The sequence below is a fragment of the Finegoldia sp. genome (genome assembly GCF_046991905.1).
Taxonomy (GTDB): Bacteria; Bacillota; Clostridia; order Tissierellales; family Peptoniphilaceae; genus Finegoldia.
Map to the genome: position 1 here is coordinate 1 of NZ_JBKWZF010000019.1, position 44,460 is coordinate 44,460.

The following is a 44,460-nucleotide window of genomic DNA, read 5'->3' on the forward strand; positions in this document are numbered from 1 at the left end:
GCGGGTAGTTTATTGTTTCGTTCGCAAGCGAACTCAACTGACTAAAGTCATCAATTAAAATATAAGCCGGTATTACCCGGCTTATATCAAAAAATTAATATTCTATGAATTTTTCGGATTTGCATCCGCAAATTGGACATGCATCGATTTTTTCAAATCCTATGTATCCGCAAACTGGGCATAGTAATATTTCTTCTACTTCTAAGTCTTTTCCACCATCAACGAATTCTTTTGCTTTTCCGAATCTTTCAGCGTGAACTTTTTCTGCTTCTACAGCAAATCTCATAGCTCTTACTGCTTCTTTTTCTTCTTGCATTTCAGCTACTTCTATGTAAGCTGGGTACATTTCAGTTGCTTCGAAGATTTCTCCGTTTCTAGCTCCTTCTAAGTTTTCAGAAGTGCTTCCAATTCCGAAACCAGCCATGCTAGTTACTGCGAAATCACCGTGAACATCTTTTAATGCATCAAAGTGTAATGCAGCGTGGATTTTTTCAGCATCAGCTGTAGCGTTGAACAATCTAGCAACATTTTTAAAACCGTCTTTTTCAGCTTTATTCCCCCAAATGTTGTATCTGTTTCTTGCTTGAGATTCTCCTCCAAATGCTGATTGTAAATTTGCTTGTGTCATCATTTTCATATCAAAATACCCCCTAAATTATTTTATATATATATTATATCACATTGATACCAAACAATGAATACAGATTGTAATAATTACAAATTATCTCATTCTACTTACTATAACTTTTCGTCTTAAATCCTGATGTGAATCGCTATCTTCTTTTAATTTATCCATCCACATTAATGATTTGCCAGTTCCCCTAACAACTGCAGTGATTGGTCCATCTACAATTCTGGCATTCACACCAATTCTTTCAGAAATCAATTTATCCAATCCTTTGAGTAGGCTTCCTCCACCACTCATGATAATTCCTCTTTCGTAAACATCTGCTGCCAATTCTGCAGGAGTTTGTTCCAAAACTTCTTGGACAGTGTCCACGATTTTATCGATCGGTTTTTTCAACGCAACGGAGATATCCTTTGAGGAAACGTAAATGTGCATTGGCAATCCATTTACCAAATTCCTACCTTTGATTTCATACAACTCTCCGTCGTCTCTTGGATATGCACTACCTACATTGATTTTAACTTTTTCCGCTGTCGATTCCCCAATAATCATGTTGTATTTTGTCTGAACAAAATCTTGAATTCTTTTGTCAAATTCGTCCCCTGCAACAGGAATGGATTTGTTGATTACAATTCCACCCATGGAAATCACGGCAACATCAGTAGTACCTCCTCCAATATCCACTACAATATTTCCTCTTGCATCTGTTACATCAATTCCCGATCCTATAGCTGCTGCTAGTGGTTCTTCGATTAAATAAGTATTATAAGCTCCTGCATATTTTGCCGCTTGAATAACTGCACGTCGTTGTACTTGAGTGATTTGACTTGGAACACAAATCAAAACCTCAGGTCTAATCAAGGATTTCCCCAAAGTTTTTCTGAGCAAATAGGAAATAATCTTTTCTGTAGAATTGAAATCTGCAACCACACCATCTTTTAGTGGTTTTTTTGCGATAATATTTCCTGGAGTTCTTCCCAAAATTTTCTTAGCATCTTTACCAACAGAAATGATTTTGGAATTAAAACTATTCATCGCAACAACTGATGGCTCATTCAGTACAACTCCTTTATTAGGTAGATACACAAGAACAGATGCCGTTCCCAAATCTATTGCTATTTTTCTTCTAAAATTCATATAATCACCTATAAATCTTTTTTGTTAAGTATACAAACGCTGTTAGCAGTGATGCCTTCACATCTACCTTCAAAACCAAGTTGTTCTGTTGTTGTCGCCTTTACAGAAACATTAAATGTATTAGTGTGCAAATCTTGTGCGATATTTTCTCTCATAGTATCAATATAATCTCTAAGTTTTGGTTTTTGGCAAGAAATCGTGCAATCAATATTTCCCACTTCATACCCCATATCATCCATAATCTCAAAAACTTTTCTAAGTAATACTCTGGAATCAATGTCCTTGTATTTCATATCAGTATCAGGAAATAATTTTCCAATATCTCCAAGGCAAAGCGCTCCACATATAGCATCCATTATCGCATGAATCAAAACATCTGCATCACTGTGACCCAAAAGTCCCTTGTCATGTGGTATCTCCACTCCGCCTAATATTAATTTTCTATCTTCAACAAGCTTATGAACGTCTAACCCAAAACCTATTCTCATTCATTTTCTCTCTTTCTTGCAATTAATTCTCCAAATAACAAATCCTCTTGAGTTGTTATTTTGATGTTAGAATAATCGCCTTTAATTATCTTTACTTTTTTGCCGACGATTTCAAGCAAAGATGAATCGTCAGTTACATTTATTTTTTCGTCAAATACTAATTTGTAAGCATCTTTAATGGATTTATATTTGAAAACTTGTGGAGTTTGTGCCATATACAAATGTGCCCTGTTAGGAGTGTTAACCACTCTCATATCATCATCGACATATTTTATCGTATCCTTCGCTCCAACGCTCACAACAAGACCATCGTAATCACCGATGGATTCGATAGCTTCAAGAATTTTTTCTCGTCTTATAAATGGTCTAGCCGCATCGTGACTGATTATCAAATCACAATTTTCACTGACTTTATTCAACCCATTATATGTAGATTTTTCTCTTGTATCGCCACCAGTAGCAATTATGATATCTCTGTAGCCTTTTTCTTTAATAAATTTTCTTACAAATTCTTCATCTTCTTCTCTGATTACAAGAATGAACTCTCTTATTTCATCGATAGATTGAAATACATCCAATGTCATCTCCAAAATCATTTTATCTCTTATTTTCAAAAACTGTTTCGGAATTTTATTATTCATTCTTTGAGAGGAGCCAGCAGCTGTAATAATAGCTGAAATATATTTATCCATACAACACCTCATTATTATTATATCAAAAAATGAACTTAATTAAAAAAATATACAATTTCAATAAAAAAAGAGAACTACCTAATGTAGCTCTCAAAATATTAATTATCCTTTTCATCTGATTTCTTAGCAAAAATCATTTTCCCTGCAGAAGTTTGAAGAACACTTGTAACAGTACATTCGATAACTTGTCCCAAATATTTCTTGCCATCTTCCACTACAATCATCGTACCATCGTCTAAGTATCCGATACCTTGATTGTTTTCTCGTCCTTCTTTTATAATTGACACATTAATTGGTTCGCCCGCTATAAAAACAGGTCTCATTGCATTTGCCAAATCATTTATGTTAAACACGAAAACTTCTTGCAAGTTTGCAACCTTATTCAAATTATAGTCGTTAGTAAGTAAATTTGCATTCAATTCTTCTGACATTTTAACGAGCATTGAATCAACTTTGTCGATATTTGGATATCTTTTATCAACTACTTTGACTTTGTCTTTGTAGTCAGTTTGCATAGTTTTTAAAATATCCAATCCACGTCTTCCTTTTTGCCTTCTTAAATAATTATCAGAATCAGCTATATGTTGCAGTTCTTCGATAACAAATATTGGAATAATCAGAGTTCCTTCTAAAAACCCAGTCTTCAGTATATCGATAATTCTACCGTCGATGATAGTAGAAGTATCTACGATTTTGGGTCTAACTTTGCTATCTTTGCTTGGTATTCTTATACCTGATTTTTCTTTTGTTTTAATTCTTTCGAAAAAAGTTAAGAAATCATCGTGATAATTGAGTGCAAGCTTCGCCCCCAAAAATCCCATTCCAATATAAAATACGATCTCAAAAATAACCGTCAATACAGTTCCTATCCCCGGAATATTTAATTTTAACAACGGCTGTGATATCAAAAAAGCTAGGATAAGCCCTACCACAAGACCAATAGTTCCAATAATAATATCGACCAGAGAGAACTTTTTAAGTGAATCTTCAATAGATTCTATCAATTTCAATTCTACTGATATGAATTTCGGAGCCAAAGCATAAAATATAAATCCAAAAACAACTGCTGCTGCAATCATACAAATTATCTTGATAATCAAACCTGTTGATTTATCAATAAAATTATTGAATATAGCATTAGCAAATATAATTCCTAAAATAGCTCCGATGATAGATATCAGGATTGACATCCCTCGTCTGAACAAAACATTAATCCTCCTTTCAAAATATTTTAGTCCAAATCAATCAATTCATTCACCATGCTTTCAGCTTTTGATGGTTTAATATCCAAGCTGCTTGCTATTTCGCTAATAAGCATTTTTCTGGAGGTATTTAGCACTTTCTTTTCAATCATGGATAGGCCTTTTTTTGAATCCAGTTCATATAATCCCTTATACACAATTGCAGTTTCTTTTATATCTCCGGTTCTCAATTTTTCAAGATTTTCTTTGTACCTTTTATTCCAATTAGAAGGAAATTTTACTGGACTATTCTCTAAAATATCTCTTAAAGAATGAATGGTCTCTTCTTTAGCGACAAATCTTATTCCCATATCATTTATCTTATCTACAGGTATAGAGATTTTCATTTCCCCCATTGGCATTTTCAAAATATAATAATCTTTTTTAACTCCCAAGACCTCTTTATTTTGTACTTCGGTAATTATGCCTGCACCGTGCATAGGATAAACAATCTTATCGCCTATTTTAAACATACTATCACCTCACCTTATATTATAGCTTAATAATAATTTAAATTCAATAATAAAACTTTTAATTATATCATATCTTGTTTTTTTGTCAATTAAAAAAGACGATGAATTTTCATCGCCTAATTTTCGTAGTAATATATTAATTTAAAATTGTAACTCTTACAGTTCTTCTTCCCCAATTATTGCTTTGAGATTTTGAACCAAATACTAAGTCGATTCTATTTCCTTTGATAGCTCCACCAGTATCTTCAGCTCTTGCGTATCCATATCCTTCAATGTACAATCTTGTTCCCAAAGGAATTACATTAGGGTCAACAGCTGCTACACCGTATCTAATAGCTGTTCCCATTGCTGTTGTAGAATATCCACCATTTTCAGCAGGATCAGAAGTATAAGCAGTAGATCTCATTGTAATAGTTCTTCCTGAAACATTTTGAGGTGCTGATTGTTGTTGTTTTTCTTTTTTAGCTCTTTCTTCTTGTTCTTTTTTTCTTTTTTCAGCAAGTTTTTGAGCTTGAATTTTTCTTTCCTTTGCAAGTCTTTTATCTCTATCTTTAGGTGATTCCTTTGTTGTGTTTTTAGCTGTAATATAAGCTGTTCTTCCAAAATAAGTAATTCTTAAATTATCTTCATCAATGTGACCTTTGATTTCTGAGTCTTTGTCAATTGCTCCCAATTCTTTTGCTTCTTTTTCTTCTTTTGAATCAAATACTTTAGTTTCTTCGTTAACCCATCCTTCAAACTTATTTGGATCTGGTTTAACTTCTTTTTGTGACAAATATGATTTGTAAATAAAACCTTCGATATTCTTCTTATCTTGTGTAAAAGTTACTTTTGCAAAAACTTCTCCAATTTTTTCAACTTTTACAGCGTCGCCTTGTTCTAATTCTCCGATTATTTTACTGTGTTCATTTTCCTCTTTAAACAAATCTGTATCATCATTTATCCAATATTTTTTTGATTGTGTATTTTCACTTGATTTTTGTTCTACTTTAACATTATTCAAATCTTTTGCTTGTGAATTTGATGGTACAAATGCTAATAAGCTTGTCATAATGACAACAGAAGAATTTAAAATTAACTTTCTAAAACTCATTTGTATCTCCTCTTTCTTTCGTTTAGATTTTTTCTTATTTTTTACTACCCGGCTATTTTATACAACCCAGAAAAATAATTCAAGAAAAAGAGATATGTTTTTTATCATTTTAACGATACTCGTTTTCATTAGACTGTTTTGTATCTATTCGCTCAAAATTAATAAATGTTAAATGCTTGAAAATAAGGGGTTACAAAAAGGTTACAGTGAGTTTTAAAATCATTTGTTTATTGAGTACAACAGTTTAAAATATTACATTTTTGTAATATTTAGTGTGTTTTTAGTCATATTTCCTAAAATTTTCTAAATTTCACGAAAAAATCCCTATGTGAATTAACTAAAATAAAACATTTAGATAATAAACATAGGGATTGTTAAGAGTTTTTTAAATTTAAATATCGATAATTTAAAGTTCTCCCAGTTCCTTTTTTAATTCATACACAAGTTTATTTTCGACCTTATCTATATCCATTACAAAATTCATTAAACCTCCAAACAGTGATTTGTTGTGAAGTTTCATATCCACATCGACAAAACTACCTAAATTGGTGTCTCCAAAATCAAAATTCAAATACCCATCTATGGTTTTAGAATTCAAATCGATGTACATTTTTTCGTTTTCTACAAGCTCTTTAATCGTATAAGTCATAGAAACTCCCAAATTATCTATTACATATTGATTTTTAACTCCAGTAGGTTTTGAATTATCTAATAATCTATCTTTTATTGTTTGAAAAACTCTACTTCTATCCGATTTGAATTCTTCTCTTTTTTTTAGTTCACCCATTAATAATTTCCACCTTTCGTTTTATTATTTCGTCTAGTTTTTCTGAATAATCTCTTAAATTTTTGTAGTTTGTGTATTTTATTATATCATCTTTTATGATTTTAGAATTGGCAGTCATTCCAAAACCTATAATACTCTCCAATTCCTCATTGATTACAATATTGTATCTCGATGGATAATCCTTACAGTATCCGATATTTTCCATATTATTCAGGATGTTTTTCTGACGATACAAATAATACGGCTTGTAATCATTCTCCAAAGTCCATGCTTTTACAAGCTGCATTTGTTTTTCTGCAATATTTTCTTCAAAATTTGCTTTATCGTATTTTTGTGAATACTTGCTTCCATTTTTAATAGACAAAGTGTGAAACGTTATATTATCAGGCTGTAGTCGTCTTAAAATTTCTAGATTTTCTTTTGTATTAGTTACATCATCATACAATAATCCCAATATAAAATCCATATTCACGACAAATCCTAAGTTTTTGGCTTGAGTGTACAAATCAAGCAAATTATTATTATTTTGAATTCGCCCCATTTCTTTCAAAGCTTTTTCGTTAAAAGTTTGTGGATTAAGGCTAATTCTTGTCACCTTGTACTTTTTTAACAACTTCAACTTCTCATAATGCAAGCTATCTTCACGACCAGCTTCGAAAGTGTATTCCAGTAGTTCATCTGACACAAAACACTTTTCAATAACTTTCAAAAGCTTTTCTAGCATTATCTTATCCAAACTTGTCGGAGTTCCCCCTCCCACATAAATTGTTTTGATTTTATGCTTGTCGATACTCTTGGAAACTTCTGTGATTTCTTTTATTAAATATCCAAGATATTCTTCTCTTTTGTCGTTATTTTTATAAACTATTGTCGGGAAAGAACAATAATCGCATCTGCTAGGACAAAATGGAATATTGATATATATGTTATAGTTTTTCTCGTCAAAATCCATGGTAGACTGAATTTTGTCAATGTCTCGTAAAAGTTTCAAGTTTTCATCATTTATCAAATACATTCTACTTAATTCTTCATCGCTGTGATTTCTCAAAATCTTTGATGGCTTCGTTCCAGTTAGTATTCCCCAATCATTCGTATAATTGTATCGCAGTGAAAATAACTGATACAGTATTTTCTTCAGTTCTAGTCTAGTCTTAAATGTGTATTTTTTGTCTTTAATTACATAATCTGTTCCAACTACAAAATCACTCTGTCCAAATTCCAAATTTTGTTTAGAATCAAATATCGTAAAAATATCGATACATTCTTTTTGATATTTTTTATCTTCTAATTGTATTTTCATATTTTCTCAATTAAATAATCCGGCACATTTCTGAAACGAAAAATGCCGGGTTTTATTTATAAATCGTCTTCTATTATTGCTGACTTGGAATATGCTGATGGTTTTGCTTCGAAGAAATCCGTTTTGATTTTATTTGGATCAGAATATTCACTTACCCATTTCATCGATGGAATTTCTCTTTCGTAACCTGGATAGATAACCCCAAAACCAAGTCCTGTAGATCTCAAATTACCCAAATATTTGATGTAATCTTCAACCATTTTGATGGACAACCCTTGGATTTTTTCACCGATAACGTATTTTGCCCACGCTATTTCAGCTTCTGCACCTTGTTTAATCATTTCTTTGTATTGTGCATTCTTTTCGTCAGTGAATAATTCTGGACGTTCTTTCTTCAAATCCAAAATCATAGATCTAAACAACCACAAATGCGTGTTTTCATCTCTGTTAATGTATCTGATTTCTTGCACAGTTCCCGGCATTTTACCCATTCTTCCTAGATTGTAGAAGAACATAAAACCAGAATAGAAGTAAACTCCTTCTAGTATATAGTTAGCAATCAAAGCTTTCATGAAATTCTTTTCGCTTTTCTTTTCAAAAAAGTCGTTGTATTGGTCGCCAATAAATCTGTTTCTTTCTAATAAAAACTCATCGTCTTTCCATTGGTATAATATTTCTGTTCTTTCTTCAGGAGAACAAATAGTATCCAAAATATAACTGTAAGATTGTGAATGAATTGATTCTTGGAACGCTTGAATTGACAAACACAAGTTGATTTCATTAGCTGTAATGTATGCTTCTAAGTTTGGAAGTTGCGCTGTTTGCAAACTATCCAAATAAATCAAAAACGATAGAATTTTGTCGTAAGCAATCTTTTCGTCTTCTGATAAATTTCTGTAGTCTTTGATATCTTGATTCAAATTGATTTCTTCTGGAATCCAGAAGTTATTCATGGATTGTCTGTACCATTCACTTGTCCATGAGTATTTTATGTTGTTAAAATCGTTCAAGTTAGTAGTATTACCGTTAATTATTTTTCTTTTAGATAAATCAATATCTCCGTGTTCATTAAATAAACCACGTTTTTTTAATTCGTCCATTGCCCCTCCTAAATTTTTCATAATCATATTATATTCTATTTACAAAAAAATCGATAGCTTCGATATATCCATCGGCACCTTTTCCTTTAATAATTTTTTTAGCAAAAAGCGATACATAAGAAAGCTTTCTGAAATCTTCTCTCTCATCCACATCTGACAAATGCACTTCCACAGTGTCTATATTCACTGCTTTCAAAGCATCCAAAATAGCAACCGATGTGTGCGTATATGCTGCTGGATTTATCACAATTCCGTCTGCTTTTTGATAAGCACTTTGTATAATATCCACGATTTCTCCTTCGTGATTTGATTGATAAAATTCAACATCTATTTGTTTTTTTTTGCAGTACAATTTTATTTTGCTTTCAATATCTTTTAAAGTCAATGTCCCGTAAATATCAGGCTCTCTTATCCCCAGCATATTCAGATTTGGACCATTAATAATAAATAGTTTCATTAAAATCCTCCACGATTAGTTTGGCGGTTTTTTTTGCATTGTAATTGTTGAAATACTTATCGCTAAATCTTCGATACAAATAATTTCTGTTTTGTCTGATTTCATGCATAGTGTTTGATTTGTAAATCGGTCTGTTTTTTCGTGATAATTTATTGTTCGGTCTATCAATCCAATAGATTACAGAATTTTGATGAAGATAATAAAAATTCTTCTTCACAGTCACAGCTCCACCACCAGTTGCAATAACCAAGTTCTTTTCTTTGGAAAATTCTTCTAATACTTCGGATTCGATTTCTCTGAAATATTTTTCACCTTTTAGTGCAAAAATATCGTTAATATTACCATATCTTTGTGTGATGATTTTATCTATATCTACAAACTTTTTGTCGATTGTTTTTGCAATTATTTTCGCAACGGTACTTTTGCCACATCCAGGCATTCCAACCAGTGCAATATTCATGTTTTTCGTTCTAATTTTCTGTACGATATTTTCTACAACATCACAGTCGATTTTTTTCGAAGTGAAAATCTCACAAGCTTTTACAGCTTGATACACCAACATTCTCAACCCATTGTCGTTTGCTATTCTAAGTCTATCACAATCCATCAACAAAGAAGTTTTATTAGGATTGTAAATCACATCAAACACAGCCTTTGGTTTGATTTTGTTAATTTTGACAACTGATTTTAAATTATTGGGATACATTCCAACTGGAGTAGCATTAATCAAAACGTCACAGTTTTTGTAATAATCTATATCTTCAAACTTGTGCTCACCTTTTCTCGAAATTACTTTAATGGTTTTCGCTTGAAGCCTTTTCGCACATTCTACGGCAGTTTTGCTAGTCGCACCATCTCCTAAAATCACGACTTCTTTTCCTTTTAAATCGATAATTCGACTAATCATGTATTCCATTCCATCGATATCAGTGTTGTAGCCTTTGATAGTATCGGTGAATTTGATTGTGTTTACACAGCCGATTTTTTTAGCATCTTCACTCATTTCATCTAAATATTTTATTACATCTTCTTTGTAGGGAATGGTTACATTTATCCCATTGATATCTTTTCTTTTGAAAAATCTATCCAAATCATTTTCTTCAAAATACTCGTACTTGTAATACCCCAATAATTCGTGAATTTCTTTTGAATAACTATGTTTTAAAGTTTGTCCTAATAGTCCGTATTTCATTTCAAATTATCCTGGATTTTTTTTGATTCTAGTATAATTTTGTATTCGACCTCTTTTATATTATCGGAGAATTTAAAATGATTATTGTCGATTTTTTCGAAAATTTCCTTTTCTCTTGATTTATCCTCTGTTTCGATATTGTTTTTCGATTTAAAATCCCCTATTTCAGAGCAAATCTCAAATCTTTTTTCTAATAATTTTGCAATTTCAGAATCTATTTTATCTATTTCATTTCTAAATCTTTCCATCCATACTCCCTTAATAAGTCGTAAATCACAAATGCAGTGATTGATTCCATCACGCTTACAGCCCTTATTCCAATGCTTGGATCGTGTCGTCCTTCAACAGTAAGCTTAGTATTTGTTTTGTTTTTCAAATCAACAGTATCTTGTGTCAATCCAATCGATGCTGGTGGTTTGAAGGTGACAATAGAAGTTATTGGCATTCCCGTCGAAATTCCTCCCAGTATTCCACCGTTATAATTCGTTTTGGTTTTAATTTGTTCGTTTTCTATATAATAGCAGTCATTCACATTTGACGCATTTGAAGTGTCAAATGATTTTCCCAAACCAAATTCTACAGATTTTACAGCTCCAATTCCAAAATAAGCCTGTGATAACCTCGATTCAATAGAATCAAACAGTGTATCCCCGACTCCCGCTCTCAAATTATACACTACTGTTTCAACACTTGACCCAATGGAATCTTTTTTATCTCTCAAATCGTCAATTTTCTTATCAATTTTGGCAATTATCTCATCGTTGATTACTTCAATAGTTTTACTATTCAAGTAACTGTAATCTGTAAATTGTAATTCATCGAATTTTTCATCGACAATATCACCAAGAGAATACAAATGACTGAACACATATACTTCGTGTTTTTTCAAAATTTCTTTTGCTATAAATCCTGCAACGTTTATGACCGCTGTTAGCCTACCCGAAAAATGTCCACTACCATTGATATCGTTAAACCCATCGAATCTAACTGTCGCTGGATAATCTGCGTGAGATGGTCTAGGTGTGTTGTAAATATTTGAATAATCTTTTGAATGGTGGTCTGAGTTTTTTATTATAAAAGAAAGTGGTGCTCCAGTTGTCGTATCATTCATAACTCCAGATACAAATTCTACCTCATCAGATTCTTTTCTAAGTGTCGTGTTGGATTTACCGGGAGATCTTCTTTTCATGTGAAGTCTCAATCTTTCATAATCGATTTTAATTCCCGGCTCAACTCCGTCAATCACTCCACCAATCATGCTACCATGGGATTCTCCCCACACAGTTAATCTCACTAATTTACCTATAGATGACATTGCTGCCCAACCTTTCTAAATCTTCAAAAAAAGATGGATAAGATTTGTTCACAGCTTCCCAATCTTTTATTTCTACTTCCTTCGTAATTACAGATGCTATCGCTGCTGCCATAACAATTCTGTGATCGTCAAAGGAATTTACAACTGTTGGTTTAATTTCTGATTTATTAATCAATAAGTTATCTCCATCTATTTCGCAATCGACTCCAAATGATTTAAGCATTTCATAAGTTGATTGAATTCTATCGGATTCTTTTAGTCTCAATCTATTTGCGTTCTTGATTACTGATTTCTCACATTTTTGTGACAAAACCAATCCCAAAATCACGAACAAATCCGGTGTTTGCGATATATCTATTTCAATATAATCTTTGTTGTTTTCTATTTTTCCCAATAATTCAACTATTTTCTTGTCTCCTTGCACTGAATTATAGTTCAAATTTTCAACATTTACATCTGCTCCTAGTGCGTTTGCACACAAGAAAAAAGCTGCGTTGGACCAATCACCTTCAACGCAAATTCTACCAGGTGATTTCAAAGCCCCAGGTTTTACGATAACTTTATCTGACAAAATCTCAGAATCAACACCAAAAGTTTTCAAACATTCTTGTGTGATTTTGATATAACCTGTAGATTCCATTTTTGATGTTATTTTGATTTCGCAGCCACCAATAAGCGGTGCAATCATCATAATCGCAGAAATATATTGACTAGAAACATCTCCAGGAAATTCAAAATCAATTTTGTGAAAAGTTCCATCAACTGTAAATGGAAGCTTGTCTGCACTAAAAGTAAGCCCCGACAATTTTAATTGATCCATCAATTCCTTTATTGGTCTATCTTGCAGTCTTCCACTACATTTGATGTTTGTCTTTTGAGATAAGAAACTCACCAATGGTAACAGAAATCTCAAAGTTGACCCAGAATCATTCACATTGATATCAGACACATCTTTTTGAAAAAAAGAAGGATGAACTGTAACTTCATTTTCGTTAATTTCTATCTTTACTCCCAAATTTCTCAAGCAATCAATAGTTGTCATTATATCATTCGAAAATTCATTGATAATAATAGTTGTATCTATATCTGCTACACTTGCCAAAATCAAAAACCTGTGTGCAAATGATTTGGAAGATATAGCGTCCACCGTTCCTTGTAATTTGTCCGTTTTAATCTTCATAAATATCACTCAAAACCTTTTTGTAATCCGATTTGTTCATACTCAAAACCGTACAGTCTCCAATTTCTTCAGAAACTATCAAACTAATCATATCTTTTGTGTTCTTCTTGTCGCGAAGAGTCACATCGTACACATCATCTACAGAATATTCGTAATTTTCATTTAAATTATACATTTTCAAAACTTCTAATATTTTGTCGTAGTCATTGCTGTATTTTTTCGCCATACATTTCATTCCATAAGCCACAGCATGACCGTGCATAATGTTGTAATCGGACAGTTTTTCTACCGCGTGTCCTAGAGTATGACCATAATTTAATAATCTTCGTAAGTTTTTTTCTAATTTATCTTGTAATACAATATCTTTTTTGATGCTGATACATATCTCCACAATTTCAGATAAATTACTTTTTTTCGTAAATCTTTTTGCACTTATCATGTCGAATAATTCTTCATCGAAACAAATCGCGTATTTGATTATCTCTCCAAAGCCATCTTCAAATACGTAATCATCTAATGTTTTCAGTAAAAGTGGGTCGATAATGCAAAGCGCGGGATCTTTAAAGGCACCAATCAAGTTTTTTCCAGCAGGTAAGTCAATTCCAGTCTTTGAGCCTACAGAAGAATCCACCATCGACAAAACAGTTGTAGGGATTTGTATGAAATCAATTCCTCTCATGAAAGTCGCAGCGACAAATCCAGCCAAATCACCGACAACTCCTCCACCAAAAGCAATCACTGTGTCATTTCTGTGATAAGACAAACTCATATAATTCATTATTTTTTCGTATTCAGACAAGCTTTTTGAAGATTCACCAGGTTTAATCACATAGAATTCGTGCTCAATTTCCAAGTCATCTAGCAAAATATCCAATGTTTTGTGATGGTATCTGTCCACATTCTCATCCGTAATAACAATCGCCTTGGATTTTATAAAATTTTTCAAATAATCTCTTGATTGATTTAAAGCATCTAATCCAATCATGCAGTCGTAATTATTCGCACTTATCACTGAATACATTGTCTTAATTTCCTTACTTTTTTCATTATTGTTCTAAATCGTTCACAAGTGACAGATTGTGGTCCATCGCTAAGTGCATTTTCAGGATCATTGTGGACTTCAATCATAAGTCCATCACAGCCTGCCGCAGTTGATGCAAGTGATAGTGGTTCAATCAAAGTGTATTTGCCACTAGCATGTGATGGATCCATTATTATTGGCAATTGGGACAATTCCTTCATAACAGAAATCGCTGAAATATCCAAAGTATTTCTAGTATAAGATTCGAATGTTCTAATTCCTCTCTCACACAACACAACATTTTCATTGCCACCAGTCATGATGTACTCTGCGCTCATTATCCATTCCTTGTAAGTAGCACTCAAACCTCTCTTTAGTAAAATCGGCTTATCTGAATGTCCCAACTCTTTAAGCAAGGAATAATTTTGCATATTTCTAGCTCCAACTTGCAACATATCGACATCGTTGAAGTAATCCAAATCAGACAAATCCATTACCTCTGTAATAATCGGAAGTCCTGTTTCTTTTTTTGCTTGGATTAATAAATCAATCCCTTTTTTACCAAGTCCTTGAAAAGCATAAGGCGATGATCTTGGCTTAAATGCACCACCTCTAAGAATATTCGCTCCGTTTTCTTTAACACTTTTTGCAATCGTGATGATTTGTTCTTCACTTTCAACAGAGCAAGGTCCAGCCATTACACAGAAATTTCCGTCACCGATTTTGACACCGCCCACATCAACAATTTTAGGCTGTGGATGATATTTCTTGTTCGCTTTACTGAAAGGTTCTTCAATTCGTATTACCTTGTCTACAATGTCGAAACGAGAAATCAACTTCTCATCGATACTTGATGTGTCTCCTATCAATGAAATAATTGTATATCTATCTCCAACAGTTTCATCAACTCTTACATTTTGTTGATTCAAAAAATCTATTAATTTTTTTACTTCCTTTTCGTTAGGATTTCTTTTTAATTTTACTATCATAATTTTCTCCGATAATCTTATTCTATTAATAGTATATCAAAACTGAGAAATTTAGTATAATATAAGTAGAGAAAAATATGAAAGAGTGATAACATGATAGAATCAAACGATTGGCTATTAAAACAAATCAACGTAGTTAGTGAATTTTTGCAAAAATTATTTACAGATATGGAAACAAGCAGAAAATTAAACGAAAATGAACAATATCAAAAAGATTCCTTCGAATTTGAACGATTATTGGAAAATCTGATTGAAGAAGATAGAATAAACGATGCAGAAAATATTTTATTTGAAAAATTAGAAACAAATAATCTCATGTATGCTACAATTGCTACTCGCTTTTACGACAAATTAAAAGGACTTTCTGACGAAAAACTTCAAAAATCAAACTACAGCCGCGATGAAATCCTACAAGGATTGAACGATATGTGCGATATGTTTGGCTTGGAGATATTCAAAGGTTAAAAAAAACTGGCATTATGACCTGAACCCCAAAATCCGGAATACGGATGGAGGGGTTTTGTCATTACGCCAGTTTTTTAGTTATATGATCTTTGCCAAATATCTCTGATTTTTTGCATGATATCGCGGTCAACTCTCTTAGGGTATTCATATCCCAAAAGTTCTGCGACATGTAGTCCTTGTTTCCTAAAAAGATCACAAGATTTGAATAGTGTATTCCACAAATTTTCTATTTCAGGTAGTGGATATGTTTGCAAATACCTTTCATAGTGTTCTTTTTGAAGGTATGTTTTGATGTATTCATAATTATATCCAATGTTAACATTAAAATCATAATTACTACCAATGTAGAAACCCGTCATTTTATCCACGTTTTCTCTAACATGATAAAACATTTGAATAGCGTATATTTCTTCTTTTCTATACAAACCCTTTGCCACGTTCAATGAGTTAATGAACATTTGATTTACCAAAGATTCGAATTCGTGTCTTGTCGGCTTTAATTGTCTGAAACACACATCTGATTTGGTACTATTTCCAACCAAAACTTGGTCTTTGTCTACTAAAATTTCCGATTGACTATCCTCGTTAATATACGATTGCATAGTATTTTCTTTTATGAAAAATATTCTTATTTTAGAAATATCGTTAAGCACAATAGTATAACTTATGTTGTGAGGATTTATTTTATTAGTGTATGTCAACTTATCGGATTTTTCCAACATTAAAACATCACCGAACAAATTATCAATGAAATGCGAATCCTTAAACTTTTCAAAGTCAGTAACTCCGAAAACAAAGTGATAATCAGTGTTTTCGTCTTTCTCAATAGAAGGATTGAGCCTTCTTCCTGTTTCTATAAGACTTCTAACTTCTTCATTTTCATTTGAAAAAGAAATAACTTTATTTTTTATATTATTTACCATTTCAATCACCTATTATTAATCACATAATCGTATATATCAGTTGGTTTTTGTGCAACAAATACGGAGTTTTCGTATTCTTCTTTATTCCCAAATCCATATTCAGCTGCTATTGCCCTGATATTATTCATCTTAGCACCTTCAATATCGTGATGTCTGTCACCAACCATTATAGATTCTTCAGGCTTTATTCCAGTCTTATCCAATAAATAAGCTATAACATCCTCTTTTTCAACTCTGGATTGATCCATAGTAGCACCAGCAACATAAGAAAAATACTTCAATAAATGATTATCCGAAAGAATTTTCTTAGCTGAAGATTCCACTTTACTTGTCGCCAAGTAGATTTTGTATCCTTTATCATGAAGATTTTTAATTGTATCTTCTATTCCATCATACAAGTGCATTTCTTTCATACCTTTTTTGAAATAATAATCTCTAAAATCTTCAATTCTAGCTTTGGATTCTGTTTCACTAAAACCCAACTCCATGTAACTGTCTTTCAAAGGTGGCCCAATAAATGATATGAGCTTTGTTTCATCGTATTTAAAATTTATTTTATCCAAACTGAACTTGACAGCATTGACTATTCCTTCATAAGAATTAGTTATAGTGCCATCAAGATCGAATAATATATTCTTAATCATAATTTTCCTCTCAGTTTATTATATCATAGCAAATTAATGTCGAGTAAATTTAAATAAAATTTACACTACAAATTATTCTATCACAAATTAAGGATTTTGTTTGAAGTCTATTTTTTATTAAATTTAGACAAAACAAAACCCCGCACATGGCGGGGAATATGATTTATTTTGTCATTCCTGTTGAATCGATGTTTCTAGCTTGTACTTCATCATCTAATCTCTTGCCAATTTCTTGTTCAGCTGTTGTTTCTTCAACATTTTCATCAACTGCTAATTGTGGTGAGCGTTTAAGCTTAGCATCTTGTTCCTTCATAGCTCTTATACCTTCTTCTAATCCTTTATCGAATAAGTGGCATGCTACAAAGTGTTTGTCAGCAATTTCTTGTAGAACTGGTCTATCAGTTTTACAGATTTCCATTGCGTAGTTACATCTTGTACAGAATTTACATCCTTCTGGTGCGTTAATTGGTGAAGGAATTTCACCTTGTAATTTAACACGTCCTTCGCTTGATACATCAGGATCTGGAATAGGAATTGCAGAAATCAATGCTTTAGTGTAAGGATGAAGTGGTTGATGATAAATCTTTGTGTTTGAAGATACTTCTACCATACTACCTAAATACATTACGCCTATTCTATCTGAAATGTGTTTTACCATTGATAAATCGTGAGAAATAAACAAATAAGTTAATTTCTTTTCTCTTTGTAATTCAATAAGTAAGTTAACTACTTGAGCTTGAATACTTACATCAAGGGCTGAGATAGGTTCGTCACATACGATAAATTCTGGTTCAACTGCTAAAGCTCTCGCAATACCAATTCTTTGTCTTTGACCACCAGATAATTCGTGTGGAAATCTAGCTCCGTGTTCAGCGTTAAGTCCTACAGTTTTTAACAATTCTGTAATTCTATTTTGAATGTCTTTTTCTTTCATTTCAGGGAAATGAACTCTGATACCTTCTCCAATGATATCACCAATAGTCATCTTAGAATCTAGTGATGAGTATGGGTCTTGAAAAATCATTTGAGCTTTTTTCTTGAAAGAGTGTTTTTCTTTACTGCTCAATTTTGAAGTATCTTTTCCTTCATATAATACTTTCCCATTTGTAGGTTCGTATAAGTTAATAACCGTTCTTCCACATGTAGTTTTACCACATCCAGATTCTCCTACAAGTCCGAAAGTTTCCCCTTTATATATTTTTAAGTTTACATTTTCAACAGCTTTTAAAGTCTTGTTTTTACCAACTTTGAAAAACTTATCCAAGTTATCTAATTCAACAAGCACTTCTCTGTTTGAATAATCTATGTTTTTTTCTTCTTTAACTTTAGTTTCTGACATAATTCACTCCTAATAAGGCCTTTCAACTTTTGGTGCTTGTTCATGTGTTAACCAACATCTGCAAACATGATGTTCTGAATATCTTGTTTCAGGTGGTTTCTTTTCTCTACAAATTTGCATAGCATAATCACATCTTGCTGCAAATGGACATCCTGGAATTTCCATCAATAAGTCTGGTGGAGTTCCACCTAATGAATACAATTCATTATCTTTTGATGAATCTAGTCTAGGAACACTCATCAATAATGCCCATGTGTATGGGTGATGTGCATCTTTAAATATTTCTTGTACTGTACCAGTTTCCATGATTTCACCGGCATACATTACTTGAATTCTATCAGCAAAGTCTGCTACTACACCTAAATCGTGAGTTACCAATACTATAGAAGTATTTTTAGTATCTCTCAATTCTCTCATCAAATCCAAGATTTGTGCTTGAATTGTAACGTCAAGTGCTGTAGTAGGTTCGTCAGCCAAGATAACATTTGGGTTACATGCCAATGCTATGGCAATCATAACTCTTTGTCTCATACCACCAGATAATTCGTGTGGATATTGTTTAACACGTTCTTCAGCGTTAGGAATGTTTACAGTCTTTAATAATTTAATAGCTTCTTTTTTAGCTTCGTCTTTTGATAAATCAGTGTGTAACAAAAGAGATTCTGTTATTTGTTTTCCTATTTTCATAGTAGGGTTAAGAGAAGTCATAGGGTCTTGGAATATCATGGATACATCTGAACCCTTGTATTGTCTCAATCTCTTCTTGTCCATTTTAAGAACTTGTTCATCCATATATTTAATTGAAGATGGTTCTTTTATTTCAGCTGATTGAGGTAAAATTTGAAGTATTGATTTACTTACAACTGTTTTACCACATCCAGATTCACCTACTAATGCTAAAGCTTCTCCATCATAGATATCAAATGTTACTCCTCTTACAGCCTTTACTTCACCGGCATAAGTATTGAAAGATACATTTAAGTTATCTACTTCTATTACTTTTGGTCTGTTAGTGTAATCTTTAGCTACTCTAGCAGTTCTAGTAATTTCTTCTGATAAATTTTGTTTTTCGCTCATATTATTTTCTTCGTTAACTCTATCTTCTACAACTTCAGAAGAAACAAACTTAGTTGTAGTTTCAACTTCGTTATTTTCATTAACTACAGTTTCTTGAACCAAAGTTTCTTCTGAAAGATTTTGTTCTTTCTTTAATTCGTCTACATCTTTGTATTTATTCTTGCTCATGTTTTTTCCTCCTACTGTCTAAGGTTAGGGTCAAGTGCGTCTCTCAAACCATCACCTAACAAAGTAAATGAAAGCATTGTTAACCCGATCATTAGAGCTGGGAAAAACAATTGATAAGGATAAAATTGGAATACTTGTTGAGCTTGTGAACACATTAAACCCCAAGAAGTTTCTGGAGGTTGTACACCAAGTCCTAAGTAACTTAAGAAAGCTTCACCGAATATATATCCTGGAATATCAAATGAAATTGATACAAGTATTACGTTCAAAGTATTTGGAATAAGGTGTTTGATAATGATGTCTTTGTTGCTTACTCCCAATACACGAGCTGCCATGATATAATCTTGTTCTTTTAATGAAAGAATTTGACCTCTTACAAGTCTGGCAAGACCACACCATCCAGTGATAGTCATGGCTAAGATAAGTGTACCTACACCATTTGAGTTTAATGCTAATCTTAAAATAATTACTAATAATAGATAAGGAATAGAAATCAAAATCTCTACAATTCTCATCATTATTGTGTCAACTCTTCCACCAAAGAATGCAGAAGCTGCACCATAAATAGAACCTATAACAGTACCAATAATAGCACCTGCAAGACCTATTATGATGGAAATTCTACCACCTCTCCAAATTCTTGTGAAGATATCTCTTCCAAGTTCGTCAGTACCGAACCAGAATTTTGAACTTGGTGATAAGTTAATATCTCCAACTAATTGTTCGTGAGAGTATCCTGTTAGCATTGGTCCGATGATAACCATTACAATTAAAAATACTAATATAATAAATGCAACTAAAGCTGCCTTGTTTTCTTTAAATCTTCTCCAAGCGTCAGACCAGTATGTTACTACAGGTCTTGCTATAAACTCAGATGTTCTATCGTCATCTGTTAGTCTTTGAAATTTGCTTTGATCTATTTTTTCCATACTAATCCCCTAATCTACTATTTTAATTCTTGGATCTGCTATTCCGTATAAGATATCTACAACTAATTGAGAGATTAAGAACAAGAATGCATAGAAAATTGTTGTACCTATAATCATAGGATAATCTCTGGCAGTTATAGAGTTTACAAAGTAGCTTCCTAATCCTGGTATAGAATACATACTTTCAATAATGAAAGATCCTGTAAAAATACCAACGATTTGTGGTGCTATGATTGTGATGATAGGAAGTATAGCATTTCTGAATACGTGTTTTCTAATTACATTGAAGCCTGATACACCTTTCGCTTTTGCAGTAAGTATGTAGTCTTCATTTAAAACTTCCAATACATTACTTCTCATGTATCTAGCATAAGTAGCTATTGAGCCAAAGCATAATGCTATTGAAGGCAAAATTGTATACTTAACTTCGTCTCCATATCCTGATGTTGGAAACCAGTTTAGTTTTACTGCGAATGCGTATTGTAAAAGAGCCCCCAAAATAAATACAGGTATCGTAATACCCAAAATAGCCAATACACTGATTATATAATCTGGCACTTTACCCCTGTTTAAGGCCGCAAGAATACCAAAAATGATACCAATAGTAATACCAATGACCATGGCTTGTCCACCAATTCTTCCAGATACTGGAGCAGTTTGGGCGATTGTAGCTTTTACTTCTCTACCTGGATATTTGTATGAAGCACCTAAATCTCCATGTAATGCATTTTTTAAAAATATTGCATATTGTGTTGATACCGGTTTATCTAAACCGTATCTAGCTTTGTAATTTTTGATTGTTTGCTCTGGAAGAGTTTTACCCATAGCAGACAATGGATCCCCTTGAATGTTATGCATCAAGAAGAATGTTGCTGTTGTAATTACAAACAATGTAAGCAACATATACAAGATTCTCTTTATAAGATATTTTAACATGAGTCCTCCTATATACAATTAGTAGGCTGTTACAAATAATTTGTAACAGCCTGCCATTTGCTACTAGTTATTTTATTTTTTTTCTAAATAAGTGTCTTTGTATCCTGCTGTTGAGAATTGGTTTAAGTTAATATGTTTTACATAGTCTTGGTAGTAAATATTAGTAGTACCAGAAATGATTGGGATAATAACTGTTTCATCAGCTATGATTTGTTCAGCTTTCTTATACAATTCTACTTGTTTCTTTTCGTCTTTTTCTTTGGCAGCATCTCTGATTAATTTATCGTATTCTTCGCTCTTCCATCCAGTTCTAACTGCGTTAGCACTTGAAGTGAATAGAGACATCATTGCTGATGGGTGGTTGTAGTCAGCAGTCCATGCTAAATATCCCATTTGATAATTACCTTTGTTGATTTTACCAGAAAGGATAGCCCATTCCATCATTTCCAATTTAACCTTAACACCAAGTTTGTTTTGGAAGTTTTGTTGGAAATATTCACCGGATTTCTTTAATTCTGGTGAGTTAGTCATAATTAAGCTTACTTCTAATTTAGATGGATCTGGATCCATTCCTAATTCTTTAAGACCTTCAGATAATAAAGCTTTTGGATCGCCTAATTTGTCAGCCATTTCTTTAACAGGGTTACCTGCCATTTCTCTGTATTTCAATTCGTTAATTGTAATAGCTTTTGGAACCCAGAAATAAGCTGGTTCTGATTTTCCTTTAAGAACTGTTTTGTTGAAGCCTTCTCTGTCTAAAGCGATGTTGAATGCTTGTCTAACTTTTTTGTTCTTAAATAACTTATCTTGGTGGTTAACTGCGAAGTAATCTACTGCTGGAAGGTCCACTTTTTGAGTCTTAGTTCCTTCTCTCTTATCAAACTTAGATGTCCATTCTGGTTTGTTAGTACCTACACTCATGATTTCCCCAGATTGGAAAGCATTCATTCTAGTGTTTTCATCAGTTAATACTCTAATGTTTACTTTTTCTAATTTAACTTTGTCTTTGTTCCAGTAGTCTTTGTTCTTTTCAAGAACTAACTTAGAGTTGTGACTCCATTCAGTTAATTTGAAAGGTCCGCAACCTACGATTGTATTAGCTTCAGAACCAAATTGTTCACCGTTTTTTTCAACTATGTCTTTTCTTTGTGGGAAACATACTCTGAAAGGTACGATGTTAATGAAATATTGTGCTGGAGCGCTTAATTTGATTTCCAATGTTTTATCATCAAGAGCTTTAACTCCTAATTTATCTAATGGAGCTTTTCCTCCGTTAACTTCTTGGAAATTAAGTATATCAGCTAACAAGAATGATGAACCAGAACCTGTCTTAGGATCTACAGTTCTTTTAATACCATATTCAAAGTCTTTTGCTGTTAGTGGTTGACCGTCTTCCCATTTTAAACCATCACGTAATGTGAATGTGTAAGTCATAGCATCTTCAGATACTTTCCATTCTTTAGCTGCTGCTGCTTCTGGTTTCAATGTTAAATCTTCGTTTTGAACTAATCTGATAAGTGGTTCATATACGTTATTAACGATAGTATTACCGTAACCGTCGCTACCTTTTTGAGCGTCGATAGAATCAGGATCAGCCGCTACGAAAGTATTATATACTGTGTTTTCTCCCTTTTCTCCACCTTTTGAGCCTCCATTTCCACATGCTGTACCAGCAACCATAAGGCCGGCTAACATCAAGGCAACAAACCTTTTCTTGTTTCTCATTTACAATTCCTCCTTAAATATTTTAATCATATGAGAAAATCCGAATTAATCGTGAATACATATTTGAAAATATATAAGTTCTAGTCTTCACGTTTTTCGTAATTTCATTATAACATGAATTCATGAAAATGATAACATAAACAACGTTTTTTCAAAATATTTTAATATTATATCGTTATTTTATTGTCTTGTTCTGTTTTTCTCAAAAATTATTTGTTTAAATATTCCTTAGCATTATTGTATATTTTTTGTAATAATCGCTGTTTTATTGAAATATTATTTCTATTATTTTATTATTTGATACTTATTATCATAGGTTTTGTGAGTGAAATATTTTTACATTTTTTTGTGTTGTTTTGTGTTTTTTATGGTATTTTTTTATAAGTGTATTCAAACAGATAAAAAATGAGATATTTTAGGAATTTATTTTCTAAAAGTATTTAGTAATTTCTTATAAATCATTGTAACTTTTTTGTAATATTTTTTTATTTTACTATTTTTACAAGAAAAAAGCGACCACTGACGGTCGCTAAATTTATAAATCTTTTATTAATTCATCTACCATATGATCTTCAGTTGACCACGATGTACAAATTCTTACATTGATATAATCATCTGTCTTGTAATTTTCACAGAAATTATATTTGTGTTTTAATCTGTGATATCTTTCATAATCCATATTTACAAATATCGTATTAGTTGTAGATTGAGTTGCTAAAACGTAATTTTGTTCTTTTAATCTATGTCTAATTCTATCTGCTTGTTCATCCGCTTTTTCTGCTAATTTAAAAATCAAATCATCAGTAAATAGTTCTCTGAATTGAATTCCCAAAAATCTAGATTTTGCAAACAACATTCCAGAACCTTTGATGTAGTTTTTAAAATGAAGTTTGAAATCATCGTTGTTTAATATCAACGCTTCTCCAAACATCGCACCACATTTTGTTCCCCCTACATAAGTAACATCGACAGTATCGCATATTTCTTTTAATGTTAAATCATTGTTTTTTGCAGCTAATGCATAGGCAAGCCTTGCTCCATCCATGAACAAATACAAACCATGTTTGTCGCAAACTTTTCTAATTTCCATAAGTCTTTGCTTTGTATATATTGTTCCCGATTCTGATGAATTGGTTATGTAAACCATTTTGGGAATTGGTTTATGAAAATAAGCTGGATCATTCATTCTTTCCGAGACAAATTTGTCGATTACTTCTGGAATCAAAAGTCCGTCTTCATCTTCTACAATTTCAATTTTGTGTCCAATGTCTTCAATAGCTCCAGTTTCTAATGTGTTAATATGGGCATTATCGCAAGCAATAATGCTTTCAAATGGTCTTAGCGATGTTTTGATTACCAGCTTGTTGCAAGCTGTAGATCCATGTAAAAAGTAAATGTCTTGATCCGAAATTTTTTTTCTAATGATTTCTTTTGCTTGATGTGTATATTCATCGTTGCAATATCCTTGTTGTTGCACCATATTGGTCTCTTCAAGAGCTTTTATTATATTTGGATGAACTCCTTCTAAATAGTCGCAGTTAAAATTATACATAATTTTCTCCTCAATTGAAAATAATTAATTTGTTAAAATACAGATTTATTATAACACTTGATAAATTTTTGTAAAGAATAATATTCATTTATTTTGTGTATAGACATTTGATGTAAAACGTAGTTTTTTGTCCACTATCATAAAATAAATCTGCTCTTTCGAGAATTGTTTTGTATTTAATATTGCTAATTGCACCTTCTTCTTTTATTATTGATTCTTTATTTTCAGTGTTAATCTCAGGTCCTTGTTCATTCCACAATTCTTCTAATTGAGTATTAAATGATTCAATATTTACTTTCCCTATAGGTTGATTTTTGTATGTTATAACAATATTATTTGATTTTATAGAAAATGTAACATCCGGATTTCCGATATTTTCTACGGTACGAGTTTTAGAATCGTATTCGAATACAATATTTCCCAAAAGCTTGTTGTAACCAGTAGTATCAATCTCCATCTTATTATTTTCATAAAATCTATTTTGACCATATAAAGATTCGAATTCATCACCTCTAAAGCCGAAAACCCTAGTCATATTGTCTTTTGAAGTCGTGAATTTATCGTCCACAAAAGCCAACTCTTTCATATTATGTTTGCGATCGAAATAGTCTAGTTTTTCTTTGATTTCTTTGATTTTTGCTGGATTTACATTTTTTTGTGGATGAATTTTCCCATTTTGTAGCAAGTTTTCTTCTACTAACATTTTTTCTAATTTTGATTTTTGATCGATTTTGCTAATATTATAAGCTGATACAGGTCCAACCGAAGAAATAACTGTTAATATCAACAATACAGTCGGGATCGTTATATATGTTTTTTTGTTAAAAAACAAATAGAAAATCATAGAAATAACAATAAAAACCCCGCCCATTACTACGAAATATCTTCCTTCTGTGATTCCATAGTAAGATATTCTAATACCTATGGAGTAGAACATTATTACCGATAATATCAACAATATTATGGGTTGAACTATTTTATAAACATTAACTAGTTTATCTTCTAATGTTTTTGATATAAATAAAACCACAATAGAAAGCAATCCATACCACAAAACTAGATTTGTGATTATATTGTTAGGTAATATCTTTAAGACTACTACTTTGATAATGTAAAAAAGTAAAATTGAACCATAAATCATAAATATAGGCACAATTATCCTTGTATGCAAGAATTTAAATGGTAAAGTCCATTTTATTTTTAGATTTTCTTCACAATATTTCAATGGAAATTTCGATAATATTATGCTCGCATTTAAAATAAGAAATATAATTACAGCAAATGTTGCCATCAGATTTCCCAAGTCAAATTGAAGCTTAAATAATTCTTTAACTGTGAATAGTATGGCCACAATTCCAATAAATATAGTTACACAATATATCATAGATTCTATAATTGATAGAACAATTTTAACTGCATAATCTGCATAGTCAACTCCTTTATTAAAATGTCCAGCTACAAACATTCCTATAAAAAAAGTCATAAATAATCCAATTTGTGTAATTTGATTTTTCAGATAAAACGATTTATCAGCTTTTATAATAAGGAAAAAACACAATAATCCCATTATTAAAGAAACTATTGTATATACCAAAACCTTCCTACTCTTGGTAACCTGTATGTTCTTGTCAGTGATAATTAGCTTTACAATCATATAACTCATCGCAAAGTATAGCGAACAAATCACCAAATCTGCAATTGATGTGTTATTAATGGGCCCAAATTCAATATTCCAAATACCCATAATCGCAAAAATTCCAGCAACAAGTATAGCTAACAATACCATTGGATATAATTTTGTAGTATTGTGTAAGTTTTTAAGTTTTGATTTAAAATTTTCTAACCTCATAATACCCTCCCACTTTTCTTTATTATATCACTATGAGCACTCAGAAAATCGCTTAAAAACATTTGTTGCAATTTCGTAAACATTGGTTAAATATTTCCAACTAATTTATGATTTTTTTCCAAATCCAACAAATACTTTTTCTTTTCTATTCCAAATTTATATCCTGTAAGCTTATTATTTTTCCCGACGACTCTGTGGCATGGAACTAAAATCATCAAATCATTAGAACCCACTGCTCTTCCCACTGCTCTTGCAGAAGTTTTCTTGCCGTACATTTTTTCGTATTCTTCTTTGATGTTCGAGTATGTTTTAGTTTTCCCATAAGAAATATCACATACCAATCTTAGTATTTTACTGGTATAATCTAATTTTTCAATTTTAATATGTTGGAACTTTCCTGCATTTATGCCATCAAAATAATCATTCAAATACTTTACGCACTTTTGAATAATTTCATCATCATCTTCATATTTTACAAAATCATCTACAAACTCACATCTTATGATATTTTCTCCGTCACTCTCTAAGAGAATGTTTCCTATTTTCGATTTATAAATTTTTCTCATACAAAAAAACTCGGATTGCTCCGAGCTGTCTCCTTTATTTTACATCTAAACCTTTTATGAAGTTGGTGAATAATATCGATAATATAAGTGATATTACCCCCGCTCCCAAATATATATACATATCAAATCCGCTAAATATTTTGAATGCTGATATCAAATATTTTGAGAAAAATACATTTACAGCGACTACAATAGCTGTAAATAAAATAAATATTTTCACAGCTCCAAATTTGTAAGCTAAAAATATTAAGGACGTGAATGCTAAGCTACACAATGATGAAATCACAAAAACTATAGGCATATATGATAATAAAGATCCTTTTGTGTAGATTCCAATCTTGTCGTAATATGTTTCTATCTGTCTAGCATGCAATAATCCCGACATTATCCTTGTCAAATAAATTATTCCAATTATCACACCAAAAACTAACGCCACATTGAAAATTCTTTCAAATATAGTAGCTTTCTTGATTTGTTTTCTGTGGTATGATGATTCGATATTCATTCCAAAATCTTGAAAATAATCCTTACTTGCTATTAATAAAAAGTAGAATGTGTTTAACAAAAACATTGCCACAACGTAAGTGAACAATGGTAACTTGCTAAAATCGAATTTCCAAATTTTAAAATAAGAAAGTCCTCCTATTATAGCCAATATTACAACAGACACGAGAAGAGTGTAAAATAAATAAGATATACTAGCCGATAGCTTCTGTCTTAACAGTCTTTTCATAATTTCCCTCCTCAATCATTGTAATTAGTTCGTCTAACGGTAATTGTTTTACTATACATCCGTTATTTTCAAGTAAAAGGCGTTCATCTTCGTTGATGCTATCAAACATTTTTATTTCATCTTCAAGTCCATCAGAAGTTCTAGTCAATATTCTCTTGTAATTCATCGCCGATATGATTTCTTTTGGTCCACGAATCACCTTAGCATTTGTCAGTATATTGTGCTTGGAGTCTTTGAATTTAATTCTACCATCTTGCATTAAAATCAAATAATCGAAGAACACTTCCTCTACTATTGGCGATGAAATCAAAACCGTATTTCTGATTAATTCTTGTCGTTTTTTCATAATGTCAATAAATTCCAATGAAAGCTTCCTATCGGCTATTTCAAAGTTTTTAAGAATTACTATCTTTTTGTTTGTAGCCAAAGCAGCCGTCATCAACACAATATTGCAGTAATCTTCCTTCAAATCTTCTAACCTTGCAAACTCGTCAATTGCAAAACCTTTAAGTACAGAATCTACAAATTGTTCATCAAAATAAGGATTCAACTTCTTTTTTAATTTAAGATACTTTTTCACTTTCATTGATGAGTTGTAATCTTGTAAAAATGTTGAAAATTCTACTTCATTTGTTAGTTTTGGAGTCTTAAGTACATTTTCTTTGTCTTCGAAACCATACAAAAACTCCCCATTGTATTTAGTTGTAAAAGATCCTAAAATATCAAACAATTCATCAATATTTTTGTCGTGACCTGTAAACAAATATATGTAACCTTCTTCTATTTCAAGGCTACAATCCAAGTCAATTTTTTTGAATCTTCTTTTTTTGTTTATGTTATCTATCGTATACATAAAATCTCCTATTTAAATCTCGAATGAGATAGTCTACTTGCTGCAGCTGCAGCGATTGCTGCTACAATATCGTCCAAAAAAGTGTTGACGCAATCTGTTTTTTCTACGTCTAACTCTTTTATAATTCCTATTTTTTCTTTATCCAAATACCCAAAATTAGTGAAACCTATTGACCCATAAACGTTTATAATCGACAAAGCCAACACTTCGTCAATGCCATAAAGGCTCTCATCAGATTCAATAATTTTTTGAATTGGATCATCAAACAGTTTCTTATCACAAGCTTTATCAATTGCAATTCCAGTTAAAACGCATTGTAGCACTTCTCTTTTTTCCAAAACTTTCTCCACATTTTCAATGCATAACTCCATTGTCAAATTAGGATAGTATTTTTCTTGTAAAGTGAAGACTATTTTTGCAATTGCTTCTATCTCAACGCCTCTTTCTTGTAATTGGCGAATTGTAATCTCTTTTAATTCTTGAATAGTATAAGGATATTCCGAAACTTTTTTTCTACCCATGTTGCCTCCTTTATTTTTCCCTATACTATATTTTACCCAAATTTCAAGCGTTTTACACTAATTTGTAGGCAATTTTCTTTTAGAATAAATCACTTTTACCTTATCGCCTATTTTATTTTTAAAATCATTGTTCAAAATATAAGAATCAATAGTTTTGTCTTCCAATTTTATGACAACTTTAATAGTGGAACCTTGGAATACAATGTCTTTTATAACCCCGTCCTCACCTTCATCTGAAAATTTTACATCTTCTGGTCTAACATAATATCCTTCGAAAATATTTTTTTCCCCAATGAAATTCAACACGAAATTATTTTTTGGATTTTTGTAAATATCTCTAGGATAAGAATGCTGTTCGATTTTTCCTTTATTCATCAAAATAATATCATCAGCCAATTCAAAAGCTTCATTTTGATCATGAGTTACAAAAATCATCGTAGTTCCCAAATTTTTTTGGATATTTTTTATAAGAATTCTCATGCTAACTCTCAATTTTTGGTCCAAGTTACTCAAAGGCTCGTCCAATAATAAAAGTTTCGGACTCAAAACCAATGACCTTGCAAGGGCAACTCTTTGTCTTTGACCGCCAGATAATTCATCAATCATTTTTTTCTCATGACCTTTTAAGCCTACCAAATCTATCATTTCGTTGACCTTTTTCTCAATACTAGATTTGTCCATGTTTTTGAATTTCAAACCATAAGCGACATTTTTGAACACATTCATGTGGTAGAAAAGTCCGTATGATTGAAATACAGTTGTTATATCTCTTTTTTCAGCAGTAAGATTTGTGATGTCTTCTCCATCTAGAATAATTTGTCCGGAATTTGGCTTCACAAAACCACCAATCATGTTTAGTATCGTGCTTTTGCCGCAACCAGAAGGTCCCAAAATACACAGCATTTTCCCTTTTTCCAAATCAAATTCCACATTATCGACTACTGTTTTATCTTCGTAAATTTTAGTAAGGTTTTTAACACTCAAAATCATTTTTTATCTCCTATTTTTGTTAACAAATAATATCCACCGTTTACAACAAGACAAATCAAAATTATTATTAACGCAATCACTGAACCTATATTGTAATTGCCACTGTTTATAACATCAAACATAACAAGTGTTAAAACTTTTTGTCCTGGATAAACCAAGAAAATAATCGAACCAATTGTCGTCATTGTCGCAGTGAACGCATTGATGAATGTAACAGTAAAGCCTTTCTTAGTTAGGGGAAGCACGATATCTTTAAATACATAAATGAAATTAGCACCCAAATCCTGTGCAGAATTGATTTCATCTTCGCTGATTGATAAAACATGACTGTTCATAACTTTTGTAGAAAAAGGCATTTGCTTGAACAAAACATTCAACACTACAATTGCGCTAGTTCCAACCAACATCAATGGTTTGTGATTAAATGCCAACAAATAACCTAGACCAAAGAATGTCCCCGGCAAAATATAAGGCAAATTTGAAATATAATCAGCAACTTTAATTACCTTGCTCTTTTTGATTATCGAGTAATAAGCCATCAAAAGCCCTATCATACTTCCAAAGAACGCACTAATCAAAGAGTACACAATACTTCTTGTAATTGTGTTTGTGATGTAGGATTTGGAATTTTTGAAGTTTTCAAAAGTAAATGTTAATACGTTGTTTTTCATTTTTGTAAATGCCGATAGAATTATTGATGCATATTGAATCACAAGCCAACTCAACAAAAACAAACTTATAGCACACAACAAATAATAAACAAAAGATTTTTTGTCGATAATAAAATCTCCCGATGAATTTGAATTTACTCTATTTTTTCTCATCGATTTATTATAAATAATGAACATTATAACAGATGGAATCAAAATCATTATGTTGATAACTGCGGCAGTTTTAATATCTCCTTTGCTAATGACCGCCATGTATCCTTCGCTTGCCAGAACGTTAAACTTACCACCTATAATTGCAGGCGTTCCAAAATCTGCGATTGAACGAATAAATGTGAGGAAAAACACTGAAATCAATGTGTTTTTTAGTTGTGGAATCAGAATATCGATTACTACATGATTCGTATTCGCACCCAAATCAATTGCTGAATTGATAGAAGCTGTATCCAAATTATTAAGATAAGATATAACCATTAAACAACTCAACGACAAAAATCCCAACGTTTCCATTAATATAATTCCCGTCATTCCATAAGGATTGGTGTTTAATTTTAACAAATTGTACGTGATGAACCCTCTTCTACCGAATAAATTTATGTAAGACAAACTTGTTACAAAAGGAGGCGAAATCATCGTCACCAATAAAATTGCACTGATGATTTTTTGATGGATTTTACCACTCAAAAAGCAATACAATCCAATTATTGCAGAAAAAACCGTAGTCAAAACAGATACAATAAATCCAACGGTAATTGAATTTACAAACAGATTTTTGTTTTCCTTAAATATATTCACAATAAACGCTATTGAGTGACCATCATCCGTCGTGAAAGCTTCTTTGAATACGTACAAAAACGGCAATCCAATAAACACGAATATTAGTGCGAAAATTATGTATTTTATAAATTTATCTAATATTTTCATGATTTACTCCATATAAAACAAGCACCCGTTAAGGTGCTAGTAAAATGGGAGAAATTTTTCAATTTCTCCCTATTAAATTACTTACTTTTTACAAATTCTGAGAATTTATTCAAAATAGCTTCTCTCTTTTCACCAAAAGTAGACAAATCTTGTTTTATTAAGTTTTCTTTTTTCAAACCTAAATCAAGACCTTTGATTCCGTCTTTAACCATTTGGTTAGAATCTTTTCCGTCTATTTCTGCTAACATTTGTAAAGATTCATCTTCCAACATGAAATCGATGAATGCTTTTGCAACTTCAGTGTTAGGTGAATTTTTGAAAATAGCTACTCCTTCTGGAACCCATGGAATACCATCTTCAGGATATACAACAGTTAAGTTGTTGTCTTTTGCTGTATCAAACGCTGATTTGTCAACTGAAATAATACCAATTCCAAATTCCCCAGCTGCTGTTTTTTCTTGAGGATCTTTTCCTCTTTTGCCGTAGAAACTGATGTTATCATTTAATTTAGATAAATAATCCCAACCTTTTTCTTCGCCGTATTTGTCCAATAATCCTTTAACTGCTGCATAATTTGTACCAGAGATTGAAGGATCGCTCATGATTACTTCGCCTTTATATTTTGGATCTGCTAATTCATCCCAAGTTTTTGGAACTTCTAAGTTTTTAGATTTTAATACTTCGTTATTTGCTAAGAAGCCAACAACTGTGATTCCTTTTGATAACCAATAACCATCTTTGTCTTTGTAATCGTCTGGAATTTGTTTCAAAGCTTCAGATTCATATTTTTCTAACATATCGTCTGATTTAGCTTTCATGAAAGCGTCGATTCCGCCTCCAAACCATACATCAGCCATAGCTTTTCCTTCAGCTTTTGCTCTTGATAAAACTTCACCACTTGACATAGATAGGAATTCAACCTTAGCTCCTGTTTTTTCAGTGAACTTGTCAAATAATTTTACGTATTTGTCGCTTGTAGCAACAACGTTCAAAGTTTTACCTTCAAACTTTTTAGCGTCGTCTGCTTTTTCTTCAGTTTTTGTAGATTCTTTTGATGTTGTTTCTTTTGAATTATCTTTTGATTGACAAGCAGTCAACGCAAAAATTAACATTAATGAAAGACTCAACATCTTCAAAAATTTGTTTTTCATAATCCCTCCATGATTTTATTATTTTTAACATTAGATAGTATATATTACTTTGAAATATTTTACAAATATAAATAATGGCTTCTAATTATTGGAGCCATTTCAGTAAAATTATTTTTCTATATATGATTTTACAAAATACTTGCCATCTTTGTTTTCAAGTGTTAAAGTAGCATAGTTACATTTTAATATCAAATTATTTCCCTTAATTTCTCCTTCAGTTGGGTAAAAAGTCCCAATACTTACATCGCTTACAAATGTATAATACGCATTTTTTTCTTTCAAGTACAAACATTTGTCTTTGCTTTTCACATCGTCAGATACAATCCCTGCATATTTCATCAACGTAGCATCTACAAGGTTCTTGTCGATTTCTACTAATGGCATAAGCTTACTTGACAATTCAAATTCAGAAAAATTATCTAGTTTTTTCAGCTTTTCAAGAGTAGTTTTGAATTCATCAGAATTTTCTTCCAAAACTTTACTTGGAAAATAATTAATAAAGCTATCCAAATCTATTTCTTTTGGATCGTTGTAACTTCCTGCCTTGAAGAAATTCGAAGTTATGTTTTTAATTTCATCAAATTCTGATCCAGGCCTTTTCTCCACAAAAACTTTTTTAATTTGATTTACCTCGTCATCTGTTAGCTTTCTATCTTTTCCTGCCTTTATCCCTTTGAAAGCTTCTTCAAAGTAATTTCCAACCCATTTTTGTTGTTCTTCAGTTAATTTGATATTTTTTTTGTTGTCTTTACTTTTATCGCAAGATGCTAGAAATATTATCGCAAATAATAAAACAACCGAAACTTTTAAAAATTTATGTAATCTTTTCATACATACTCCCCCTTTATTTGGTTTATTTATACCCTGATTTTTAAAATTCATAACAAAAATATCCCCTCAATATAAATTGAGAGGATACCTAAAATTTAGAAGTTTATGGGATTACTTTATGATACTTGTTAATTGATTAATTACATCTTCAGATACTGATTTTTCTCCACCAATTACATAAGATTTGTTGAATTTAGTATCTTTGATGAATTGTTCTGTTTTTTGTCCTAATTTGTCTTTGTTAGTAAGAAGGATTGCTCCTTTTTGTTTTGCTGAGAATGGTGCTGCAACTAATGCATCTGCGAAGTCTTCCCCACTTGCTACTACTACAACTTCTTTTGCTCCAGAGTATTTTGCAAGAAGAATACTTGTTTCGTATCTATTAGCTCCTCCGATTCTATTGATAGTAGCTTTGGAGATTTTTTTAATGTTAGCTTTAGTATTTTCAGATACTGATTTTTCTCTACCAGCAATGTTTATTAATGATGCTTTTGATGATTTGATAACATCTTCAACTGATTTATCAATTGCGTTAACTCGTACTAAAAGTATTGGAGCTTTGTCTTTTTCAGCTGCGTTGTTAAGAGATAATGCATCTGCATAGTTTTCACCACTAGCGATTTCTAGTGTTGTTGTTTTGTCTGTAATAAGTTTAGATGCGATTTGTGCACTAGTTTTGTATCTGTCAGTTCCTGAAAGTCTTTCTACTTTGAAGTTTCTCTTTTCTAATTCTTTCTTCAATCCTTCATTTACAGATTTTTCTCCACCTATAATAGTGATTTCTTTTGCTTTTAATCTTGCGATTTCACTCATAACTTCCTTACTGATTGAGTTGGAAGATATATATAACAATGATGCATTGTTTGCTTTTGCAAAAGGTGCTGCTGTCAAAACGTCTGAGTAGTTGTTTTTGTTAGCTAATACTACTTTATTTGTTCCGTCTTTGAACATTTTTTTAGAAACTTCAATAGCAGTTTGTTCCCTATCTACCCCAGAAATTCTTTTAACATTTTCATTTGTTTTATCTGCAGTTGATTTCTCGATTTCGACTTGGTCAACAACTTTTAATGAATCAGTTTCATAAGTTGTAGCTACTATTGATTTGTCAGTCACTTTAACTTCTGTAAAGTTTGGTTTGTAATGTTGGTCTCTAACTGCCATGTAGTCTTTGAATTCTACTAAATCATAGTGTTTTGAACCTGATGCAGAGTTTGCAGTTAAATATAATTGTCCTTTTGGGTTTACATATTTTGATGGAACTTTACCTTCTTCTTTTGATTTGTCAGTAAAGTTTCTTTCGCTTTCAATAGCTACTCCGCCATTCATCATTCTACTTCTTGTGTAAACGTGGTCGTGACCGGATACTATTAAATCAATACCGTATTGTTTCATCAATGCTGGATATTCCGCTCTTCTTTTGATGATATCATCGTCATTCGCATGAGTTGCTGCAGAATAAATAGCGTGGTGGAAGCCAACTACTTTCCATTTGATATTTTGATTTTTTGTCATTTCAATTGCTTTTTCAATTGTAGCTTTGTGTTCAGCGGTATTCATGTTGTTAGAATTTAATTGAATGAATAGTGTATTATTGTACACGAAATAATAGTTGGAACCTGCTTCTGTTTTTCCTTCAGCTTGAAGGTTAGGAAGTGCAAAGTGTTGTGAATAAGAATTTGCTTGTGAATCGTGATTACCAATTATTGTTGCAAATGTAATTCCTTTTGCGTTTTCTCTTTCGATATATCCACTGTATTCTAATTCTGATTTAGATGTATATTCGTTGACTTGGTCTCCCAAACTGTACAAGAAACTCATTTGTGGAACTTGTTTCTTGATAGTTCCCAATGCTTTTTCCCATTTGTCTCTGTCTGCATAGAATTTACCAGCACCAATTTGAGGGTCCCCTGCTAATACAAATGTAAAGTCTCCTTTTGCTTGAGTTGTAAATTCGAATACTTGAGATTTTTTGCCATTACCATTGTAAACTCTGTACATGTATTTAGTGTTTGGTTTCAAGTTTTTGATATTTACTTGAGAGTTTGACATATCTTTAAGTTCATACAAATCTTTTAAAGCTTGATCTTTCTTATCTTTTTCGATTTTTACTTTTGCGTTTGATTTGTCATTGATATCAAATGTTGTGTTCTTGTCAGAAGTTACAGCTTTGATTTTCGTTGCATTTGAAAAATCTTTTTGATCATTTGCTTCTACTATTTCCAAATAACCTTGTTCTTTGCTCTTGCTGTACCAAGTGAAGTTTCTTTCACTTTGGTCTTTACCTATAGTCAAGATTGGAAATCTTATTTGAGATTCTTCTTGAGTTTGTGTTGCTGTTGTGCTAACATCATTTTTTACATTAGTTTCAGCAAATGTAGTTGTGTATGTAGCTGTTGTAGCTATAGAAAATACCATACCCAGTGCTAATAACGCTTTTGCCGTTTTGTTCATTAATTTTCCCCCTTAAGATTATATATAATTGATGAGAATAATGATGTCACTGGCACCATTATAATCACAACGACCGTACCTATCAGCCCTTTTGTGATTTCTACTGAAAAGAAATCAGAATTTACAAGCTGATTAAAACTTACTCCATGCGATATCAAAACCATAATCGTCACTAGAGAAGACCCTATAAATGCAAACACCAAAGTGTTTACCATTGTTCCAATAATATCTTTACCTATATTCATTCCGCTTTGAAAAAGCTTCCTGCTATCCAAATCTGTATTTAATGATTTAATTTCTTTCAAAGAAGATGAAATCGACACACTAACATCCATTGAAGCACCAAGAGATGCTATGGAAACTGCAGAGAATAATAAGTTCTCAATCCTAAGTCCCCATGTTTTTCCTACCAAAATCAAAGTTTCTACATTTTCCATATTGTGTCCAGAAACATACAAAACTTTTCCAATGATTTTGACCATAATTGCCGCTATCAAAAATGAAGTTCCTATCGATATCATATTTACCAAAGTCATTTTACTGTATCCATACAACACCACTAGAGAATAGACTGCACACAAAATTACCGTTATAATCGTAACCAAAATATTATTGTATCCATTCATCAAAAGCGCCACATCAAAAAATAAAATTATGTAAATACTTACAAATAAAGCTATCGCACTTTTGAAGCCTTTTATCCCAGCAATCACAGCCAAAAATATTACAAATAATGCTATAATCACAAAAATTCTTATACTTCTATCGTAGTTGTACACGGAATAGTAATAATCATCAGTTGAACCTGAATTTTGATTTTGAATTAGAATAACATTACTTCCTTTGTGAACTTTAATGCTGTGTGTGTTCACAAGTTCGTTATCCAACTCCACAACTTTTCCAGTTTTTAAAATCTTAGCTTTAATCTTTTGAACGCCGACTGGTTTAGAATTGTCCGGATAATCTAGCGATTCATCCACAACTTCCACAACCTTCGCCCTCAGATATTCCACACCCTTGTAACTAATCAAGCTTTCATTTACATCTAGCTTTCTATTCAAAAAGAAAATTCCAATCAATAGCAAGATTAAAATTACATTAACAATTTTCTTCAATATTTCATCACCAAATACATTGTACGATTAAAATATTAAATTTATGTTTTTCAAAGTTAATAAAATGTAAAAATTTGTTAAAAAAACATTAAAAAAAGCATATCATTTGATATGCTTATAAAAACTATTCTCATTGTATATTTTCGATGTAATAAAAGAAGTCACTGGAACCATTATAATCACAACGCTTATTCCAATTAACGCTTTCGTAATTTCCACCGCAAAAAAATCAGAACTCACAACTCTATTAAAAGTATTTGTTCCGTGCAATATAAAAATCATTATGCTCACAAGTGATGATCCAATAAATGCAAATACTAATGTGTTGACCATTGTTCCAATAATATCTCGACCAATACTCATCCCACTTTTAAATAATTTTTTACTCGATACATCTTTATTTAACGACTGAATTTCTCTTAATGCAGAAGCTATCGATACACTTACATCCATTGACGCTCCCAAAGCTGAAATAGCAACAGTGGAAAACAGTAAATTTTCGATATTTAATTTCCATACCTTTCCTATCACTAGTATCAATTCCCCGACATTTTCCAGATTATACCCCGAAATATTAAGTCCGATACTCATTAGCTTAACCAAAATACTCACAAATACAAATGATACCGAAACAGAAATCATATTGATTAAACTCATTTTAGAATAACCATATAAAATCAAAGTGGAATATATTGTGCACAAAATCACAGTTAAAATTGTAATCACAATATTATTAAATCCATTCATGATAAGCGAAATATCAAAAAACAAAATTATGTATATACTAATCACAAGAGCAATCGTGCTTTTTATTCCTCTACTTCCTGCAACAAGTGCTATGAAAATTATAAATATCCCCATCCATAAGATTGTACTAAAACTTCTATCGTAATTATACATCCTGTAAAAAGTTTCAGAATTGTGATGAGGATTTCTACTTTTCGCCAGAATCACCTTGTCGTTCTTTTTTACTAAAACACTATGCGATGCTTCTAGTTTGTTCTCCACATCCACAATTTCTCCAGTTTTTCTAATTTTCGCTTTGATGTTTTGTATTCCTACAGGTTTTGAATTATAAGGATAATCCAGCGTTTCATCTACAATATCTACTACAGTAGCTTTTACATAATCAAGTTCAATTCCATCATAGCTTACCAAATGGTCATTATTTCCCCATTTTAAATTTATTATAAAAATCAGGGCCAAAATCAATCCCAAAAATATATTACAAATTTTTTTCAATTATTCACCAACTCCATCTATATATAATACTATAATTTTTTTAGTTTGATAATTGGTTTTAATAAAAAAGTTCCTCGGCAATCGCCAAAGAATTTTTATCTATTACTGTATTAATATTTTTTCTCTTGAAGAATATTCTGTGTGAAGCAAATGATGTGCTTTTTCTGAACCAGGAGCATCCAAATACTCATCTTAAATCTTTTTGATAGATTTGTTTTTGTAAGATCTTCTGATTGGTTTGTCCCTGTCTTCTGTGTGAATAGCCTTCATTCTCTTTTCTAATTTCGAAACATTTCCTCTAAGAAGTGGTTGACCAGCACCGCCGATACATCCACCAGGGCAAGCCATGATTTCTATAATTTCGTAGTGAGCTTTTCCATCTCTAATTCTTTCCAAATGTCTTCTCGCATTTGCGAGTCCACTTGCAGCAGCAACTTTAACTTCTTTTCCTAAAATTTCTATTCTGGATTCTTTGATGCTTCTCATTTCTTTAAGTTATTCAAACTCTAATTGTTTAAGGTCATCACCAGTTAACATATTGTAAGCAGTTCTCACAGCAGCTTCCAATACACCACCACTTGATCCGAAAATAAATAAAATATTAGACAGAATCACATATTAAAAACGAGCTGAATTAAATCAGCTCGTTACTTTATTTTACTTGCATTGTTTTGTTGCAATATTTTTGTACTTTTTTATCGTGGCTAATAATGAACACGATTTTATTATCGATATCTTTAATAAAATTAGAGAAGAAATCTTCCTGTGATTCTGAATCCAAGTTGCTAGTTATTTCATCAAAAATATAAACATCAGCATCTCTCATAAGACTTCTAACGATGGATACTCTTTGTCTTTCTCCTCCCGATAAGTTTTCTCCATTTGCCAAAATTTCTGAATCCAAGTTTTTATTCTTCAACACAGGCTTCAAAACATCCATAGACAATATTTTTTCATCGATAGATTCGTCTTTGACTGTATCTACCAAAATATTTTCCCTCAAACTTGCAGGAATGATAAGTGGATTTTGTGGAACGTATGCGACTTTTTCTCTTAATTCATCCAAAGATAATGAATTGACGTCCTTTTCGTTAATAGATATTCCATCGACATCTCTGATATTCAACAGTGAACGTAGAAGTGTACTTTTACCAGCACCACTTTTTGCGTCTATGTATATGATATCTGAAGGATAAAATTCTTCATTAATATCAAATTTGAACTCAGTGTCCAAAATTTTCACAACAGGATTTTCAAACTTCACTTTGCTAATAGTATTTTCAACAGCAATTCCGTCTTTCTTTTCTAAATTATCTAAAATATTTTCCTTATAAAATCCAGAATCCACCTTCAAATTCGTTAAGTCGATATTTACTCCATTTAATGAATACAATGAGTCGAAGAATACATTGATTACCAAAGTAAATACCACAATTGAGTATAACTTAGCATTTCCAATCGTAACATTGTAACTTATCCATATCAACAAAGCATTTTGCACAAGCTCGTTAAACATTCTAATACTACTACTTGCTGCACCTGCGAATTGATTAACGCTTTTGTGTGCTTCAAAAATTTCCACGATTTTCTTGTTGATAAGATTATCAAAACCATCAAACTTGGAGTATTGTTTCAAAAAATCTGGATTGCTGTAAATATTGTTAAAATCTTGGTAGTTTTTGGAAGTAATTGCAGATAGTGATACGCATTTTTCAGATAATTTCTTATTGATTAATTTAAATCCGAAAAATGTAAATGGTATTATCGCTAGTAAAATCAAACCATAATAAATATTTTGAATTGAAACAAAAATCAAAGCTCCAATAATTATCAAAATCGAACTAACCATAGTATTCACATCGTCAATTAAAAAACTGTAAATAGAATTAGTCAACTTAGAAACCTTCGTAATCAGTGAATTGTTTCCCAAATTTATCATAGTGTCGTATTTCACATGAAATAAATCTTTCATAAAATTATCCAAGTTTTCTGAATTCACATTCACCGCTACTTTTTCTTTTAACAAAATCAGCCCTATTTGAATAAAATAATTTAACACCATTATCCCAAACAATAAGTACAAATCACTTCTTTGAATGTTGGTAATATCTCTGAAGATCTTGTTACTTAAAAATGGTACGGACAGCGTAGCCACAACCATAATTAAACTCATAATCAAAGATACTGCCATAAACTTGATGTTCTTTTTAAGAATTACTTTTATCATAATGCCCTCTCTCCTTCAATTTTATAATTCTTCCCCAAAGCTACAATCAATTCTATTGATTAGAAAACGCTTTACTATTATTATACTCTTCAAAAAAAAATAAACAATAGTTATAAGCTTCTCGTTATATTTTCGGCATTTTTTACTCAAATTTTATCGAAATTTAAAAAGATTAACTTAAATCTCATAAAATGATATAATTAGAATAATATTAGGAGGAAATATGAAATTTATTAGCACTAGGGATAATTCAATAACTATCGATTCTCAAGAAGTAATCTTCAATTGTATAAATGATGATATTTACGTTCCTTTGAATTTAGATAATTTGTACGATATTGATGTGCTTAGAGATATGACATATAACGAACTTGCTATATATATTTTGAAGCATTTTTTAACTGATATTGACGAAGATTCAATATCAAGCATTGTAAATAACGCTTACGATGGAGATGAGCCTAATGTTTTTTTGAGAAAAACAAATGATAGATGCTACGTTGAACTTTTCAACAACAAAAGTCTGTCCTATAGGGACTTGTCATTGAGTATTATCTCTAAATTTATAGATATTAATTTGAATAATAATGAAGATGTGAAAAACTTATACCTGTTCACAGCTTCCACTGATATCTCTGTGTCTACGATTGAGAATTTTAAAAAGATGAACACAAAAGTTTTCGTGTTTTATCCAAATAATATCTCAGATATCGAAAAATCAAAATTATTATCCACGCTTTCCGATAATGTCTGTGCAATTGGCGTAGATGGTGATTTTTATGAATGTAAAAAATTGGTGGATAGTTTGATAAATGATTCTGATATCAAAGATTTGATTGCACAAAAAGAATCGGTGATTTCTACGTGCAATTCTTTGAATATAATCAGAGTTCTCACTCAAGTTATTTATTATTTTTACAGTTATGTGACAATGGTAAAATACGGAGAGATAGAAGCTGGAAAAAGAATCAACGTAAGTATTCCTACGGAAAATTTCGGCAATATAATGGCGTGTTTCTACGCAAAAAGAATGGGACTTCCTATTAATAAAATAATTTGTGCGACAAAAAGTCCATTGTCTTTCAAAAAATTCTTGGATACGGGAGAATTTGTCTATGACGAAGTTTTCGGCGAAGAATCCACATCATTTGAGAGATTGGTCTTAGCGAATATCGAAAGATTGCTACATCATTTGATAAATAATCAAGATAGAATAAGAGAGATTTACACAGATTTTAGAGAAAAAAATAAGTTCACTTTGTATCCTGAAGAACTACAAAAATTGAGTTGTATTGAAACGTACAGCATGACAAGTGATGAGGTCAGTCAGAAAATTTTGAGATTATTCTTGGAATGTCAGTATCCATTATCCCCTCAAACTGCAATGGCTTCTCTTGCCTACGACAAATATGTCATTGATTCTTATGACTACACTCCATCAATGATTATGGCTACAACTTCTCCATATTCATCTACAGATAAGCTTTTGAAATCATTTGGATACAATGAAGATTTGGATATAAATATGGCTTTGGAAAAGTTAAACTCTTTTATAAAATCGCCTATTCCCGATAATTTACAAAACATCAAAAAAGTTGACACTACAATTTTCGATTCATCAGAAATCAAAAATATGATTTACAAAAAAATACAAGAAATGAATTAAGCGGCGTAACTTTACGCTGCTTTTGTTTTAAATACGCAATTAACGGATATATATTTATATGAGTAAATTTGAAATAAAACAAGGGGGCATTATGAACAATTTTACATTTTACAATCCAGTAAGAGTACATTTCGGTAAAGGTCAAGTTACAAATCTAGCCGATGAATTAAAGGATTACAATAAAATTTTAGTAACTTATGGTGGAGGAAGCATCAAGAAAAATGGCGTCTACGATGATGTTATGAAAAATTTGAAAGGCAAAGAAGTTTTCGAACTTTCTGGAATCACTCCAAACCCAAGAACTGACAAAGTTTATGAAGGAATCAAAATCTGCAAAGAAAATGACATTGATTTTATTCTAGCTGTCGGCGGCGGATCTACATTGGACTGCTCAAAAGCAATCGCAATGGGTGCAAAAACTGATGAAGATTTCTGGGATTATTTCTTCGAAGAAAAAAACAAACCAACAGACGCTATCAAACTGGGAACAGTAATTACAATGGCTGGAACTGGTAGTGAAATGGACGGTAGTTGTGTAATTTCCAATATAGAAAGAAAGAAAAAATACGGCTACGGGCACAGATTATTGTATCCAGTATTTTCAATAATCGACCCAACATACACATATTCACTTCCAAAATATCAATTAATCAGTGGAACTTGCGATATGTTCAGCCACATAATGGAAGAATATTTTTCAGAACCAGATTACGAAAACACAACAGATAATATATCAGAAAGCTTGATGAAAACTGTAATCGACAGTATCAGAGTAGCTCTCAAAAATCCTGAAGATTACCAAGCTAGAAGCAATCTAATGTGGGTAAGTACACTTGCAATCAACGGACTTACTGCCACTGGCAAAAGCTCAGATTGGCTAAGCCACAAATTGGAACACACATTATCCGCATATTTTGATGTAACTCACGGAATGGGACTTGCAGTAGTTCATCCAAATTATTTGAAATTTGTCTACAAAAATCATCTGGAAAAATTCAGAAGCTTTGCAATAAACGTGTGGAATATAGATCCAGAAGGAAAACCAGATGAAAAATTAGCACTAGAATCAATCGTTGCACTACAAAACTTCTTCAAAGAAATCGGAGCTCCAACTACACTTCGTGAACTTGACATTCCAAAAGACAAAATCAAAGAAATGGCTGAAAACACACCTGCATATAAAACAAGCTACTCTGATTTGTCAACATCAGACATCGAAACAATTTACAATAACGCATATTAAAACTAAAATCTGCCTTGAAACAGGCAGATTTTTTAGTGAGATAAAATTATTTCTTTATTGTAGTTTTTAATTATATTTTTATGGTCGACAAAAATAACTATTCCTTCAATTTCATCAAAAACTTTCAGAAATTTTTCGGTTGATTCGCTATCCAAGTGATTGAGTGGTTCGTCAAATATAAATATATTTGAGTTTCCTATTAGCGCCCTATCTAAAGTTATTTTGTGTTTTTCCCCACCAGATAGATCATTCACATTTGTTTTCATTAGTAACTTATTATCTGTGAATACAGTATCTATTTTTTTCTTCCCTAGGAAAATATTCTCTTTCACAGTAGTTGGAAAAACATAAGAGTTTTGACAAAAATAATTTATGTTGATATCCTTCGCATTATTTAACTCTGTGTTGTTAATACTAATATTTCCATTATAATCGGTATAAATGTTACTTAAAATTTTAATTAAAGTTGTTTTTCCAGTTCCATTTTCTCCAGATATTTTAACTTTATCTCCTTTTTTTAAATAAAAAATAGCATAAAAATCTAGTTATCCGCATAAAAACTGGACTTATCACACTTTA

The 44,460-nt window shown here is 31.6% G+C and carries 42 protein-coding genes and 1 pseudogene; 3 read left to right on the forward strand and 40 right to left on the reverse strand.

Annotated features, from left to right (window positions below; genetic code table 11):
* Positions 1-94: 94 nt before the first annotated feature.
* The 17 genes from ACLUJM_RS08220 to aroF all read right to left on the reverse strand — a co-directional run bounded on the left by ACLUJM_RS08220 (position 95) and on the right by aroF (position 15,093).
* Positions 95-637, reverse strand: a complete 543-nt coding sequence (locus ACLUJM_RS08220) for a rubrerythrin family protein (protein ID WP_094206066.1) — start codon at positions 635-637, stop codon at positions 95-97.
* 84 nt (positions 638-721) lie between these two features.
* Complete coding sequence (locus ACLUJM_RS08225) at positions 722-1,765, reverse strand: rod shape-determining protein (protein WP_294684168.1); 1,044 nt, start codon at positions 1,763-1,765, stop codon at positions 722-724.
* Between the two features lie 8 nt (positions 1,766-1,773).
* Positions 1,774-2,253 carry a 2-C-methyl-D-erythritol 2,4-cyclodiphosphate synthase gene (ispF, locus tag ACLUJM_RS08230; RefSeq protein WP_294684167.1) on the reverse strand — a complete coding sequence of 160 codons (480 nt, stop codon included), beginning with the start codon at positions 2,251-2,253 and terminating at the stop codon, positions 1,774-1,776.
* Positions 2,250-2,945: a 2-C-methyl-D-erythritol 4-phosphate cytidylyltransferase gene (gene ispD / locus ACLUJM_RS08235; protein WP_294684166.1), complete on the reverse strand. Its 696-nt coding sequence runs from the start codon at positions 2,943-2,945 to the stop codon at positions 2,250-2,252. Before ispD ends, ispF begins: the two co-directional genes overlap by 4 nt.
* Before the next feature lie 98 nt (positions 2,946-3,043).
* Entirely contained in the window at positions 3,044-4,150 is a 1,107-nt protein-coding gene (locus ACLUJM_RS08240) for a PIN/TRAM domain-containing protein (RefSeq protein ID WP_412412614.1), read from the reverse strand.
* Between the two features lie 26 nt (positions 4,151-4,176).
* Positions 4,177-4,659 carry a CarD family transcriptional regulator gene (locus ACLUJM_RS08245; RefSeq protein WP_412412615.1) on the reverse strand — a complete coding sequence of 161 codons (483 nt, stop codon included), beginning with the start codon at positions 4,657-4,659 and terminating at the stop codon, positions 4,177-4,179.
* A 136-nt stretch (positions 4,660-4,795) separates the two neighbouring features.
* Positions 4,796-5,752 carry a 3D domain-containing protein gene (locus tag ACLUJM_RS08250; protein WP_294685005.1) on the reverse strand — a complete coding sequence of 319 codons (957 nt, stop codon included), beginning with the start codon at positions 5,750-5,752 and terminating at the stop codon, positions 4,796-4,798.
* A gap of 406 nt (positions 5,753-6,158) precedes the next feature.
* Entirely contained in the window at positions 6,159-6,539 is a 381-nt protein-coding gene (locus ACLUJM_RS08255; protein WP_294685007.1) for a hypothetical protein, read from the reverse strand.
* Positions 6,532-7,839: a coproporphyrinogen III oxidase gene (locus ACLUJM_RS08260; protein ID WP_294685008.1), complete on the reverse strand. Its 1,308-nt coding sequence runs from the start codon at positions 7,837-7,839 to the stop codon at positions 6,532-6,534. Before ACLUJM_RS08260 ends, ACLUJM_RS08255 begins: the two co-directional genes overlap by 8 nt.
* Positions 7,840-7,895: 56 nt before the next feature.
* The gene (locus ACLUJM_RS08265; RefSeq protein ID WP_294685009.1) at positions 7,896-8,939 is read right to left on the reverse strand and encodes a ribonucleotide-diphosphate reductase subunit beta; all 1,044 of its coding nucleotides are present in this window, start codon (positions 8,937-8,939) and stop codon (positions 7,896-7,898) included.
* 28 nt (positions 8,940-8,967) lie between these two features.
* Positions 8,968-9,396, reverse strand: a complete 429-nt coding sequence (gene aroQ, locus ACLUJM_RS08270) for a type II 3-dehydroquinate dehydratase (RefSeq protein WP_294685010.1) — start codon at positions 9,394-9,396, stop codon at positions 8,968-8,970.
* Entirely contained in the window at positions 9,377-10,588 is a 1,212-nt protein-coding gene (locus ACLUJM_RS08275) for a shikimate kinase (RefSeq protein ID WP_294685011.1), read from the reverse strand. Before ACLUJM_RS08275 ends, aroQ begins: the two co-directional genes overlap by 20 nt.
* The gene (locus ACLUJM_RS08280; protein WP_294685012.1) at positions 10,585-10,836 is read right to left on the reverse strand and encodes a chorismate mutase; all 252 of its coding nucleotides are present in this window, start codon (positions 10,834-10,836) and stop codon (positions 10,585-10,587) included. The genes ACLUJM_RS08275 and ACLUJM_RS08280 overlap by 4 nt, the downstream gene beginning before the upstream one ends.
* Positions 10,812-11,903 (reverse strand): chorismate synthase, encoded by a 1,092-nt coding sequence (gene aroC, locus ACLUJM_RS08285; RefSeq protein ID WP_294685013.1) that lies wholly within the window; start codon positions 11,901-11,903, stop codon positions 10,812-10,814. Before aroC ends, ACLUJM_RS08280 begins: the two co-directional genes overlap by 25 nt.
* Positions 11,887-13,083 carry a 3-phosphoshikimate 1-carboxyvinyltransferase gene (gene aroA, locus ACLUJM_RS08290; RefSeq protein WP_412412616.1) on the reverse strand — a complete coding sequence of 399 codons (1,197 nt, stop codon included), beginning with the start codon at positions 13,081-13,083 and terminating at the stop codon, positions 11,887-11,889. Before aroA ends, aroC begins: the two co-directional genes overlap by 17 nt.
* Complete coding sequence (gene aroB, locus ACLUJM_RS08295) at positions 13,073-14,104, reverse strand: 3-dehydroquinate synthase (protein ID WP_294685016.1); 1,032 nt, start codon at positions 14,102-14,104, stop codon at positions 13,073-13,075. The genes aroA and aroB overlap by 11 nt, the downstream gene beginning before the upstream one ends.
* Positions 14,092-15,093 carry a 3-deoxy-7-phosphoheptulonate synthase gene (gene aroF, locus ACLUJM_RS08300; protein ID WP_294685017.1) on the reverse strand — a complete coding sequence of 334 codons (1,002 nt, stop codon included), beginning with the start codon at positions 15,091-15,093 and terminating at the stop codon, positions 14,092-14,094. The genes aroB and aroF overlap by 13 nt, the downstream gene beginning before the upstream one ends.
* 93 nt (positions 15,094-15,186) lie before the next feature.
* Between aroF and ACLUJM_RS08305 the strand changes: the two genes are divergently transcribed.
* Positions 15,187-15,558 (forward strand): DUF6483 family protein, encoded by a 372-nt coding sequence (locus ACLUJM_RS08305; RefSeq protein WP_002837151.1) that lies wholly within the window; start codon positions 15,187-15,189, stop codon positions 15,556-15,558.
* Between the two features lie 74 nt (positions 15,559-15,632).
* Here the strand turns inward: ACLUJM_RS08305 and ACLUJM_RS08310 are convergent, their stop codons facing one another.
* The 22 genes and pseudogenes from ACLUJM_RS08310 to ACLUJM_RS08415 all read right to left on the reverse strand — a co-directional run bounded on the left by ACLUJM_RS08310 (position 15,633) and on the right by ACLUJM_RS08415 (position 40,972).
* Positions 15,633-16,481, reverse strand: coding sequence for an aminoglycoside 6-adenylyltransferase (locus ACLUJM_RS08310; RefSeq protein WP_294685018.1), 849 nt, complete (start codon positions 16,479-16,481; stop codon positions 15,633-15,635).
* 5 nt (positions 16,482-16,486) lie between these two features.
* The gene (locus ACLUJM_RS08315; RefSeq protein WP_294685019.1) at positions 16,487-17,125 is read right to left on the reverse strand and encodes an HAD-IA family hydrolase; all 639 of its coding nucleotides are present in this window, start codon (positions 17,123-17,125) and stop codon (positions 16,487-16,489) included.
* Between the two features lie 163 nt (positions 17,126-17,288).
* On the reverse strand, positions 17,289-18,464 hold the full coding sequence (locus ACLUJM_RS08320) for an ABC transporter ATP-binding protein (RefSeq protein WP_412412617.1): 1,176 nt from the start codon (positions 18,462-18,464) through the stop codon (positions 17,289-17,291).
* Positions 18,465-18,473: 9 nt separating this feature from the next.
* Positions 18,474-19,709, reverse strand: a complete 1,236-nt coding sequence (locus ACLUJM_RS08325) for an ABC transporter ATP-binding protein (protein ID WP_094225866.1) — start codon at positions 19,707-19,709, stop codon at positions 18,474-18,476.
* Between the two features lie 11 nt (positions 19,710-19,720).
* Complete coding sequence (locus tag ACLUJM_RS08330; RefSeq protein WP_002835179.1) at positions 19,721-20,638, reverse strand: ABC transporter permease; 918 nt, start codon at positions 20,636-20,638, stop codon at positions 19,721-19,723.
* 9 nt (positions 20,639-20,647) lie between these two features.
* Positions 20,648-21,574, reverse strand: a complete 927-nt coding sequence (locus ACLUJM_RS08335; protein ID WP_094225867.1) for an ABC transporter permease — start codon at positions 21,572-21,574, stop codon at positions 20,648-20,650.
* Positions 21,575-21,646: 72 nt separating this feature from the next.
* Entirely contained in the window at positions 21,647-23,299 is a 1,653-nt protein-coding gene (locus ACLUJM_RS08340) for a peptide ABC transporter substrate-binding protein (protein WP_094225868.1), read from the reverse strand.
* 535 nt (positions 23,300-23,834) lie between these two features.
* On the reverse strand, positions 23,835-24,851 hold the full coding sequence (locus tag ACLUJM_RS08345) for a threonine aldolase family protein (RefSeq protein WP_294685023.1): 1,017 nt from the start codon (positions 24,849-24,851) through the stop codon (positions 23,835-23,837).
* Positions 24,852-24,939: 88 nt separating this feature from the next.
* Entirely contained in the window at positions 24,940-26,700 is a 1,761-nt protein-coding gene (locus ACLUJM_RS08350; protein WP_412412618.1) for a DUF4153 domain-containing protein, read from the reverse strand.
* Between the two features lie 86 nt (positions 26,701-26,786).
* On the reverse strand, positions 26,787-27,266 hold the full coding sequence (locus ACLUJM_RS08355) for a methylated-DNA--[protein]-cysteine S-methyltransferase (RefSeq protein WP_294685025.1): 480 nt from the start codon (positions 27,264-27,266) through the stop codon (positions 26,787-26,789).
* A 34-nt stretch (positions 27,267-27,300) separates the two neighbouring features.
* The gene (locus tag ACLUJM_RS08360) at positions 27,301-27,999 is read right to left on the reverse strand and encodes a hypothetical protein (RefSeq protein ID WP_294685026.1); all 699 of its coding nucleotides are present in this window, start codon (positions 27,997-27,999) and stop codon (positions 27,301-27,303) included.
* Complete coding sequence (locus ACLUJM_RS08365; RefSeq protein ID WP_412412619.1) at positions 27,965-28,852, reverse strand: ABC transporter; 888 nt, start codon at positions 28,850-28,852, stop codon at positions 27,965-27,967. The genes ACLUJM_RS08360 and ACLUJM_RS08365 overlap by 35 nt, the downstream gene beginning before the upstream one ends.
* Positions 28,853-28,860: 8 nt before the next feature.
* Positions 28,861-29,373, reverse strand: a complete 513-nt coding sequence (locus ACLUJM_RS08370) for a phosphatidylglycerophosphatase A (RefSeq protein WP_294684583.1) — start codon at positions 29,371-29,373, stop codon at positions 28,861-28,863.
* A gap of 57 nt (positions 29,374-29,430) precedes the next feature.
* Positions 29,431-30,363 (reverse strand): ABC transporter ATP-binding protein, encoded by a 933-nt coding sequence (locus ACLUJM_RS08375; protein WP_294684580.1) that lies wholly within the window; start codon positions 30,361-30,363, stop codon positions 29,431-29,433.
* Positions 30,360-31,955 carry an ABC transporter permease gene (locus tag ACLUJM_RS08380; protein WP_412412620.1) on the reverse strand — a complete coding sequence of 532 codons (1,596 nt, stop codon included), beginning with the start codon at positions 31,953-31,955 and terminating at the stop codon, positions 30,360-30,362. Before ACLUJM_RS08380 ends, ACLUJM_RS08375 begins: the two co-directional genes overlap by 4 nt.
* 77 nt (positions 31,956-32,032) lie before the next feature.
* Positions 32,033-33,106, reverse strand: coding sequence for an ABC transporter substrate-binding protein (locus ACLUJM_RS08385; protein WP_412412621.1), 1,074 nt, complete (start codon positions 33,104-33,106; stop codon positions 32,033-32,035).
* A gap of 108 nt (positions 33,107-33,214) precedes the next feature.
* Positions 33,215-33,937 carry a hypothetical protein gene (locus tag ACLUJM_RS08390; RefSeq protein WP_304069010.1) on the reverse strand — a complete coding sequence of 241 codons (723 nt, stop codon included), beginning with the start codon at positions 33,935-33,937 and terminating at the stop codon, positions 33,215-33,217.
* Positions 33,938-34,048: 111 nt separating this feature from the next.
* On the reverse strand, positions 34,049-36,388 hold the full coding sequence (locus ACLUJM_RS08395; protein ID WP_412412622.1) for a cell wall-binding repeat-containing protein: 2,340 nt from the start codon (positions 36,386-36,388) through the stop codon (positions 34,049-34,051).
* The gene (locus ACLUJM_RS08400; RefSeq protein WP_002835194.1) at positions 36,388-37,503 is read right to left on the reverse strand and encodes a YibE/F family protein; all 1,116 of its coding nucleotides are present in this window, start codon (positions 37,501-37,503) and stop codon (positions 36,388-36,390) included. Before ACLUJM_RS08400 ends, ACLUJM_RS08395 begins: the two co-directional genes overlap by 1 nt.
* A gap of 102 nt (positions 37,504-37,605) precedes the next feature.
* Positions 37,606-38,745 carry a YibE/F family protein gene (locus ACLUJM_RS08405; RefSeq protein WP_412412623.1) on the reverse strand — a complete coding sequence of 380 codons (1,140 nt, stop codon included), beginning with the start codon at positions 38,743-38,745 and terminating at the stop codon, positions 37,606-37,608.
* A gap of 102 nt (positions 38,746-38,847) precedes the next feature.
* A pseudogene (locus ACLUJM_RS08410) lies at positions 38,848-39,231 on the reverse strand (iron hydrogenase small subunit).
* Positions 39,232-39,397: 166 nt separating this feature from the next.
* Positions 39,398-40,972, reverse strand: a complete 1,575-nt coding sequence (locus ACLUJM_RS08415; protein ID WP_412412624.1) for an ATP-binding cassette domain-containing protein — start codon at positions 40,970-40,972, stop codon at positions 39,398-39,400.
* A gap of 223 nt (positions 40,973-41,195) precedes the next feature.
* On the opposite strand from ACLUJM_RS08415, the gene ACLUJM_RS08420 reads away from it, so the two are divergent.
* Positions 41,196-42,638, forward strand: a complete 1,443-nt coding sequence (locus ACLUJM_RS08420) for a threonine synthase (RefSeq protein ID WP_412412625.1) — start codon at positions 41,196-41,198, stop codon at positions 42,636-42,638.
* Positions 42,639-42,729: 91 nt separating this feature from the next.
* A complete protein-coding gene (locus ACLUJM_RS08425; protein WP_035109115.1) occupies positions 42,730-43,881 on the forward strand; it encodes an iron-containing alcohol dehydrogenase in 1,152 nt (383 codons plus the stop codon).
* A gap of 32 nt (positions 43,882-43,913) precedes the next feature.
* On the opposite strand, the gene ACLUJM_RS08430 is transcribed toward ACLUJM_RS08425, so the two are convergent.
* The gene (locus ACLUJM_RS08430; protein WP_080545246.1) at positions 43,914-44,411 is read right to left on the reverse strand and encodes an ATP-binding cassette domain-containing protein; all 498 of its coding nucleotides are present in this window, start codon (positions 44,409-44,411) and stop codon (positions 43,914-43,916) included.
* Between the last annotated feature and the right edge of the window lie 49 nt (positions 44,412-44,460).

Coding starts and splice junctions, on each gene's coding strand:
- ACLUJM_RS08220 (WP_094206066.1), bottom strand. CDS start 637: ATGAAAATGATGACACAAGCAAATTTACAATCAGCATTTGGAGGAGAA.
- ACLUJM_RS08225 (WP_294684168.1), bottom strand. CDS start 1,765: ATGAATTTTAGAAGAAAAATAGCAATAGATTTGGGAACGGCATCTGTT.
- ispF (WP_294684167.1), bottom strand. CDS start 2,253: ATGAGAATAGGTTTTGGGTTAGACGTTCATAAGCTTGTTGAAGATAGA.
- ispD (WP_294684166.1), bottom strand. CDS start 2,945: ATGGATAAATATATTTCAGCTATTATTACAGCTGCTGGCTCCTCTCAA.
- ACLUJM_RS08245 (WP_412412615.1), bottom strand. CDS start 4,659: ATGTTTAAAATAGGCGATAAGATTGTTTATCCTATGCACGGTGCAGGC.
- ACLUJM_RS08250 (WP_294685005.1), bottom strand. CDS start 5,752: ATGAGTTTTAGAAAGTTAATTTTAAATTCTTCTGTTGTCATTATGACA.
- ACLUJM_RS08255 (WP_294685007.1), bottom strand. CDS start 6,539: ATGGGTGAACTAAAAAAAAGAGAAGAATTCAAATCGGATAGAAGTAGA.
- ACLUJM_RS08260 (WP_294685008.1), bottom strand. CDS start 7,839: ATGAAAATACAATTAGAAGATAAAAAATATCAAAAAGAATGTATCGAT.
- ACLUJM_RS08265 (WP_294685009.1), bottom strand. CDS start 8,939: ATGGACGAATTAAAAAAACGTGGTTTATTTAATGAACACGGAGATATT.
- aroQ (WP_294685010.1), bottom strand. CDS start 9,396: ATGAAACTATTTATTATTAATGGTCCAAATCTGAATATGCTGGGGATA.
- ACLUJM_RS08275 (WP_294685011.1), bottom strand. CDS start 10,588: ATGAAATACGGACTATTAGGACAAACTTTAAAACATAGTTATTCAAAA.
- ACLUJM_RS08280 (WP_294685012.1), bottom strand. CDS start 10,836: ATGGAAAGATTTAGAAATGAAATAGATAAAATAGATTCTGAAATTGCA.
- aroC (WP_294685013.1), bottom strand. CDS start 11,903: ATGTCATCTATAGGTAAATTAGTGAGATTAACTGTGTGGGGAGAATCC.
- aroA (WP_412412616.1), bottom strand. CDS start 13,083: ATGAAGATTAAAACGGACAAATTACAAGGAACGGTGGACGCTATATCT.
- aroB (WP_294685016.1), bottom strand. CDS start 14,104: ATGTATTCAGTGATAAGTGCGAATAATTACGACTGCATGATTGGATTA.
- aroF (WP_294685017.1), bottom strand. CDS start 15,093: ATGATAGTAAAATTAAAAAGAAATCCTAACGAAAAGGAAGTAAAAAAA.
- ACLUJM_RS08305 (WP_002837151.1), top strand. CDS start 15,187: ATGATAGAATCAAACGATTGGCTATTAAAACAAATCAACGTAGTTAGT.
- ACLUJM_RS08310 (WP_294685018.1), bottom strand. CDS start 16,481: ATGGTAAATAATATAAAAAATAAAGTTATTTCTTTTTCAAATGAAAAT.
- ACLUJM_RS08315 (WP_294685019.1), bottom strand. CDS start 17,125: ATGATTAAGAATATATTATTCGATCTTGATGGCACTATAACTAATTCT.
- ACLUJM_RS08320 (WP_412412617.1), bottom strand. CDS start 18,464: ATGTCAGAAACTAAAGTTAAAGAAGAAAAAAACATAGATTATTCAAAC.
- ACLUJM_RS08325 (WP_094225866.1), bottom strand. CDS start 19,709: ATGAGCAAGAATAAATACAAAGATGTAGACGAATTAAAGAAAGAACAA.
- ACLUJM_RS08330 (WP_002835179.1), bottom strand. CDS start 20,638: ATGGAAAAAATAGATCAAAGCAAATTTCAAAGACTAACAGATGACGAT.
- ACLUJM_RS08335 (WP_094225867.1), bottom strand. CDS start 21,574: ATGTTAAAATATCTTATAAAGAGAATCTTGTATATGTTGCTTACATTG.
- ACLUJM_RS08340 (WP_094225868.1), bottom strand. CDS start 23,299: ATGAGAAACAAGAAAAGGTTTGTTGCCTTGATGTTAGCCGGCCTTATG.
- ACLUJM_RS08345 (WP_294685023.1), bottom strand. CDS start 24,851: ATGTATAATTTTAACTGCGACTATTTAGAAGGAGTTCATCCAAATATA.
- ACLUJM_RS08350 (WP_412412618.1), bottom strand. CDS start 26,700: ATGAGGTTAGAAAATTTTAAATCAAAACTTAAAAACTTACACAATACT.
- ACLUJM_RS08355 (WP_294685025.1), bottom strand. CDS start 27,266: ATGAGAAAAATTTATAAATCGAAAATAGGAAACATTCTCTTAGAGAGT.
- ACLUJM_RS08360 (WP_294685026.1), bottom strand. CDS start 27,999: ATGAAAAGACTGTTAAGACAGAAGCTATCGGCTAGTATATCTTATTTA.
- ACLUJM_RS08365 (WP_412412619.1), bottom strand. CDS start 28,852: ATGTATACGATAGATAACATAAACAAAAAAAGAAGATTCAAAAAAATT.
- ACLUJM_RS08370 (WP_294684583.1), bottom strand. CDS start 29,373: ATGGGTAGAAAAAAAGTTTCGGAATATCCTTATACTATTCAAGAATTA.
- ACLUJM_RS08375 (WP_294684580.1), bottom strand. CDS start 30,363: ATGATTTTGAGTGTTAAAAACCTTACTAAAATTTACGAAGATAAAACA.
- ACLUJM_RS08380 (WP_412412620.1), bottom strand. CDS start 31,955: ATGAAAATATTAGATAAATTTATAAAATACATAATTTTCGCACTAATA.
- ACLUJM_RS08385 (WP_412412621.1), bottom strand. CDS start 33,106: ATGAAAAACAAATTTTTGAAGATGTTGAGTCTTTCATTAATGTTAATT.
- ACLUJM_RS08390 (WP_304069010.1), bottom strand. CDS start 33,937: ATGAAAAGATTACATAAATTTTTAAAAGTTTCGGTTGTTTTATTATTT.
- ACLUJM_RS08395 (WP_412412622.1), bottom strand. CDS start 36,388: ATGAACAAAACGGCAAAAGCGTTATTAGCACTGGGTATGGTATTTTCT.
- ACLUJM_RS08415 (WP_412412624.1), bottom strand. CDS start 40,972: ATGATAAAAGTAATTCTTAAAAAGAACATCAAGTTTATGGCAGTATCT.
- ACLUJM_RS08420 (WP_412412625.1), top strand. CDS start 41,196: ATGAAATTTATTAGCACTAGGGATAATTCAATAACTATCGATTCTCAA.
- ACLUJM_RS08425 (WP_035109115.1), top strand. CDS start 42,730: ATGAACAATTTTACATTTTACAATCCAGTAAGAGTACATTTCGGTAAA.